Raw genomic sequence first — 55,689 nt, 5'->3', positions numbered from 1 at the left:
TTTTGGCGGGGGTTGGGGGGCCCAACCTCCCTGCGCCGGGGGGGGTGGGGGGGGCGGCCCGGCCGGGGCGTGCGGCGGGGGCCCCCCCCGGGCCCCCCCCCCCGGTCCGGGCCGAGGTGGTCGGCCCGGACGAGGAGTCCGCCGGATGGGTGCGGGCTTTGACCAGAGGCCACTCACGCCGCGTTGCCAACAGCAGCGAAACCTTCCTGCCAATAGGACTAAATAGTCCAGGAATGCTCCTGCTAACGACGTCGATCCCTTTCACGGCGCGAAGGTCCGCCCTTCACCGTCGCCCGAATGCGACATGCATCGGATGGACTCAAAGGTCCCATTCTCGCTAGATTATCTGGCGCGCTGGATACACTTGACAGATGAGCGACGAGCAGGTGGCTGCGCCGACGAATAGGCGGAGGATCAGTCAACGGGGCATCGCGACCCGAGAACGAATCCTCGAGGCCGCGAACCGGCTGATGCTCGTGCGCGGAGTGAACGCGACGACCCTTGACGACATCCGCGAGGCAAGCCAGACGAGCAAGTCTCAGCTCTACCACCACTTCGCCGACAAGCAGGAACTCGTGCGCGCCTTGGTCAAGTATCGAGGCGCGCTTGTGCTTCAGCGTGAGCGTGCAGGGCTCGAACGACTGAGATCATTCTCAGGGCTGATCCGGTGGCGTAACGCGCTGGTCCAGGCCAACTCGCTGAACAACGGCAAATACGGGTGCGGCCTCGGGTCGATGGCTCTTGAGCTGTCCGATCAAGATGAGCAGGCTCGATCGTCGCTGTCGGAGACGTTCGCGGCATGGGAAAAGCTGATCAGTGACGGTCTGCACCGGATGCGGGACAGCGGTCTACTGCGCCAGGACGCCGACCCGGAGAAGTTGGCCACGGGGTTGATGGCCGCATTGCAGGGCGGCTACCTGCTGGCGAACGCCGCGCACGACGTCGCACCCATGGGAGTCGCGCTGGACATGGCACTGGAACACATCAGATCGTTCCTCGTGCAGCCGTCCGGTGAGCCGACCCCTTGACTGGGGCCGATCAGTGGTGACGAGGCTGCTCACGGCGGGGTACGAGCAGCCCGGAGGCCGATGAGAGCCAGGTCGATGAGAGCCAGGTCGTGGGAGCCCTCAAGACCGGGCAAGCAATGCTCCTCGACATCACGCACCGACTTCCCAGCCAACTCCGGTCAACGGACCCATTGGTCCTTTCCAGGGCCTGGTGTTGATCGAGCCATCCGGGGCGACACTGAACCCTAGCCGCCTATCAGTGCAGCTCGAAACACCACGCGGTCCAGGTTCACCCAGCAGTCGACCCTGGGAGCGAGCAACCGATTGGACTATCTAGTCCGCTAAGACTAACCTCCGGAGGTACCCGGCCATGAGGTCGATACGCCTGGCCACGGCCCCCTGCCCGGACTGCGGCTCGGCTGCTGCCGGCTGCGTATCCCTGGGCCCCTCACCACTGGATCTACAGGAAGGCGCGGCTGATGGAAACCGCTCATGATCATGTCGTCGCATCGGCCCGAGTTGTCCTTCCGGCCACCGAGCGCCGGCGCACGGACATGACTACCCGCGGCTTCACGTTCGTCGCCGACGAACCACACAACGGCGCACTCGGTGACGGCCCGACGCCGACGGAGTACCTCTTGATGGCGCTCGCGTCGTGCACTGCTCAGACGCTGCGGCAGTATGTCGACTACAAGTACGACACCGCCGGCGATATCACCGTCGAGATCGGCTACCACGAACCCGAGCAGGAAGGCGCAGAGCGCTACCTGCAACGCACGATCACGCTCAGCGAGGAGCCCGACCCCGACGACCTGAAGGTGATGCACGACATTGCCGAGAGGTCCCCGGTGACCCTGCTGATTCAGTTCGCGTGGAGCGTGCGGACCGAGTTCGTCGGGCCGCGCTGAAAACAGGCCGTCTGCCCTGACGATGGGCTCACTGAGAAACGGCCGGCAGCACCGGGCCGGGGGCGCGTGCCTCGTTGCGCCACGTGGTCTCGCTATCCGTGCTGGTGCGGCCAGCAAGGGCTGGGCGGGTCTGCTGCGCACCGAGTGGACGTCCCCACCACTGGTCTTGTCGTTGTGATCTGCAGGAGGTCACCTCTTGGATACCAGGATTCAGAACGTCCGACTGAACGTCACAAACGAACAACTCATGGCTCTGGCAGATGCCGGGGCCGCAGCTTTCGGCCACACCGCCACACTCCAGGTGGACCAGGCCCTGGCTCAGCTTCTGCGATTACGCGTCGCGCAGATCAACAATTGCAGCTACTGCCTTCTGGTGCACCATGCCGCCGCCCGTGTCGCCGACATCCCGCCGTCCAAGGTCGAGACCCTCACCGCGTGGTGGGAGACGCACCTGTTCACCGAAGCGGAACAAGCCGCCCTGGCCTACACCGAGGCGTTGACCCGGGCCTCCGACGTCACAGTCAACACGCGGCTGCAGGAGGCGCACGACCGGGTGGCTGCGCACTTCACGGAGGACGAGATCCAGGAGATCGTGGCTGTTGTCATCAACATGAACATTTGGACGCGACTCAAACTCGCCGAGGGTGCCATGCCCACGACGGCGCCTGCCGTGTGAGGTGATATCCGGCGCTGTGATCGGAGCAGGCTCGCTGCCGGGCTGATCGCTTCAGACCCGACTGCCAGCGATGGCGCTGCGCACGCCCGGAGGGGCCGGCGAGTGGTTCGCGCCGCCCCCTCCGGGCACTGTCACGTTCCGTACAGCTCGAATTCGTAGAGCGAGAAGCCGTACGAGGTTGCCCGCTTGATCCCGTACACCCGCACGTAGCGGGCGGTGACCGGGGCAAAGGTGGCGTTGTCGACGGCGCCGTTGCCGGTGGTGGTGGCGAACACCGGCGTCCAGGAGTTGCCGTCGCCGGAGACCTCTATCCGGTACGAGGTGCCGTACGCGGCCTCCCAGCGCAGCACGACGCGGCTGACACTGCGGGCCGCACCGAGGTCGACCCGCAGCCACTGGTTGTCGTTGTAGCTGCTGGCCCACCGACTGCCGAGGCTGCCGTCGACCGCCTTGGCCGGCGTGTGGCCGGTCAGGAACTGGGTGCTCGACGCGGTGGCCGGGCGGCCCTGCGCCAGGTTGGTGACGTCGTCACCCCGGCGCGCCGGGAACGAGACGACCTGCTGGTAGGTGGGGCGGTTCTGCCAGGCGATCACCGGGTGGGTGATGCCGCCGAGCCCGGACTGGGCGATCGAGTCGGCGCACCACTGGTCGCCGGCCCCGCAGGACTTGTCTCCGGGGTAGACAGTGTTGGTCGGCACGGCGGCGGCCTGGCCGAGCGCGTCGAGCAGTGCCTGCCGGCACGCGCCGAGGTTGCCGTTGCCGCAGTACGCGCGGCCCAGCCCGCCGGCCACCGGGTCGCCGAGTACGGTCCGTAGGTCCTTGTCGACGTAGCCCCACCAGCCGTACTGGAACGACGAGCCCTTGTGCGCCTGTCCCTGCAACGCCCAGCTCGCGGTGCCGTCGCGCCCGCCGTTCTGGCCGCCCGACGGCGCCTCGTTCACCTCGATGGCGTCGACCAGCGCGGCGTAGAGATCCGGCCCGAGGCCGGGGCGGAACTGCGCCGAGGCCAGCAGCGGCCACCAGGCGTCGAAGATCCGGATGGCGTCGGCGTGCTGGTAGACCTTGGAGCCGGGGGACGTCTCCACCCGGCGAGCCCCGGCCTGCTGCCAGGCGCGCAGCTTGCCCACCGCGTCGGCCAGCGCCGGATCGGTGACCGGCGTGCTGTCCAGCACCCGCAGCAGGTCGCCGAGAACCTGCTGGCCGCGCAGGTCGGTCACCGCCGCATCCGCCATGATCTTGACGACGTCGGCGCGGCCGAGCTTGCGCTGGGCGATCGCCGTGCGCACCGGGCCGTCGAGCAGCTGAGCCCGGTGTACGGAGCCGAAGCTGAAGTTGCCGTCCGCCGCCCCGAAGTCCCGCGCCTGCTTGTTGTTCCAGCTGACGTAGTAGTCCTGGTTGACCGACTGCGGATGCGCCGACGCCGGGGTGTAGGTGGCGTCGTTGGTGTCCGGGTTCCAGCCGGCCCACTCGTACGCCGCTTCGGCCTTCGTGGGCAGGTTCGGGTCGGCGGTGGCCGGACGGACCGGGTTCGAGCCTGAGTTGACGTACGCCGCCTCGGTCGAGTTGACGTAGAACCAGTTGAACGCGTACCCCACATCGGCCGCGGACGCCTGGAAGGCCGCCGCGCTGCCCATCGCCGACGGGTCGTTGAAGGCCTGGAAGCCGACCGCCGAGTCAGCCTCGTGCCGGTAGGTCGAGCGCAGTTTGGTGAACGCGGTCGGCTGCCCGTTCACCAGGCCCCGGTGGGCCACCAGCCCGTACTTGGTGCGCAGCGCGCGCAGGGTGTACGAGCCGGCCGGGGTGGAGTCGGCCAGCGTCGGGGACCAGGAGTTGCGCTGCTCCAGCGCCTCCATGGCGAGGCACTGCCCGTGGTAGAGGTAGCGGTTGGTGCGCAGCGTCGGGGCGCTGCCGTCGGTGGTGCACAGCGGCACCGCGTACGTGTCGGTGAGGTCCTGGGAGGCGGAGGTCGCGCTCCACGCGTAGTCCTGGCCCCGGCCGAGCAGCACGTAGAGGTTGAGCCCGGCGAACGCGGCGCCGCGAGCGCTGATGCCAGGCCCCTGCAACTCCTGGAGCATCAGCAACTGCGGCGCGAAGTAGCCGGTCTGCGGCCCGAACACGGCCACCGGGTTGCCGGTGGTGGTGTGCCGTCCGGAGACCACTACCGCGTTGGACATGCCGTGCGCGCGCAGGTTGGCCAGGCCGCCGAGCAGCCCTGGGGTGGCGGTGCTGGCGCCGGTGCGGGCGGCGGCGCCGCCGGTGGCGTCGTAGGCCAGGGGCTCGGCGACCACCGAGCCGGCGTCGGGTAGCACCGCGCTGGTAGCGCCGGGCGGCGTCGCCCCGTAGGGGAAGCTCTGCCCGTCGTGCAGGGTGAGCACGGTCTCCGGGTCGTTCTGCGAGCGGAACGCCGCCCACACCCGGTCGCCCTCGGTGGCACCGTACTTGGCGCGGGCGGCCACCCGGACCAGCGCGGACTGGATCTCGCTGCCGCCGCCCCCGCCGAAGAGCCCGCCGACGACACCGGCGGTGGCGATGAGGTCGGTCATGGTGAAGTGCGTCGGCTTGCCGGCGCCCGCGAGCACGTACTCACCCGGGTAGTTGTCCTCGGCGATCGACCTGTCGATGTAGGCGTTGATGCCGGCGATGTAGTCGACGACGTCGGTGTAGAGCTGCTGACCCCGGGCGCCCTTGAGGCGCAGCGCGTCCACCTGGGCCCGGAGGTCCGCCTCCGAGTAGGGCGAGTTGGCCCAGATGCTCTGCTCCAGCTCCCGGTTGCCGGGCGCGCCGCCGGCGAACGAGGTGAGCGTGCCGCGGCCGGCGTGGCGTAGCAGGTCCATCACCCAGAGCCGGTCCTGGGCCCCGGCGTAGCCGGCCCCGAACATGGTGCCGGCGCGGGTGGTGCCGTTGACGTGCGGGACGCCGGTGGCCTTGTCCCGCACGATGGTGACGTCGGCGCGCGGCGAGACGGTGCTCTCCACCTGTGCGGCCGGGACGCCGAACGAGGCGTCGTTGTAGAAGTGGGCGATCTGCTCGTCGGTCAGCCCGGCGTAGTTGTAGACCAGGTTCGCGTACCCGTCGAGCTGGTCGCTGGAGTGCGCCGGGCGGGTGCCGAGCGCCTGGTGCGCCAGGATGGCGACCAGCGTGGCGTTGCCGTTCTGCCCGGGGGGCAGGATGTCGGCGCACTGGCCGAGGCAGTAGTCGTTGGCGGCGAACGTCGTGGCGGCCAGCGCCGGTGACGGTGGGGTCACCGTCAGGACGCTCGCGGTCAGGACGGCGGCGGTGAACGCAGCGAGCCGGTTACGGAGAGCGGGACGTGGCATGGCGATCCTCCGGGGACGCGGAGTCGGGCCGTTCGGTCACGCCCGGCTTCCGGTGCCGACGTCTCGCCCTCCGCGCCCGGGCGTTCCGCCAGGAGGTGAGAGTGACTCGCATCTATCTCCGGGCAATGATCGACGCAGGACCCCCGCCCGGGATACCCGTCGTTCACCACACGCCAATGCCGACGTTTCGCCGCCCGCGCGATCACCGAACCGGGACCACACCTCATCCAGGCCGTAATCCCGGCGGTCTGAACTCCTACGCTGCCACCCGATCACATCGGCGCCGGTAAGTTCAGGCGGCTATGGGCATCGTTGATCATCGGTAAAGATGTCCTCGACCGTCAGGTTGAACAGCTTGGCGAGACGCAACGCCACCGGCAGGCTGGGGTCGAACTTCCCCGTCTCGATCGCGTTGATCGACTGTCGTGACACACCGATGCGCTGAGCCAGGTCAGCCTGCGTCCAGGCGCGTTCGGCTCGGAGGTCCACGATGCGGTTCTTCATCGGTACCTGATCCGGCCGACCACGAAGGCGATCACGTAGACGACTCCCAGCAGCGCGGGGAAGAGCGCGATGTTGAGGCCGTAGGTGACCAGGCCGGCGGCATCCGTTACGAAGTAGGCGAAGCCGACGACCCCAGTCCACTCCGAGGGTCACTGCCAACCCATCCTGCATGATCTTGCGCTGCAGGTCGTCGAGTGCCCGCAGGAAGCGCGTGAAGGCGACGATCCAGGCGACACCGACGAGAAGGTTGACGCCGGCTGCGGCGCGAACGTTGATCTCCACATCGGCACCAACAGCGAGGAGGGCAAACTCAGGCCCGTGGTTCGACCAGGCCGTTGTCGTACGCGAAGATGACTGCCTGGATTCGGTCTCGCGCTCCGATCTTGGCTAGCACGCGTCCGACATGCTTCTTCACTGTGGATTCGGTGAGGGTGAAGCGCTCGGCGATCTCGGTGTTGGTGGCGCCCTGGCCGATTGCTTCGAGCACCTCCCGCTCTCGCTCGCTCAAATTCCTCAGGCGGGGGTCCGCATGTGCGGCCGCCTCTGGACGCTGGAGGTAGGCGTCCATCAGTTTGCGGGTCAGGCTGGGGGCCACCACCGAGTCTCCGCTAGCGACGGCGCGGATGCCGGCGATCAGCTCCTCGGGGCGGGCGTCTTTGAGCAGGAAGCCGCTCGCTCCGGCTCGCAGTCCGGCGTAGACGTATTCGTCCAGGTCGAACGTGGTCAGGATCAGCACACGAGTGCGTGAGCCGGTCGCGGTAATGCGGCGGGTGGCCTCGATACCGTCCATGCCGGGCATGCGCACGTCCATCAACACCACGTCGGGGCGGGTCTGCTCTACCATTCGCACCGCCTCGGCACCGGCGGAGGCCTCGCCCACCACGATCATGCCGGGGGTGCCGTCGAGCAGCATCCGGAAACCCATTCGTTGCAACTGCTGGTCGTCGGCGATCAGCACGGTGGTCATGAGGGCTCCTTGAGGACCACGTCGACGAGCCAGCCTCTCTCGGCCGGGCCGGCGGTCACCTCGCCGCCGTACATGGCGGCGCGTTCCCGCATGCCGAGCAGGCCGTGACTCGGGCGAGCCGGCCCGCCGCGACCGTTGTCGCGTACCTGTACCCGTACCTCGCCGTCGGCGACAGCCAGAGTGACGTCAGCGGCCGCCCCGCGCCCCGCGTGTTTGAGGGTGTTGGTGAGCGCTTCCTGAACGATGCGGTAGACCGCGAGCTGCACGCCCCGACCGAGGGTGTGCAGCTCACCCGAGGTGGAATAGGTGACTGGCAGCCCGGTCGCCCGCACGCTCGGCAACAGCCGGTCGAGATCGTCGATGCCGGGCTGCGGGCTCAGCTGCGGATCGGCGTCTTCCTCGCGCAGGACGCCCAGCACCCGGCGCAGCTCGGAGAGCGCCTGCCGGCCGGTGTCACCGATCAACCGGAGCGGCTCGGCGGTCTGCTCAGCCCGCGCTGTCGCAAGCGCGGCGCCGCCGTCGGCCAGGCCCACGATCACCGAGACGTGATGTCCGACAATGTCGTGCATCTCGCGGGCCACCCGGGCTCGCTCCTCGGCGACGGCCAGGCGGGCCCGCTGATCCCGCTCGACTTCCAGGCGGGCGGCGCGGTCCTCAAGGGCGATGAGGTACGCCCGGCGGGTGCGCACCGCGACGCCGGACGCGACCGCGGCCCCCGACGTGCCGAGAACCAGGAACAGCGTGATGATGCGGTTCTCCGTCACCGGGTTGAGCAGGTAGATCTCGGCCACCAGCAGCGCGATGGTGATCACGGTGGCCCAGGCCAGCGCCCGCCACGAACCGCGGGAGGCCACCCCGAAGAGCATCACGAGCAGGATCACCCCGGCGCCGACGCCGACGTCCAGCAAACCCTCGATCAACTCGATGGTCGCGGTGACCAGGAACGCCGGGAACGGGTACCGGCGCCGCCAGTACAGCGGCGGCAGCAGGGCCAGCGTCGCGATCGTCGCCGACAGGGGATTCTCGATGATGTTCGGGATGCTGAAGAGCACGATCGGAATGGCCACCAGGGTGTCCATGACCCACGGGCGGAGCCGGTCGAAGGCCCGCAACCCCGCCTGCCGGTCCACCAGCCATCCCTGCGTGCTCATCAGCCGATTCTCCCCTTACGCGCTTACGCGTCGTTCCTTTTGAGCCGGTACGCTGCCGCGGCGAGCGTCACGATCACATACCCGGCGAAGACCACGAGGCCGGCCCAGGGCGCCAGGGTGCCGTCCGCCGGGGTCAGCGCCATCACCGCGCTGCCGGCGTTGCTGGGCAGGTACGGGGTGATGGCCTCGGAGATCGAGTCCGGCAGCAGCGCGGCCAGACCGGGAACGATCAGCAGCGCGCCGGCCAGGATCGCGATGGCGCCGGCGCTGGAGCGGACGAGCATGCCGAGCGCGACGCCGAGCACCGCGACCAGGCCCAGATAGAGGCCGGCGCCGACCAGGGCCCGCAGCACACCGTCGTCGCCGAGGCCCAGACCGGCGACCTTGTCGTTGAGCACGGCCGACCCCACGGCGAAAGCGACGAAGGCGCCGATGGTCATCGTCACGAAGGCGGCTGCCCCGGCCACGAGGCTCTTTGACCACAGCACGGGCAACCGGCGCGGCACCGCGGTGAGGGTCGCCCGGATCATGCCGGTGGTGTATTCGCTCGCCCCCAGCAGCGCGCCGAGCACACCGACGGACAGGGCGGCCAGGGCGCTGCCGGACAGGGCCAGGTCGATCGAGGTCAAGTTGTCGCCCGACAGGGAAGCCGAGGCGATCATGCCGAAGGCGATCAGGAGGAGAGCGGAGATGCCGGTCGTGATCCAGGTGGAGCGTAGCGAGGAGAACTTGGTCCATTCGGCGGCGACGACGCCACCAGGGGTGATCTTCATCGGGATGCCTCGTATTCGACAGCGTCGCGGGTCAGGTCCATGAACGCCTCTTCCAGCGAGGCGTTCTGCGGGGTGAGTTCGAACAGTGGGATGCCGCGGGCGGCCGCGGCCAGGCCGATCTTGCGGGCGGAGGTGCCGGCGACGAGCAGTTCCTCGACGCCGGTCGAGGTGACCGTGATGCCCGGGCCGGCAATCGTCGTGCGCAGCGCGTCGGGGGCGGGAGTGACGACCCGGACGCCCTCGGCGGTCACGAAGTCGGCCACGGTGGTGTCGGCCAGCAGCCTGCCCCGGCCGATGATGACCAGGTGGTCCGCGATCAGCGAGACCTCGCTCATCAGGTGTGAGGACAGCATCACGGTGCGGCCCTCGGCGGCCAGGCCGGTGAGCAGGTTGCGCACCCAGAGGACCCCCTCGGGGTCGAGGCCGTTGACCGGCTCGTCGAGCATCACCACGGCCGGGTCGCCGAGCAGCGCGGCGGCGATGCCGAGCCGCTGGCCCATGCCGAGGGAGAACGCGCCGACCCGCTTGTGGGCGACGGTCGAGAGGCCGACCAGGTCGAGCACCTCGTCGACGCGCGAGCGCGGGATGCCGTGCGTGCGCGCCAGGGTGAGAAGGTGGCTGACCGCCGTCCGGCCGGGGTGCATGGCCTTCGCCTCGAGCAGCACGCCGATCTCGCGCAGTGGCGCCTTCGACGACGCGTACGGCTTGCCGTTGACCAGCACGTCGCCGGAGGTCGGCGCGTCGAGGCCGACGATCATCCGCATGGTCGTCGACTTGCCGGCTCCGTTGGGGCCGAGGAAGCCGGTGACCTGTCCGGGCTTCGCGGTGAACGACAGGCGGTCGACGACCGTCTTCGCACCGTATCGCTTGGTTAGTTCGCGTACCTGAATCATGCTGGCCACGCTAGTTTCGCGCGGCGGCACGATCGCGGTACCGCAGTCGACACTTTCCGGCCGCCAGTGGTACCCCGGTACCACTGGCGCCCGTTCAGCGGGGCGGGCGGCCATTGGGGAATCTTCAGCACATCGGAGCCGTTACCGGCGGTCTTCTCGACGCCGAGGGCGCGGAACATCCCTGTTCCGCGCCCTCGTCCGGCTCCTGCCTCAGGTCAGCCGCCCTGGCAGGTCGTGTCCTTTGCCGGCATCGCGCCCTCGACCAGGTACGACGTGGTCAGGTTCAACGCGCAGCCGTTACCGCCGAGCACGTAGACGCCGTGCCCGCTCTCGTTGACGGTCACCAGCCGCGCGCGCTCCCCGAACTTCTTCCGCAGCAGCTCGCCGCCCAAGAGCGGGGTGACCGGGTCGTGCCGGTTCTGCAGGATCAGCACGTTGCGTGGCCCCTCGGCGCTGACGGCGACGGGCGCCTCGGCCGGCTCGTGCTTCCAGAAGGCGCACGGGGTGATGTTGGCGCTGGCCGCGCCGAACAGCGGAAATCGCTCGCGGTCCTGCGCGACGGCGCGCCGGTAGGTGTCCACGTCCTCCGGCCACTCGACGTCGTTGCAGCTGACGGCGAGGAACACGGTCAGGGCGTTGTCCACCGGGTTCGGTGCCGCCGCCGGCGGTGGCACCGGCGCCGCCGCCGTGCCCGGGTTCAGGTGCGACTGCCACACCCGCGCCATATTTCCGTACTGCATCTCACCGTAGAGCCAGGCGAAGGTGAGGTGCCGGAAGATGGAGCCGGTGAGCCCGTCGGCCGCCGGCTCATCGTCGAGCCGTTCGGCGATGGCGAAGTAGGTCCGGCGCACCTGCTGCGGCGTGCGGCCCAGACCGTAGGAGTCGTGCCGCGCCGCCGCCCACTTCGCGAAGTCGGGGAACGTCTGCTCCATGCCGAGCGCGTACCGGCGCAGCCCGGCCCGGTCCAGGTGGGTGTCGCCGAGGTTGCTGTCGAGCACGACCCGGTCGGTGGTGTCCGGGAACATCGAGACGTACGCCGCACCGAGCGCCGACCCGTAGGACGCTCCGTAGAAGCTGGCCTTCTCCTCGCCCAGCGCGGCCCGGATCCGGTCCAGGTCACGGGCCATGTTCGCGGTCGTCAGGTGTCGCAGCCGTCCCTCGGTGTCGTTCGCCGCGCACCGCGCGGCGACCTCCTTGACGATCTCCGCCTGCCGACTGACGGCCGCGTCGTCGGCCGCGTACGGCGGGATGTTGCCCCAGTACGCGTCGTCGGCGGTGAAGCCGCAGCTCACCGGCGTCGAGTGCCCGACGCCCCGGGTGTCCATGCCGATCAGGTCGTAGGCGTCCATGACGCTGGCCGGCAGCCCCTTGGATGCCAGGAAACCCGGCTGGTCCAGCCCGGTGCCGCCCGGCCCGCCGGGGTTGAACATCAACACCCCGCGCCGCTTCTCCGGCTTGGCGCTCGCGATCCGCGACACCATCAGCTCGATCTGGGTGCCGTCGGGGTCGCGGTAGTCGAGCGGAACCGGCACCTTCGCGCACTGCACCGACGCCTGCACCACCGGCGGCACCACCACGTCCTGCGGGCACGCCGCCCACTGCAGCCCCGCGGGCGGTTTCCCGGCCGTCGACTCCCCGGCCGTCGCCGGGATGACCGCAGCCATGGCACCGACCATGCCAAGAATTCCCGTCAGGGCGAAGCCTCGTCTTCGATACACGTCCAGGTCTCCTGTCCCTCTTGCGGTGGTCCACCCGGAGCGAGGTCGTGCTTCGAAGCCACAGCGGCCACGCCGACCTCCTTCGGCAGCGGGTGGAGGTGCCTCAACGACACCAGTCCTCGTGACCACGTGTCAGTGACACCGCGTCACGGCCCTGTGTGACGTGGTGTCACTGGCCGCGTTCCGACCTGCGGGTAGCCTGGACCTCACATCAGTGTGAGGTCCAGCGGCCAGCGGCGAAATGATGCCGTTCCCGCTCCCTGCCGTCTCTTCGATGCGTTCCAGGTATAGGTTCGGCGGATGGATGTGGTCGCCGCCTGCCGGGCTTTCGTCGCCGTCAGCGGTCACGGCAGCTTCACCTCCGGCGCTGCCGCCGCGGGCATCCCCCAGTCGGTCGCCAGCCGCCGAATCGCCGCCCTGGAAGAACACTTCGGGGCGCGCCTGTTCGACCGGTCGTCCCGCGCGGTCCGGTTGACCCCGTTCGGGCAGGACATGCTGCCGACGGCGCGACGCCTGGTCGACCTCGCCGACGCCATGGCCGACGACGCCGAGCGGGCCCGATTGCGTCCGCTGCGGATCGCCGTTCCCGAGATCTGCCCGCCGCAGCGCCTCGCCGCGCTGGTGGTCGCGGCGCGACGGCAGCGGATCCACCTTGAGGTACGGCCGGCCGGTCCGCAGGAGCGCGAACGGCTCTGCCAGACCCTGGAGGTCGGCGCCGGGATCGTGGCGGTTCCGGAGGAGACGGCGGCCTGGCGGGTGCCGCTCGGGCTGGCCGCCCGGACCCCCTTTCCGGCGTCGACGGTGTTCCTGGAGACGCTGCGCAGCGGCCGAGCCCGCGCCCAGGCACGCCGGCGAATCCTGATCCAGCCCGAGGACGACGTCGCGCACCTGCGTGACCCACTGACCCGCGCCGGCCAGTCGTCCGGACTGGCACCGGCCCAGGTGACGGTCGCGCCGTCCCTCGTCGACGCCGCGGCAGCGGCCCTCGGCTCACCCGACCTGCTGCTCTGCTCCCGCCAGCAGGCCGAGGACTTCGGGCTGCACTGGTGCCGTCTCGCCGGCCCTCGACTTTTACGGGGCTACGACGTCGCCGCCGGCGTACGCGAGGACCTCGACCAGCTCCGCACAGTCCTGTACGCGGACATCGCACGATGCCTGGGCGTCACCGACGGGCACCCGGGGTCGGCCGGGGGTGGCGCACCCGGTGACCGTTCGATAGGAGATCCGGCATGAGCGCCATCGCCGTCGTACGCAACGCACGTGACCTGCTCGACGAGGCGGGCCTGCACGGCGCCTTCCTGGTCCGCGACCTCGACACCGGGGCGGAGATCGGCTTCGATGCGGACACCCCGTACCCGTCGGCGTCGCTGGTGAAGGTGCCGCTGGCGGTCGCCGTTCTGGAACGGGTCGTGCGCGGGGAACTCGACCCGGCGATGCCGGTCGACGTCACGCCCGGTCTGATCACCACCCCCGGTCCGACCGGGCTGAGCCGCTTCCGCCACCCCGCGCGGATCGCCGTGGACGATCTGCTCTACCTGAGCACCTCCGTCAGCGACGGGGTCGCCGCCGACGCCCTGTTCGACCTGATCCCGCCGGCTGCGGTCACTGCCGAGCTGCGGCGGCTACGCATCGACGGCATCGCTGTGCGGCACCGGGTCGGCGACCTCGCCGACACGCCGGCGGAACGCCTCGGCCCCGACCACGCGCACCTGGCCCACTCCCTCGCCATCGGCGCGACGACCCCCGGGCAGGGCCACCCCGTCGCCCAACTCGACGTCACCCGCGCCAACGCCGGGTCCGCCCGGGCCTTCGTCGACCTGCTGCACGCCCTCTGGCGGCCCTCGACGATCCACCGGACCACCGCCGCCCGGGTACGCGACCTGATGGCCGACAACCTGCACCGGCAACGCCTCGCCCCCGACTTCATTTCCGACGCGTCCCGCTGGTCGTCGAAGACCGGCACCCTGCTGCACCTACGCCACGAGGTAGGCGTGGTGGAGCACACCGACGGGCAGTCGTACGCGGTCGCCGCGCTCACCGCCTCCCGGGTGCCCGCCGTCGCGCAACCGGGCAGCGAGGCGACGATGGCTCAGGTCGCCCGAAGCCTGCACGACCACCTACGAACGGGCACCCTGCCCTGGTGGAGTTAGCCCGCACTCGCCGCCCGACGAGCAGGGCCTCACCATCCGCCATCGCCGCAGCCCGACGTCCTTACCTGATGAGTTCCGTCGGAGCGGGCGGGAAGTCGATGCGCGGCTTGCCGTGCATCGCCGCTGCCAAGCTCTCGTAGACGGGCGGATTGATGCCGTCGCGCCGCTGGTGCCTCATCGTCACGGCGGTCTGCGGCCAGTCCGGGTCGGTCACCTCCTGAGCGATTTGGTCTACCTCGATCCAGTTGGTGCGATCAGCTGGCAGGTACCACGCCTCCCGGGCGGGGGCCGGCACACCGTCACAGCGCGGCGATCACGGCCTCGGTCGCCTGGGCGATCAGGGCGTTGTCGTAGTCAGCGTCCTTCTGGTCGCGGCTGGACAGGACCGCGAGGACGATCGGCGCGCGGTCCGGGGGCCAGATCACCGCGATGTCGTTGCGGGTTCCGTAGCCGCCAGCACCGGTCTTGTCCCCCACGACCCAGCCGTCGGGCACACCGGCGCGGATCAGCTCGCCGCCGGTGGTGTTGCCCCGCAGCCAACCGGTGAGGATGTCGCGGTCCGCTGGTTCGAGGGCGTCGGCGACGGCGTACGCCCGCAGGTCTTCGGCAAGTGCGCGTGGCGTGCTGGTGTCCCGCCGGTCACCCGGCCGCGCCTCGTTGAGTTCGGTCTCGTAGCGCGCCGGATCGGTGATCTTGTCGCCGACCTTCCGCAGTTCCTTCTCGAACCGCTGCGGTCCGCCGAGGTGACGCAACATCAGGTTGCCGGCGGTGTTGTCGCTGTACCGCACGGCCGCGTCGGCGATCGCGCGCAGCGTCATGCCCTCGGCGACGTGCTGCTCCGTGATCGGCGAGTAGGTCACCAGGTCGTCCGCCGAGTACCGCACCACCCGCTCCAGCTCGGCGTCCGTGGTCTCGTCGAGGATCTCGGCGGCGGCCAACGCCTTGAACGTCGAGGAGTACGCGAACCGCTCGTCGGCGCGGTACCGCACCGTCCGGCCGGTGCCGGTGTCGATCGCGTAGACCCCCAGCCGCGCGTCGAACCGCTCCTCCAGTTGTCGGAACGCGTGGTCCCGGTCGGCGGATGAAGCGGTGGCCGTCACCGCACGGTCCCGCTTCGGCTGTTCGGTGGCGCCGACGGGGCCGCACGCGGCCAGGGACACCGCTGCCACCGCGGTCACCACCCGGTGTGTCGCAAGAACCATGATCGCTCCTTGTTGATGCCGTGGGCCCGGTGCCGGACAGCGCCGGTCGGGCAGGACTCGACCCTGGCAGCGATGTGGCATGCGGTCGAAGACCGAAGTCGCGGTGTTCATGCCGATCCGGCATCGCCGCTACTGCGAGGGCGGTGCCCGGCGACGCCGCTGCCGGGGTGGGGCGAGAGCAGCCCCGCCCCACCCCGGCTCGACCGTCCTCGTGAATCACTCCCTCGACGGAGCAGGTGGGCATCTTCGCCGGCAGCTTGAGGTCGATGAGGTAGTCAGCGGCGATGGCGTCGACTACCCGGGCTGGCTACGCAGCCGCATTCCCGGCGCGCTGGTCGGAACCACACCCGCCACCACCGACTATCCCCACCTGGCCGACCCCGCCTGGTTCATGGGACGGCTGGTCGCCTTCGACGACGCTCGCGTGCGGTAGTGGTCCAACTCGGCGAGGTACATCGCCTGCATGCGGTCATAGTGCCGGATTAACAGCATGAGCTCCTCGACGCTGTAGCCCTCGATGAGCTGCTCCGCCCGCTCGGCGAACCGCTCGTACGGTCGCTCCAGCTCGGCCATCCGCTCCGGCCGCAGGGCGACGATCACCCGCCGCCGGTCCGCCGGATCGCGCTCGGCCGTCACGTAGCCCGCCTGCTGGAGCCGGCGGAGCATGCTGGTCACCGCCCCGGTGGTGAGGTTGGTCCGCTCGGCGACCTGCCCCGCGCTGGCGGACCCGACGTCCGCGAGGTAGTCCAGGCATTCCAGGTCGCTCACGGTGAGGCCCAGCCGCTCCGCGATGGCGTACCGGAACACCATGGACAGCCGCGACGTCTCCCGTCCGGCGCGCATGAGGTCGGCGATCGCGGACGCACGGGCCGGCTCGTGGGACATGCCCGCAATCATCCCTCCGGTACGGTGACCCGGTGCAGCCGAGGTAGCACGCGGGTCAGCACCCAGTGGGGTGCGGCCGCTCCCCCGGTGAGGCGGCGCATCAGCCTGGCGGCGGTCTCGACGGCGCGGAAGGCGTAGGGCACCATCTCGTCCTGGTAGCTGGCGATCGCCTCCTCCACCGGCGCGCCGCTGGCCCTGGCCTCGACCAGCTTGTGGCCGAGCAGGGCGGCGTCACGCAGCGCGGTGTTGCCGCCGTGCGCGCCGAACGGCGGCATGACGTGCACGGCGTCGCCCATCATCGTCGCCCGGGGCACCGCCCACCGGTGCGGGCGCTGGCCGGTGGCGAAGAGGTTGAGCACCGTGGCGTCCAACTCGGCCGTGCCGACCAGCCGCCGGATGACCGGGTGGAAGTCCATGCTCATCCCGGAGGCCAGTCTCCACAGCGCCAGCAGGTCGCCCCGGAGGCCCATTGGCACCTCCTCCTGCCGGAGCAGCAGTCCCCACATGACGTAGTCGTCGCCGGTGGGCGCATAGCTGCCCGGGGCCAGGCGCCCGAACGCCTCCGGCGGGCTCTCGCCGAACCGCATGGAGGTGAAGAAGAAGGCGCGGCCCGGCCGGTCGGCGATGGCCAGGACCCCGCTGGTACGCAGCGCGTCAGGGATGACGCTCTCGCCGTTGCGTCGCAGGGGCGACCGGCCGTAGATGCCTGCCATCGGGGTGTTCGCCGGGTCCGCGTCCGGCATGATCTGCGCGCGCAGCGCCGAGCCGACGCCGTCCGCGCCCACGACGACGGTTGCCGCTGCGGACCCGCCGTCGGAGAACAGCAGCCGCGGCCGTGCCGGGTCGCCGCCGTCCACCGCGACGGCGTCCTTGCCGTAGTGGATGCGGCCGTTCAGCCCGGACTGCAGGATCGACCGCAGGGTCAGCCGGTCGACCTGGCGGGTCGCGTGCGGCTCGTCCTTGAAGGTGATGGTGAACGCGTCCCGCAGCCGGCTGTCGGTGAAGCGTAGGTGCCCGCCGGGCTCGTCACCGGTGGTCAGCGCCAGGTTGTACAGCGAGTGCGGCAGGCTCTCGCGCAGCGCCTCGATGCCGTAACGGTCGAGAATGATCCGGTAGCCCTGCCGCCGGACGAAGGGGCCCGGGTCCCGCTCGTAGACGTGCGCGTCGATGCCGGCGCGCATCAGGTACTGGGCGAGGCAGAGGCCGGAGAGGCCGGCGCCAGCGATCGCCACCGAGAAGTCCGTCGATATGCTCACGCGATTATCTTAATGACTAAGATGATTTGGGCAAGGCCGCCGCCGTGACGACGGCCGGACCGGTCAGATTGGTCGATTAGTGTCGATGCATGACGCCAGCCCTTGCCACCAGCGCCTTCGACTCGCTGCGCCTCGACGCCGTACCCGACCAGGAGGCGCTGCGCCGGGCCTACGAACTCCCCAGTGACGCGGCCGTGCGGAAGCAGATGACCGAACTCACCGAGCAGACCCGGCGGTTGATCGGCTGCTCGTCGCTGGTCCTGGTCGCCACGGTGGACGCCAAGGGCAACTGCGACGTCTCCCCGCGCGGCGGCCCCGCTGGCTTCGTCGCCGTCCTGGACGCACGGACGGTGGCAATACCGGACGCCACCGGCAACAAGCGTCTGGACACCCTGCAGAACGTCGTCGCCACCGGGCGGGCCGGGCTGCTGTTCATCATCCCAGGGCGCACCACAACGCTCAGGGTGAACGGCCGGGCCTGCGTCTCCACTCGCCCCGAGCTGCTGTCGCAGCTGACCGCCGTGGGCAAGCCACCGGCCACCGCACTGGTGCTGGGGATCGATGAGGTCTACCCGCACTGCCCCAAGGCGCTGCTGCGCAGCGGGGCCTGGAAGCCCGAGCAGTGGCTGCCGGCGGACGCCCAGCCGACCTCGGCCGAGGTGACGCTGGCCCAGCTACGAATGCCCGAGCTGACGATCGCTGACATCGAGAAGGCCGAGGCAGACTCGCTGAAGTACCGGTACGAGTGACAGACATTGCTGAGTTTCGATGAATTTGGGCTTGTGCCTGGTGAGTTTCCGTGGGACTGCTCTAACCTCGATACATGGTTTCGCGTCGATCCCTCCTGCGGGCGGTCCCGCTTGCGGCCGCTGCCCTTACCGCCGCCCCAGGTGATCCCCGTTGGCCCGGCACGCCGTCCACCGCAACGGATGCGGTCCGCGTACCACCCGACCCGGCCACGATGCAGGCCGCCGCCACCGCCGTTAGCGGCTTCACGGCCGACCTCTACCGCACTGTGGCATCGACCCGGGCAGGCGGCAATGTGGTGTGCGCGCCGTTCTCGGTCGGGCTCGCGCTCGCGATGACCCGGGCGGGCGCCGGCTCGACCACGGCGGACGAGATGGACACGGTGCTCCACGCGCCGCATCCGCGCCCCGGCGCGCTCGACAGCGGGCTCAACACCGTCGAGCAGACGCTCGCCGGCCGGTACCAGGACGGTGACGGAGTCAAGCAGCCTCGGCTGACCACTGCCAATGCGCTGTGGACACGACTCGATCTGTGTCTGCGACCCCGGTTCCGGGACGCCCTGGCCGGCTATTACGGCGCCACGCCGCGACCGGTCGACTTCCGCGGCGCGCCCGAGGTGGCCCGCCAGGAAATCAACACATGGGTGTCCGATCGGACCAACGCGAAGATCCCGGAGCTGTTGCAGTCCGACGCCGTGAGCCCCAACACCAGCCTGATACTGACCAACGCAATCTACCTCAAAGCGGCCTGGAAGTACCCGTTCACCGCTACCGCCACGGCGGTGGGACCGTTCACAAGGGATGACGGGACCGTCGTCGACGTCCCGATCATGCGCGGACCGTTCGACAGGATGGGCTACCTCGAGGGCGACGGATGGCGCGCAGTCGACGTGCCCTATGCCGGCGACGGACTTGCCATGGCCATCGTCATGCCGACCCGGGACAATCTCGCCGCGGTCGAGGCGAACCTCGACGCGGCCTGGCTGGGCGCGTTGCTGACCGGGTTCCGGATCACCGACGTCGAACTGCGCCTGCCCCGGTGGACGTTCCGCCTGCCGGCCGAGCTGGGTGCCGCACTGAGCAGCCTCGGTATGCCCACGGCGTTCACGTCACAGGCCGATTTCACCGGCATGAGCACCGAACCGGCCCTGTGTATCGACGACGTGGTGCACGAGACGTTCATCGCGGTGGACGAGAAGGGTACCGAAGCCGCGGCCGCGTCGGCCGTCATCGTCCGGCCGCCGTCGATCCCGCAAGGGCCGCAGTTCTTCGTCAACCGGCCATTCCTGTACGTCATCCACGACCGGTTCACCGGCGTACCGCTGTTCCTCGGCCGGGTCCACGACCCGCTGGTCAGCGGCCCAGCCTGACCTGGCCCCGCGCACCGAACTGACCATCGAGACGTGGCCTGGCAGTAGAACCCGAGCACCGAAATGCGAGCGCAGCCCTGCCCCGGTCACAGCGGCTTCCATGTGGACAGCGGCCTGCTCAACACCCGCCAGCCCGCCCGGATCGGTCAACGGCGCACCCGATAGCGCAGGTGAAGCACCCGGTTGCCCTGAATCACCACATCAGGATTCCCCAACAGGTGCTGCGCGTGGACCGACCCGAAGTAGCGCTTGCCGGACCCGAACACGACGGGTACGACGTCCATGCGCACCTCGTCGACCAGGCCCGCGGCAAGCACCTGGCCGCCGACGTCGCCGGCGGCGACCTCGACGAGGCGGTCACCAGCTAGCTCCTGCGCCCTGGCCACGGCCGCCTTGACACCGTCGACGAAGTGAAACGGCGCCTCGGGGTCCCAACCCTCGGGCATCGGCCGGTGCGTCACGACGACCACATGGTCGATCCCGCTCGGCGGCTTCCCGTCCCAGCCGTCGGTGAGGTCGAAGACGTGGCGGCCGGCGATCGTCACCCCGATCCGGTCCCAGTACTGCCGGGTGTAGTCGTAGGACGCTTGTGACACCTTCAACACGCCACTGTCGTCCAGCGGGACGTCACCGCTGGTCAACCAGTCGAACAGCGGCCCGGGCTGGTCGTTCTCGTCCGCAATGAAGCCGTCCACCGACACCGAGCCGTACATCACTACTTCGCCCATGGGCGCGCTCCTCTGCTTGGGGATGGCCTCAGGCTAGAGTTTCGTGGGCTGTCGCTCTTGTAAGGAATCAATCGGTCGGTAGCGGCCAGCCGTCCAGCACGTGGCCGGGATGTTCGCGCAGGAACCGCCGCCTGACCTCGACGTACCGGGTCGGTGTGAGCCCGGTGAAGGCCCGGAACTCGTGGCCGAAGTGGGCCTGGTCGAAGTAGCCGGCGCCACCGGCGAGGTCGGCCCAGTCGATCGGTTCGGCGGGTTTGATCGAGAGCACGGTGGCGGCGAAGCGGTACGTGCGGGCAAACCGCTTCGGCGTAACGCCGATGACCTCCTTGAACCGCTGTGCCAGGTGAGTGCTGCTGACACCGACGGAAAGCCTCAGGTCGTCGATCGCCACCGCCCCGCTGGTCGCGGCGATGATGCGGCTCGTATGGCGGACCAACCCGAGGCCGGCCGCGTGGCCCAGCCGTCGCATCAGCTCCTCCTCGAGCAGCGTCAGCATCTCGTGAGGTCGCTCGGCCGTGGCCAGCCGGTCTCGCAGCTCTGCAGTGGCGGGCCGGCCCCACACCTGCTCCACCGTCGTCGGCCGGTCACGCAGCTCCGCTGCGGGCATCGGCAGGAACGGCGCCAGCCCCCACGGCTTGAAGTGCACGCCGACGGACCGGGTCCGGAGTGGGTAGCCGAAGTCGAACGCGCGGGTGGGCGTGGTGACCACGCAGCCGTCGGCGTACTCGGCCGTCTCGATGTCGGCGCCGGCACGGACGCGAAACGGTGCCCCGAGGTTGACGATGAGGAACGCCGCCGGACTTGCCGGCAGCGTCAGCCGGGCGTAGGGCGGCGCACCCTCCAGGTAGTAAAGGTCGTCGATCAGCCCGTCCAGCGGCGGTCGCGGCACTCTGGACACGTACTCCACGTCGACAGTATCGCCGACGTGGCCCCGGGAAACCTGGGTCACCACCAGTCGAAGTAGCGGCCTGCGTGGAAGATCCCCACGCCGACGGCGGCGACGATGCCGACCACGAGCACGACCGGGGCGATCACCACGCTGCCGGCCGCGATGCCAATGGCACCCGCGGCGATGGCCAGACCCGCCCCGATGCCGACGCCGCCGGCCACCACCCCGGGCGTGTCGCCGGCCTCGGCGGCCCGGTTCATGCTGACGTACGAGACGGCGGCCAGACCGATGCCACCGATCACCAGTCCGGCGGTCATCGCGCTGACGGTGGCGACAGTGGCACCGGGCACGGCGATGGCGTACAGCTCCAGGCCACCGCCGACAGCGCCGAGCGCGTCACCGACGCCCATTTCCCAGTCGCCGTGCTGGTAGTCGCCCCACAGGGCGAACGCCGACAGGCCGAACCCGACGACACCGAGCCCCTTGCCGAGCATGCCGGTCCGGCCCGGCAGTCCGCGCACGTGCTCCGGCGCCGTGGCACTGGCCGGGATCTTCCGCCCGCGTCCCGGGTTGGTCGCCGTGCGGATGGCGTTTCCGGCGCTGGCCGGCGCGTCGGTCTCGGTGATGATGACGGCCTGGGATCGCTTGCCGGCCATGCTCGGGTTGGCCTGGATCGCCCGGTTCGCGTCCCGGGTCGCCGACCGGGCGATGTCGCCGGCCTTGCCGTACCTGTCGGTCGACTTGATCTGCTTGACCGCGGTGCTGGTCTCCAGGTCGAAGTTCGCCGTGTTGTCGCGCCACGGCATGCCGTACAGCCATTCGAGGATGTTGCCGCGGAACGTCCCCCGGCCGCCCTTGAACTTGAAGTTCCAGATGAACTTCTCGGCGGCGGGCGCGGTGTGCGCGGCGGCCCCGCCGACGGCGCCGGGTGCGGCCGGCGCCTTGCCGGCGGAGTCGGCGGGCGGCGCGGCCGGCGGCGGTTCGGGTGGCGGGGCCGGCGCGGGTGGCGGCGGCTCGGCCGGTGGCGGCTCCGGTGGCGGCGGAGGCGGCGCCGGTTTCGGCTTCGGCGGTGCCGGAGGCGGCAGTACGGCGTGCAGCACCCAGGTGCCGCCCGGGTGCTCGGACCAGTTGCCTCCCTCCAGGTTGAGGGTGACGTTGGCCTGGTAGTAGATGACCGAGTTCTTGTTGTTGATCCGTGGGTCGAGGGTCGCGCCGTGGCTGCTGAGATAGCGCCGGAAGTCCTCCACCGTGGGGTTCTCGGACCCGGTGAAGTGGGATTCCGTGATGGAGATGTCGTGGGTTTCCGGACCCTTGACAGTGGTCGGCTTGAACCCGGACGGGTCGACCATTCCCACCGGATTGTTGCGGCAGTACCGGAACAGGTTGCCCCCGTCGGCGAAGCCGCCCGGGTCGCTGCTCGCCCACCTGCCCAGCCACGGCACGTAGTACCGAGCCCCGGCGTAGCAGAAGCCCGTCTCGTCGTCCACCTCGTGCCCGCCGAAGCGGTACCGCTTCAGGCTGAGGTCGGCACCCGGCCGGCCGTACCGGTACGCGGTAGTTCCGTACGGGTGGTACTCCTCGTAGGAGATGAGCACCCCGGCCGCGTCGGTCTCCAGCGTGGCCGAGCCGAGGTGGTTGGTGAGCTGGTAACGGACCAGCGGAACGCCGAGCGGGTTGGCCGGGTCGAAGCCGCCGACGTCGACGGTCTTGACGTCCACCTGGGCGACCGGGCCGGTGTCGTCAGCGATCGTGGTGGTCCACCGTTCGTGCTGGAGGACGCCGGTGACCCGGTTGCGCCTCCGGAACACGGTGACCGCACCCAGGAAGATCCATTCAAGTTGGACGCTGCCCGGCCGGTCCACGACCTTGCGCAGCCGCTGCCCGCTCGCGGCGTAGACGAACCGGGCTTCGCCGCCGCCGCCGAGGTCGACCCGGCGGAGCTGGTCGTGGACGTTCCACTCCAGGGCCGGCAGGTGCGGCATGACGGTCAGGTTGCCGACGGCGTCGTGCGCGTACAGGGCCGAGTAGGGGCCGGCGTCGGCGTCGCCGGGCAGGCTCGTGGCGGCCAGCCGGTTCGTGGCGTCGGCCGGGTCGTCCTGGTACGCGTACCGGTGGTGCCGGGTCCAGCCGGCGCCAACCCCGGCCTGCGTCCGGAACCGGTGCCGGAGCACTGTGAGGTTGCCCAGCGGGTCGTACTCGTACTCCTCGGTGTAGGCACGTACCGCGCCGGCATCGGTGGGGCTTCCGGCCGGCGGCACGTCGATCTGGTCGCGGATCGCGTCGTTCGGCGCCCCGGCCAGCTCCCGCCCACTCGCCCGGACCAACTGGTAGAGCGGGTCGTACGCGTAGTCGCTGGCGGCCGGCACCGCCGCGTTGCCGAAGAAGGTGGGCGCGCCCGGTTCGGCCACCCGGGTGAGGTTGCCCACCGGGTCGTAGGTGTAGCGCAGGTCGCGAACCCCGGCGGTGAGCAGACGTTCCAACCGGAACGTCATCGGGTCGTAGAAGTACTCGGTGACCAGCCCGTTGCCGTGCCGGGCGAACCGCCGCCGACCCAGCGCGTCGTAGTCCTGCTCGGACAGGAACTCCACCTCCGCGCCCTGGCCGCGCAGCCGTGCGGTGAGCCGGCCCAGCATGCCGCCCTCGAGGTAGGTCGGTCGTAGCTCGGTGGCGTCGGGCAGGGTGACCACTGTCGGGCGGTTCACCGCGTCGTACTCGGCGGCGGTGCCGAAGATCTCGCTCTCCAGCAGTGGCGCCGCGGCGGTCAGCAGCGCGGCGTGGTCGGGCGCGGCGGCCACCGGCGACCAGTCCGGGCCGTCGACGTGATCGGTGGCGAGTCTCCGTTCGGCGCGGCGCGGGTTGCCCTTGAAGTCCACCTCGGGCACCCGCACCTGCCCCGCCGGGTCGAACACCAGGTACGGCACGCCGTGCAGGCCCAGCGTCGCCGCGTCCGGATGCCGGTCGCCGAAGACCACGTACTGCACGCAGCGCTCCGGCCCGGCGGACTCGCTGACGTACAGGCCGACGGGCCGGTGCAGGGCGTCGTACGTGGTGCGGAAGGTCCGGCCGTGTTCGTCCCAGATCCGGCGTACCCCGCCGAGCACGTCCTGGAACACCCACCGCTCGCCCTTCTCCGCGCTCCACGACCGCACTCCCGCGCCGTGCATGGCGGTGGCCGCGTTGGCGATGTGCCGGCCCAGCGCGTCGTACCCGTCCGAGGACCGTCCGGTGAGGTCTCCCCTGGTGCGTACGCCGAACCGCTGGCCGGCCCCCCGGTCGGCCACCGTGTAGACGGCCCGGCCGAGGCTGTCGAAGTGGATCACGGAGGGTGTGTCGGCGTGCTTGGCGGCGAGCCACGCGGCGCGGCTGGCCGGGTCGGCCGGTTCCGGATCGGACACGGCGGGGCTGCCCCGCTCGGCGTACCACTGGCTGTCGAGCACAGTGTCGTTGGCGTCGAACAACCGGTGCGACCAGGCCGTCGACTCGACCCGGCTGAGGGTGCCGTCCGGATACCGGGTCAGCACGGCCCGGCCCAGCGGGTCGTAGTAGCGAATCGCGGTGGCGCCGATCTCACGCAGCGCCGCCGCGTCCTCGTACTCGTGGGTGGTGCTGAAGTAGGGCTGGTACCGCTTCACCGGGTTGCCCTTGTTGTTGACCACCGTGCGGCCGGTGCCGACCCAGCGCGGGTCGGCGTCCACCTCGACGGCGACCCCGTCCTCCCCCACCTCCAGGGCCCTGCCCGGATGCACCCGCGACTTGGTGATCGCCACACCACCGGTGCCGGTGCTGTACTCGTAGCTCTCCAGCCAGCGCGGGTTGGTCGGGCCGTGCCGTTCCCGGTGCCGGCCCCGGCTGTACGCGGGCTGGCCGTTGACCACCCAGTTGAACGGGTCGTAGGTGAACGTCAACGTCGGATCGTCGAGCGTGTCGCCGTCCCCGGCACCGGGCCGGCCGAGTAGCGCCGAGGCCACCACCCGGCCCAACTCGTCGTAGCGCACCGCGCGGCGCTGCCCGTTCGGGTCGGTGACGAGGCTCGGGCCGAGCACCAGGTAGTTGTTGACAGCGGTGGTGACCGACCAGGCCGCCTGGTCGATGGTCACCCGCTCGGTGAGCAGGTGGTAGCCGTCGAAGGTGACGGCCGTCGCCATGCCCAGCGCGTCCCGGGCCCCGTTGGACAGGTAGAAGTGCGCGGCGGGATCGGTGGGATAGCGCAGCTCGCCGGACGGAATCCACCAGTCCGGGCCGCCGTCGAGGTGCACGTAGCCGGCGGCAGCCAGGTCCGCGTCGGTCACCGCCGTGCCGTAGCCGGCGGCCAGCGCGGCCGGGGTGAAGGCGAGTTGGTACGTCTGGTGCCCCAGCCCCAGGCTGTCCCACTGCCCGGCCGGCAACGGCGTCAGCGCGTTGTCCCGGAACCGCACCTGTGACCGGGACAGCAACCGCCGCTGCGCGCTGACCTCGTCGGCCACCACCTCGTACCCGATCGGGGTGGCCGCGGCGAACCCGGCGAGCAGTTCGGCGCGGGTGAACAGCGGACCGGCCGGAGCCAGCCCGGTCAGTTCGTGCCCGAGGGCCTCGTACGCGGCGCGAATCCGGTACGCCGGCACCGGCAGCGTCTCGTCGATGTCCGGGGTGTACCACTGCTCGCCGTAGGTGACGTGACGGCGTCGCTGTTCGGCGGTCACCTCGGCGGGCAGCTCCGGGTCTGGCGTGGTGCGGCCGTAGACCACCGCGGCGGCCTGGACGACGGTGCCGTACGGGCCGAGGACCAGGTTGAGCCGGTGGCTGATCCGGGGCTCGTCCGGCTGCCGGTCGTAGGAGAGGCTGACCGCCTCCCGCTCGACGGCGACGAACACCCGCGCGTCCAGCCGTTGCACCTGGTACGTCTGCTCGACCACCCCGTACGGGTGCTCCTGCGAGGCACTGCCGTCGTACGAGTACACCTCCTGCCGAAGCGGCAGGCCGCGCAACGCCCGCCGGCTCTCCCGCAGCTCGGTGGCGGAGATTCCGGCCGGCAGCTCCGCGGTGGGCAGGTGCCGGCCGGCGTACCACTCGGCGGACAGGTCGGCCGGGGCGCCGGTGTGATACCAGGTCTTCGTGGTGACCGGTGGCTGGAACAGCTCGGGCGAGGTGTCCTGGTTCCCGTCGACCGCCTCGACGCCCAACACGTGGTCCACGAACGACTCGCCGTCGATCTGCTCGACCATGCCGAAGCCGGCGAACTCCCGCTCGACGCCGTCGTAGTGCCCATGGTGGTAGCGGTAGCCGGTGACCAGCCGGGTCCCGGTGATCCGGTCCACCTGTTCCACCCGCTCGACGACCTGCACCGGGAACGGCAGCCCGGTCACCCACGGCTGACCGGCTCGCCGGTCGGCCAGCTGGAAGGCGGTGGAAGCGGCGTAGCTGATGGTGGTCTCGCCGCCCAGGTTGTTCACCACCCGGGTGAGTAGGTGCGGCTTGCCGTCGGCGGCCAGATTCAGGTAGCGCACCGGGCCGGCGGCGTCGCCGGGCAGCGGCGACGACCACACCAGGCAGCCGGTGCCCGTGCCCAGCAGGTCGGTCACCGTCACCGTCGAATCGGGCGTGACATGCGGCAGGTCGGGCAGCTCGGCGGGGGCCGACCAGCCGTTGCCGGACTGGTTGTACCAGAGCCGGATCTCGCGCCGGCCCAGGTAGCACAGGTCCATCACGCCGGTGCCGTCCACGTCGGTGAGGAGCACCCGGGCCGGGTCGAACTCGTCCAGCCCGGTGAACCACGGCGCGTCGTCCATCTCGACCTTGGCGCCGAATCGTCCGTAACCGACGTTGGGCCAGTAGCAGACGGAACCGTCGCGGACCCGGACCAGGTCGGTGAGCCCGTCGCCGGACATGTCGGCGAGGAAGATGCTCTGCCGGTCGTCGGAGCGCAGCAGCCGCGGCCCACGGTCCTCATCCACGGGCCAGAGCGCGGGTCGCGCCGGGCCGTACCCCGCCTCGGCCAGCGACTCGTGCCAGGCCAGCACGGTGTCACCGGCGATCAGCAGGTCGGCACGGCCGTCCCCGGTGAGGTCCAGCAGCAGCAGGTCGGGGCTGGCCCAGTCGACGGCGGGCAGCTCGGTGAACGGCTGGAAGCCGGACCAGCCGGCGTCGTCGGTGCGGCTGACGAAACCCGCCGGTACGGTGCCGAGCTGGACCAGTTCGATCCGCCCGTCACCGTTCACGTCGACCAGTTGCTGGCGTCCGCCGGCCAGGTCGGTCAGCGACGGAACTGTGGGTAGCGCGGCGACCGGGCCGATCCGGCCGGCGCCGAGGTTCGGCCGGTAGTAGAGGGCACCCTCGTGCCCGGTCAGCACCCCGGCGAGTCCTTCCCCGTCCAGGTCCACCCACAACTCGGTCCGTCCGTCGACGCCGGCTGGCAGGTTCTCCAGGCTGCCGCGCTCGAGTTCCCGGGTGGTCGCCGCGATGGTGGCCGGTGTGTATCCGAAGGTCACCGGGGGCAGTGCGGCGCTGGTGTGCCCGCCGCCGGCGGCCGGGGCGTAGCCGCGCTGGGTCACCTCGACCAGGGTGGACAGCACCGGCCCGCTGGCGTACTCCAGCTCCACCGCCCGGACCAGGCAGTTCGCGCCCACCTCCGGCTCGTCAGGGAAGTGGTGGAACATCAGGATCCGGCGGCACAGCCGGTAGGTGCGGACCTCGAATCCCGCGCGGTAGGTGGAGAAGGGGTCCGGCCGGCAGGTCCACTCCCCGGCGTCAGCAGGTAGCGGGGTGTCCGGGTGGTGCTCGCCGTAGTCGAGCACCACCTCGAACACCCAGCCGGCGTCGGCGATCTGGGCCGGCGTCAGGTCCACCGGGCGTCGGCCGTCGGGGTCGAGCAGAGGCACCATGTTGCCGTACCGCACCGACTTGAGGTAGCGGTTGACGCTCCGGTCGGTGCGGTGCCGTTCGTGCGGCCGGTCCAGGTCCAGGCCGGCGGCGTCCTCGGCCTTGTAGGTGTAGCTGACCGCGTTGCCCCGATCGTCGCGGGTCTCGCAGAGCAGCCAGGTGTGTACCCGCCCGCCCAGGCCGATGCGGGAGCCGCCGTCGCGGCCGTACACGGCCAGCAGGTTCGACCCGGACAGGGTGCGCCAGTGCACGTCACCGTCGGAGTCCCGGGTCCACCGCTCGATGCGGGCGAACGCCCCCTCGGTCCGTGGCCGGAACCGCTGCACAGTGTGACCGGCGACCGGAGTGCCGCCGGGCACCGGGACCAGGTCGTCCTCCCCGGACAGCAGGAAGGTGTCGGTGTCGTCGTAGCGGGGCAGGCCGCGGTCGGTGCGCCGGCTGATGGCCGGCACGGGCAGCTGCCAGCCCAGGCCGAACGGGCCGTTCCCGGCGCCCGAGTCGTAGCTGAGTGTCAGGTCGGGTTGGAACCCGGACCGGCCGCCGCTGACCGGGATAGGCACGGACATGCCGCCGGTCCCGGTGACCGGGTGGGCGGCGAACGTCTCGCCGATGGCCCGGATCGCGCCGCCGCCGGTGGGCAGGCTGATCGCCGGTCCGCCGAGTCCCGGCCCGGTCGCGCCCCGACCGGCCGGCGGCGGCCCGGCGCCGGCCGCGTCGGTCGGCGGCCCGCCCGGTCCGAATGCGCCACCCGCTCCGCCGGGAGCACCGGCGCCGGTCGGGTCGGCGGAGCCGCGCCACCGGGAGCCGGGCCCCGGCCCCCACGATCCGCCGCCGACCGGGTAGCTGGTCGTCACCGCGCCCCCTCAGCCGTCGAGCCGGTAGTGCAGCAGGACGACCAGGTCGGTCAGGCCGTCCGGGTCGGCCGCCAGCGTGACCGGGGTGCCGAGAACCAGCGGATCGGACTGACCCACGCATTGCCGCAGGTCGGCGTCCCGGTTCAACGTCACCGGGTCAGCGGCCACCGTGAGGTCGTACGTCCCGGGATCACCGTCCACCCGGGCGTACCAGGTCACCTGGTCCACCACCGGCTGGTGGTCGCGGGCGAGGTACGGCAGGTGCTCCGGCCCGACGGTCAGCGCGGTGCTCTGCTGCTGGGTGAGCTGCCACCACTCGTCCGGGAAGTGGTGGCGCAGGCTGTATGCCTGGTACAGCCCCGTCCGACCGGCGTCGACAAGCATCTCGTTGAGCGCCTCCCGCAGGGAGTCCTCGACCAGGCCGCGCAGCGTCGAGCCGCCGTCGCGGGCCGTGTACCGCAGGTGCAGGATGATGTCGCTGATGCTGTCGTAGTCGAATTGGCGAACTGCCGTCGGCAGTTCCAGGCGCCAGGTGCCGATCGCGCCCTTGCCCTCGAACGGCAGGTAGCGGTCGTCGGCGAAGTTCAGCTCGAACATGCCGCTGTCGCTGAGGCCGCTGCTGGTCGCGATCGACTCGATCCCTCCCACGTTGTACGCGAACCGCTCGTCGCCGGGCACCTCGGTGTACTTGTCCTTGGCGCTGGTGGCGCCCTGCCGGGCCGCGGTGTCGGTCCGGTACCGGTTGCCGATCAGGGAGAGCTTCGCGGTGACCGGGGTGTAGGGGCCGGCCACGCACGGGATGGACAGGCTGACAGTGCGGAGCCGGCGGAAGTAGTGCCCGGGGTGGTCCAGGTCGAACAGCGCCTCCGGCATGTTGACCACGCAACTGCCGCTGGCCCGCAGCTCGATCAACGCCGCCGGGTCGAGCTGTGCGAGCGAAACGTGCCGGGTCAGCTCGCGTTCGCGGCTGTGCCGGTCGAGGTAGGCCACCTCCATCCGCTTCAGGTCGTGGCGCAGCGCGTCCGCAACGGTCAGCCCCTTGCGCAGGCTGTCCCAGTAGCCGGGTTGCAGGAACGTGGCCTCGCTGCCCAGCTCGTGGGCGAAGCACCGCTCGGCCTTCTTCGCCACGTCGAAGGCGAGCTGGTACGCCCCGAAATAGACGGAGCTGGCTCGGCTCACCATCCACTGGTACAGCTCGGTGTTCGTGTACTTGCCGCGCAGGTACTCCTCGGTGGCCCGGGCGTTGTCGGCTTCCCGGTCGTGCGCCGCCAGCTCGTCGGTGAGCATGGCCACGTGCAGCCGCCCGGTGAGGAGCTGCTGGTCGAGCTGGGTCAGTTCGAGACCGGCCAGCGCCGCCTGGTGTTCCCAGTCGTCCATCCGGCGGCGGTAGCCGCCCTGGTTGGCGGCCATCCCGGCGGCCTTGTCCAGGGCCCGGGCGATCGCCTCCAGGGTCATCACCGCCGAGTCGGCGGCGGCACCGGCCTTGTCCCCGCCGAGGGTGAGGGTCACGGTGGGTGAGCCACCGAAGCCGGCGCCGCCGGCGGTGAAGTTGGGTATCAGCTTCAGCCCGCCGGAGAGGATGTAGCCCACCGCGATCGCGGTCTCGCCGAGCAGCGACACCCCGGACAAAGCGGTGGCGGTGATCTCCCAGGCGTTCATGTACGGCCGGCCGGCGTAGTAGCGTTGCCGCTCCTCCACCACCTTGCGACTCAGTTCCAGCGCCGCGACGTTGCCCTCGGCCTCCGCGATGGTGGCGACCTTCACCGCCCGTACCGCGTCGAGCAGGGCGATCTCCTGGCCGGCGCGCAGCCGGGCGAGTTGCTCGGCGTCCCGCTTCTCCATTGCCGCGAGCAGCCCGCCGCCCAGCTCACCGACGTACCCGACGAGTTCGGTGGCCTTCTGGGCCAGCACCCGGAACCGGTAGTTCGGCAGCGGTGCGCCGAGCCCGGCCAGGAACGACGAGACGGACATGCCGGCGGCGGCGGCCCGGACCAGCGCCCCCGGGTCGATCGGCGGCGAGAACAGGGCGAGCATGCTCTCCACGCCGTCGATGTTCTGGCAGTTGCGGATCTTGAACAGCCGATCGGCGATCAGGTCCCACAGCCGGAGCATCTCCTCGTTGGGTGGGACGCAGAAGTACAGCGCCGAGTAGCTCAGCGGGCTGGGCAGTTCCGCCCCGCCGTGCGGCAGCAGGTCCAGGTCGGGGATCAGGTTCTCCAGGTCCAACAGCGCGTTGCCGAACAGGTCCACCTTGGCCTGGAGCTGGTTGACGGTGGCCGGCGCCGGGCTGACCAGCGGCGGCACCACGCTCGGCTTCGGCCCGAGCAGTTTGTCGGCCAGGATGTAGAGCTGGGTGGCCTGGGTGACGGACTCCCGGGTGAACTGCCGGAACAACTGGTCACCCCAGTCGACCAGGTTCTTGATGTAGCTGACCACCACGGCGAGCTGATAGGCGACCGGCCGGCTGCGGGCCACCACGTGCGGGTTGAACGGCTTCGCCCGCCACTGCTCCACAGCGAACTTCAGGTCGGTGATGCTGGCCCCCGACGGGTCGGCTGCGATCGCCGTGAGAATGTCGCCGATCCGCTGGTTGAGCAGCTCGGGCACTCCGGTCTGGAAGAACGGCTTGGTGACCCAGTACTTCTGCGGGGCGGAGGCGCCGTCGGCGGTGCCGACCGGGTTGAAGATGTGGTGGAACCAGTTGCGCGCCTCGGCGAACCGCTGGTCCCGGTTGAGCCGCAGCGCGATGTCGAACGGGAGGTGGTAGAACAGCTCCCAGTTGTAGCCCGCGTACGCGCCGTCGGCGGCAAAGTCCAGGTCCTCCACCGGGTACGGCAACACCACCACCGGCGCCGGCTGGTAGGTGGCAGCGAAGTCGAAGCCCGTGTTGGTGAGCTGGGTGGTCCGACTCAGCATCGCCGGCACGCCCGAGCGGTAGACAGTGGCCCGCAGGAAACACAGCAGCGGGTGGTAGAAGTTCGCGAACCTCACCCCGTACGACAGGGTGCCGTAGACCTCGAACTCGGCGACCAGCCGGTGGTACTCGGCGTCCTCGGTCATCGCCTGCACGGCGGCCGCGAGGTCGTGCGCCGGGTCCTCGGCGTATCGACGCAGGTACTCGGTGAGCAGCGCCAACACGTCGCGGGCGAACTCGTCCACGTCGCTGTACGTCTTCTCGATCCGATCCGCCGGGTCCTCGGCACGCCGGTCGTAGAAGCCCGGGATGATCACGTAACCACGGTCGTAGTCGCCGTAGAAGTACGGCATCAGGGTGCCCAGTGGCAGCACCGGCCGGCGGTCGTGGGTGCCTCGGACGCTCTGCGCCAGCCCCAGCAGCATGACGATCCAGTCGAGCAACGACATCTGCATCGGGTACGTCACCCGGAACCGGCCGGGCGTCTGCGCCACCAGCGTCTGGAACGCGCCCATCAGCGGGGTGCTGATCGCCAGGTCGTTCTGTGTCCGGGAGACCAGTTCGGTGAAGCGTTCGGCCAGCAGCTCGGTGTCCTTGAACACCGGCGACAGCAGCAGGTTGCCGGAGCCGCCGCCCGGCACCGGCTCCGGATAGCCTCGGCAGCCGGTCAACGCGAACGAGCCGACGAACTCGGTGCCGGTGAGCACGCTGATCGCCTGGCCGGCCGCGCCGGCCGCGTACGCGAAGCAGGTGAACTCGTCCGCCGCCGGAAGGTCCTCCCGGTAGCCGCTGGCCGGGTAGTACAGCGCGTCCTTGGAGATCTTCTTCGGCTGCCAGCGGTCCTGCGTCCGCTCGCCGATGGCCAGCTGGATCCGCCACCGTCGGCGCGGCCGCTCCGTCTCCGTGCCGCCCGGCGGAATGCCGTCCGGGTCCGGAATCTGTGAGGTCTGCGCCGTGTCCGTCTCCTGCGTGAAGACCGGCCAGGCCAGTGTGAGCCGGCTGTTGCGGTCGAAGGCGAGCAGGTGGTCGCCAGCGATGTCCAGCGGCACCCGCCGCCACGGCGTCCAGTACCGCTCCCGCTCGAACTGCCGGTGGTAGTACACCGTCGGGTCGCCGCCCCGGGTGCGGGCGAACACGTGCATGAGATGCCTGTCGTGCTGGTAGTAGCAGGCCATCACGTCCAGGTGCGCCAGGTCGTCCAGCTTCTCCAGGTACGTGATGGTGGCGTTCTCCACCGCCAGGTCGGTCAGCTCGTCCTGCTGCAACTGGTCGTCGAGTTCGGTGAACAGCTCCGACTTGTCGTCCCGCAACTCCGGCAGGATCCAGTTCTCCGGATACAGGAAGATCTTCCGGTTGGCCTCCCACACCCGGTAGTTGGCCATCCAGTTCCACTGGTCCCAACCCGGATCCTCGGTGACCGCCGCGACGCTGTCCGGCTCCAGGCCCAGCAGGCAGCGCTGCACGAACAACTGAACGGTGGCGTGCGCCTGCACGATGCGCGACGTCGCCATGCAGGCGCCCATCTCGACATCGATGAGGAAGTGGTCGTACAGGTCGTTGGTGTCGCGCAGCCCAGGGTTCTCGGCCAACAGGTACGCCACCAGCGCGTCCCGCTTGGCCACCCGCAGCCGGTCCTGCGCCCCTTGGAGCACCCCGAACCACTCGGCCTCGGCGTAGCGCGCCTTCAGGGCCTGCCGCATGGTGGCCGCCCCCGCCGCCGTGGTGACTGGCTGGCCCAGCGGCACCGCCGCCGCCACCGGCAGGCCCAGCCGGCGCAGCAGGGTGAGCGCGTGGACCAACCGCTGGATCGTCGCCGGCGACCGGTACGCGGTGAGGTCCACCGCCGACAGTTCGAGGTGGGTGTCCAGGTCGGCCAGCACCGCGGCGTCCCAGCCACCGAGCTGCGCCAGATGGGTGTGGACCTGCGTGGCGGTGGTGCCGGCCGCCAGGACCAGGTCGAACAGCCCGGACACCGTCCACGGCGCGGCCGCGTCCAACGGGTTCGCCACCGGCGGGTAGGTGCGGGCCAGCTCGACCCCGGCGGCCAACCGGATCCAGTCGGCCAACGGGGCCGGCGGGCGGCCGGTCTGGTAGGGCACCTGGTCCGGGGCCAGCCAGCCGAGCGACCCGGCGTTCGTCAGCAGCCAGCCGAGGTCCGAATCGGGCACCGTCAGGTGGTCGACGAGCCGGCTCAGCACGTGCAGCAGGCGCAGCGCGCGGTACTGCTCGTCGAACCCGGCCGGGGTGACCGCCGGCGGCGCCGGTGGCTCGTTCACCAGGTCCACCAGCGCGTCGTCGGTGAGCACCGCGAGCAGCGGCCGGGTCAGCTCCGCGCCGGCCAGCACGGTGGCGGCGGCGTCCGGCGAGAACCCGAAGGTGTCGGCCACCGCCGCCACCGCCAGCTCCTGCTTGGTACGGGTGTACGCCGAGCTGGACAGGGCCGTGGTGATGGCCAGCAGCAGCGTGGTCTGCTGGGCCTCGGTGGGGCTGGCCACGATCGCTGCTGTTATCGGTGTGGTGTCCACCAGGGCGGCGAGCTTCGCGTCGACGAACTGCGCCGGGGTGGTCACCGCGTCGGTCCAACCACCGTCCACGATCGACGCGAAGCCGGCCAGGTCCGCCTCGGTCATCCCGGGCACGGTGGCCAGCAGGGCACGCATGCCCGGCAGGTTCTCCTCGGGGGGCGCCGCCGGGTCGACAGCGGGTCGGGTCGCCGCGTACCCGCTCTGGTAGCCGGTCTGCAACCCGGTGAGCACCGCGGTCAGCGTCTCGTCCGGCAGGTCCCGCGCGGCCAGGTCGTCGGCAACGTGTCGGAGCAGGTACCGCAGATCCGCCGGGCGGATGCCGGTGCCGGCCCGGGCGGCGTCGAACCGCTCGACGAAGGCCAGCGCGGTGGCCGGTGCGGTGAGCGGATCCGACCCGATCAGATCCTTCATGATCAGGTATTCGGTGGCGGTGAGCCCGAGCGCCCGGGCCAGCAGCGTCCCGGCGTACACCGCGTGCAGGCCGACGTTGCTGACGATCGCCGGGGCCGGAAGGTCGGCCACCAGCAGCGCGGTGTCCGCCGTCGTTGCCCCCAGGCACGTCGCCAGGTACGCCTCGTGCGCCGACAGCGGAGCGCCCGAGCCGGGTGTGGTCAGCTCCGCCTGCTCGTTGGCGAGCACGTTGGCCGGTTCGAACGCTTCGACGACCGGGCCGTTCGCGGTGTTGCGGAACACCTCGGCGTACCGCGACCCGTCCAGCGGGGCGAACAGGTCGACCACCTCGGGCAACGGCAGCCCGAGCCGCGCCGCGAGCCGGTGCAGCGCCGCCACCGCGACCAGGAGGTCGTCGTCCAGGGCGCCACCGCCCAGCGCGTCGGCTCGGATCGCCCGGTCCAGCAACGGCGGCGTCCAACCGGTGCAGGCGGGCGCGCGCAGCAGGCGCAGGAACCGGTGCATCCGGTCCAGGCGCGCGTCGGTGAGCTGCTGGATCCGCTTTGCGCTGAGGTCGGAGCCGGTGTCCAGGTGCTTGACGAACATGGCGTTCCCGGGATTGACCCAGGCCAGCGAAAGCAGCTCGGTCAACTCCCGATAGTCCAGGCGCGCCCGAGCGAGGAAGTTGTCCACCCGGGCCATGCCGCCCAGAGCGCCGAGCGGCGCGGTGTTCCAGATGTCGTCCTGAGCGGCCGGGTCGGCGGTGACCACCAACTGTCGCTGCGCGTCGCTGATCCCCAGTTCCTCCGCCGCGATGGCCTCGTCGCTCGGGCCCGCCGACCGGCGCAGCGCCCGCATCACGTCGGCCCGGGCGATGTCGAACTGGGCGAAGTAGCTGCGGGTCTCCTCGTGGGCCAGGTCGAACGGCAGGGCGAACGCGTACCGGCTGCCCGCCAGCAGGGTGTAGGCGGCGGCATTCACGTACTGCGGCGCGGCCGCCAACTCCAGCGCGGTGCCGGTGGTCTGGCGCAATCGGCGCACGAACCACCCGCCGGCCCCGTCCGGGGTCGCCTTGGCCACCACGCCGACGTCCCGTACCACGCGGGCCCCGGCCAGGTCCGGCTCGTACACGAGGGAACGGTCGGTGAACGGCCATCCCTGGCCCTGCAACAGGCTCAGCAGCCCGGCCGACGGCGCCTCCACCGGATCGACGCCGCCGCTCAGCGGGCCCCCGAACGCCAGGCCCGCGTCCGGTGCCACCGCCTCCTCCAGCAGCTCGCACACCAGATCCAGGTAGGGCAGCGGAAGGTCGGTGTTCTCGCAGCTCAGATCCAGGTCACCGAGGTCCGGCCGGCGACCGTACAGGACGTCCCGGGCAACCTTGGTGGCCGGACCCGGTGTATCGGCGTCGGTCACCAGCCGGTTGCCGAGGAACTGAAGGACGTCCACCAGGTACGCGGCGGCGCTGTGCACGCTGCGGCACGGCTCGCAGTAGCTGGAGTCGGCGAGCTGGAACAGGCTGCTCAGGTTGGGAAAGTCGGCGCTGACAGGGGTGAGGTCCGGGGCCGCCGAGCCGCCCAGGGCCCGGACCGGCAGCGCCCGCGCCGCGCTCTGGAGTTCCCCGGCCAGCAGCCCGCTCGCCACGTGCACGTCCACGGCCCGGCGATACACCGACCGGGCCTGCTCGTCGGTGAACCGGCCGGTGTCCACGGCGGTGGCCACGAACCGCGTCTCGCCGAGGGCGTGGATCCGGGCCGCCGACGGCACTTCGGCCGCCAGCAACGCCGTCGTCTGCCGATAGGTCGGCGCCAGCTTGAAGATCCGCTGCGCGGCCTTGAGCGCCGGCCGCCCGGTCCGCAGCCGCTCCGGGTGGTCCCGCAGCAGCCGCTCCACGTTGCCGGTCGCTAGGTCGAAGTCCGGATTCGCGGTGAGCAGTTCGAGCACCACGTCCCGATGCCCACCGAAGGCGCGCTCGGCGGCGTTGGCCGGCTCGTCGTCGCCGGGCTGTTCGTTCTTGCCGGGCTGTTCGTCGGGGTCAGCCCGTCGACCGGGATCGGGCCGATCGCCGCGGCCGTCGGACCATTCGGCTGCGGCGCCCGCGTCGCGTTCGAGCTGGGCGGTGAAGGCCGTGGTGGGATAGCGTCTCTCCAACTTGCGGGCCAGCGCGCCGGCGTGCAGGTCGATCAACTCCGGCCGGACCGGTTGACCGGCGACCCGGACATCCGTGGTGCTGTCCCCCAACACCCGCCGCCAGTCCGCCGGTGCCAGCCGGGCCAGCCGGCGTACGTCGGCCGCCCCCTCGATCCCCTCGCGGTCGCGGACCCGGTCGACAATCGTCTCGTCGTAGCCCAGCACCTCGGCCAGCACGCTCGCCGCGCCGGCCGCTTCGGCGGCCGACCGGTCGGGGAATGCCGCCGCGTCGGCCAGCCGGGCGATCAGCCCGGGCAGGTCACCGGCGGCGTCAGCGGCAAGGAGACTCTGGACACGCTCGTGCGCGCCGTCGGCGAGGAACCGTTCCACCCGCCCGTACAACACCTTCGGTCGTTCCTGCGCGACGTACTCCTTGGCCTCCGGCCGTACCCGGGCCAGCATGTCGAGGATCCGGTCCAGCTCGCCGAGCAGGTCCTCGGGAACGAACCGATGGCGCACGGCGTCGGCGACGGCGTTCCGGACCATGTGCTCGTCGAGCAGGGCGATGTCGTAGTACAGCGGCCGCAGCTCGGTGTTCAGATCGACGTCGAACCGGGCGAGCGCGGCGCCGGTGCGGCTCGTGGTCAACAGCGTCCGCTCGGCGAACAGCGCGTAACCGAACACCGCCGGCAGCTTGTAGGACGCGGCCAGTTTCTGCGCCACACCGAAGTGCGCCAGCGCCGTCGCGGGCAGTCCGGTCTCGGCGGCCAGGAACGTCACGTCCTCGGCCTCGTCGTCCTGCCGCAGCTCGTACAGCGGGATCTGGCCGAGCAACGGGACGATCGTGGCGAGGATCCGCTCGTACTCACTGCGTTCCCGGTCCCCGCCACCGGACAGATCCACTGTGAGCACGGCCAGCTCGGGGGCGTTGAACAGCACCGCGCTCAGCGGCGGGTCGGACAGGAGACGATCACCAGCGGACACCCGGACGAACAGGTCGGCGGACTGCTTCTCGGACCGGGTGAACCGTTCCCGCGAATAGTCGACGCGATACAGCCCGTCGTCTCCGGTGGTCGCCTCGCCGAGCTGCTCGGCGTGCCGCAGGTCCCGGTCGAACGCGCCGACCGTCAAAGCGTTCGCCGGCTGCCCATCGACCCAACGCACCCGACCCACCACGACGAACCGGGACGGCGGCTCGGCCAGCACCATCTGCACCGCGTCGCGGGTCGCCCCGTCCACCGTGCCGGTCACCGGCAACCCGTGCGCCCGTTGGAACTCGGCCACCCCACGCCGGGTGGTCGGCCCGTACCGGGCGTCGACCAGTTCGTCGGTGGCGATGTCGGCGGGCATCCGCAGCAGCGCTGTGTGCAGCCGCCGGACGTCGTCGCTGGGGCGGTGCCGGCGCGAGCCCATCGGGGTGGTCATGAGCATCTCCGATCGCCCGGCAGCCGGCGACGGCGGCTGTCTGACGCCGGTGCGACCGGGGGCTACCTGGCATCCTGCGGATCAGAGGAGCACACAGCATCGCAGTGTCCAAGATCCGCCTTGCCGTCTGGCTGAACGGCAGCGGGCACTGCCGGTACGGCCGGTGGCGAAGCAGGGTCTTTCCGGGACAGCACCCTCACCCTCACGGCGCAGATCGCGGGACGGTGAGGGCGGTGCTACCGGTCCAGCCACGGCGCTGCCGGTTGGCAGGGGTCGACGGCTTGCGGTGGTGGTGACTCGGACAGGCCGAGGGTTCCGAGGGTGGTGTCGAAATTGGCTTGCCAGCCGTACTCCAGGAAGTCGGTGATCACCTTGCTGAGTTCGCCGCACAGCCGTGGCATGTTGTTCGGTATGCCGATGGCGTACTTCTCCGATCCGTACCCCAGCGGGATCGGTGGACTCACGCCAACCGCTCGGGCGTATCCGGCGATGACCGAACGGTCGCCCGACACGGCATCGATCTCCCCGCTCTTGTATCTGTTGATGCACTCGGCGATGGAGTCGGCCGGCACCGGATTCCAGTTGATCTGATCCAGTCTCCTGAAGGTGGTCGAGCCCTTGATGGCACACACCTTGCCACGGGGGATCGCCGCGATGGTCTTGGCATCGCTCCGGCTGAGGAAGCCCTGGGTGTCGACGAAGTAGGGTCCGGCGAAGTCGATCACCTCGGCTCGTTCCGGTGTCATCGAGAAATTGGAGATCACGAGTTTGACGGGTTCCTGGAGCGGGCTCCGGTCAGTGGCACGCCACTTCCCGTGTAACGCGTTGATCCGGTTGTCCAGGGTGCCCAGGTCCACCCACTTCAGGTGGGCGTCCGCGAAGTGCGACTGGATCTCGTTGGCCAGTGCGACATCGAACCCGGTCCCGCCGTCCTTGTCGGTGTGCCAGCCCTCGTACTCGAACGCGTTGTAACCGATCCGGACCTCGCCCGACATGTAGTCGAACGGATCGGGCTCCCGTTGGAACCACCAGAACGCGGCGCTGAGGACGAGGGTGCCCGCGGTGAAGTAGACAGCGCCCTTCATCCTCCACGACTTGCCACCCGGTTTGCGGAGGGCGGGAGTCTTGAATGCGCCCCGGTCGACCAGGATCGTCACCACGATCGCCGCGATGTTGATCGGCACACTGATGATGGCCGCGGCGTTCGCACCCCACGCTTCTTTTTGAAACAACAACACGCAGATTCCGACCGAGGCCAAGGCGACGGGCAGTAGCCAGAAAATTTGCCTGCTGATCGAATGGCGCAAGGGGGCGGGTTCGGTCGAGGTACTGTTCGCCGTTGTCGTTTGGGTCATGATGATCATCCTCGTGCCGCTGGTGCACTGCCTGGTCAGGTGGCCACGACATGTCGGTGCCCCCGTACGCCGACCTCATGACGAATGAAACTCGTGTATGTCTTTTATTGGAACGTGTCGCTCATTGACAATCCGCGGTACGGCGAGTGAATTTTCGCATGACCGGAGCTTGATGAACGAGGCCAGCCGTCCCCGGAATAGGTCCGATAGACGACTGATCCTGATCGAAGTTTGTTCCAACTCCCGGCAGAAGTCCGTCGACCGGTGTCTCGTTTAGTGCCTTCGCCACACTGGCCGCCGCGAGATACGCAAACCGCTTCTGACTGCCCTCTTTCCAAGTCAGTGATTGAGCGGGCCGTCGAGCACCGTCCGGAGGAGATTGCGGCACCAGTCGACCAGACGGCGGCGAAGCCCTGGTCGGCGAAGGCGAACCGGATCGGAGTGCTGGCGCAAGCCGTCAGCAGAGCCGCCGCGGCAGAGCGACCGTCTCGTCGCTGATCTGCCGAAACTTCCGCACCTGCCCAGCTCATGGGCGCAGACGGCCGGGCTCGATCTCGGGTCAATCCTGCGGTGCGATCAGCCGGTCGTCGGTGGTGTCGTGGACCGTGATCGCCTCGACCGGGCACGAGTCGGCGGCGTCGAGGATGACGTCGGCCGGGGCGACGACGTCGGCCAGCGGCGCGGACTGGCCGCCGACCAGGCGGAAGTGCTCGGGCGCGGTACCGGCGCAGATGCTCGTGCCGATGCACCGGCTCGAGTCCACCCCGATCCGCCAGGCGGTACTCACCAGGCCACCGGCATGCCGAGCAGACCCCGCACCAACATGCCCCGCTTCCACTCCAGCTCGGCTTCCGGTACGGCGAGCCGCAGTCCGGGCAGGCGGGTCACGAGGGTGGCGACGGCGACCTGCAACTCCATGCGGGCCAACTGCGCGCCGACGCAGTGGTGTACGCCGTGCCCGAAGCCCAGGTGCGGGTTCTGCTCGCGATCGAGATCCAGCCGGTCCGGGTCGGCGAAGACCGTACCGTCCCGGTTCGCCGATGACAGTGAGCCGAGAACCGGCTCACCTGCCCGGACCAGAACACCGCCGACTTCGACGTCCTCCTTGGCGTACCGGGCGAAGGAGGAGCCGACGCCGAGCGGCACGTACCGCAGCAGTTCCTCGACCGCGGCCGGCACCAGCGACGGGTCGGCCCGCAGCCGAGCGAGCTGGCCCGGATTCTGCAGCAGCACGTAGACGAAGTTGGGGATCTGGGTCACCGTGGTCTCGTGGCCGGCCGCGAGCAGCCCTCCGGCCAACTCGACCAGCTCGGTCTCGCTGAGCCGATCCTGATTCTCGTCGCGGGCCCGCACCAACGCGCCGAGCAGGTCGTCGATCCCCGGCTCGCGGCGGCGCTCGGCGACCAGATCACCGATGTAGCCCCAGAGACTGTTCAGGTACTCCTGGATCGTCTCCATGGGCAGGGAGGTGGTCGAGACGATCGCCTCGGACCAGATGTGGAAGCGGTCGCGGTCGGCGTACGGGACCCCGAGCAGCTCGCAGATCACCTGGATCGGCAGCGGCGTGGCGACGTGTTCCACCAGGTCGGCCGGAGGACCGAGCCGGACCATGTCGTCGACCAGCGCGTCGGCGATCTCCTGGGTTCGGGGTCGCAGCGCCTCTACCCGACGTGCCGTGAACGCCTTCGCCACCAGCCGGCGCAGCCGAGTGTGATCGGGCGGGTCCAGGGTCAGCATGCCGCTGTACTGCTGGCGTGGGGTGAGCCTGGGCTCGTCGCGCTGGACGGCCGGGGCGCGGCCGAACCGCACGTCGCCGAGGACCGTACGGACGTCCTCGTACCGGGTGGCGAGCCACGCCTCCTCGCCGTAGGGGAGCTTCACCCGGGTCATCGGCTCGTTCTCGCGCAGCTCGCCGTAGGTCGGATCGACGACGAGGCGGTCGGGCACACTGAACGGGTACGACCGGGCCGGCGGAACGGTTCGGCTCTCGGTGGTCTGCGCGCTCTCCGTCATCCGGGTTCCCTTCGTCGAGACGGCGTGATCCTCAGGCCGGCACCAGATTCGTCCGGCGCCGGACTGCCAGCGTCCAGGACGAACGGACAGCACACATCAACGCTCAGTAGTCTGTCGATGTCGGATCGTAGCGGGAGGCATCGATGATCGCCATGGAGGCCGGTCCGCCGCCGGGGTGCGGCAGCAAAGCCGCCCCCCGGCAGGGACGTTCATCGGGACTGGCCCCGGATCAGCAGCCGAGCCGCTTGCTCGAAAGGGCGATGTCGTCGATCCAGAGATCAAACTCGCCCGGTGTCGTGCCGCCCTGGTAAAGCTGCCAGCCGATCTTCACCGTGTCGACCGTCGGGAGGACGAAGGGAACATCGTTGCCACCGTGGTCGCTCGTGGAGGCGGTCAGCTCCGGGTTCGCCACGCCATCGATCCACACCGCGACGCGGTTGTCCGCCGCGTCGATCTTCCACTCGAAGCATTGCCAGGTGTCCTCGACGACCGGGGCGGACTCCCGCCAGTTGGTCCAGTCGCCGGTCGGACCGCCGTCGGCGCCAACCCCCCAGAAGGTTCCGGGAACCGTTGGCGCGTACTGCCCACCGATCGGACGGACGACCTCCGCGCTGCCGGTGCCGGTCGCTTCCACCAGCGTGAAGTGCGCCCAGTCCGGGGCCGTGGGGAAGGCGTCGACGCGCAGGCGCATGCGGCCGTAGAAGCGGTTGCCCGGCGCGGCGAAGTCGTCGACGCGCAGGAAGGCGCGTCCGTTGTCGACGGTGTGGACGTGCAGCACCTGGTTGCCACGACGGGCACGTTCGACGGTGAGCGTGCCGTTCCGGGTGTCGACGCCCCAGTTCACCGTGCTGGGCCCCCCGGGAGGCAGTCGCTCGAAGTCCTCACAGAAAAGCAGGCCACGCGGGCACGAGGGCGGGGAGGCCCCCGCTGCGCCGGCCGGAACGCTGCCGACTGCGGCGCCGAGGATCAGGGCGGCGCTGAACACCGCGAGAAATCTGCGCACTGTCATCCTCCAAGACGGCTGGTTCCCGCCACAGGGGCCGGGCCAGCAGGAACTTTCCGGCCGTGCGACGCTGAGATGCTCCCGCTCGCACCGTTGCGGCGCGGTTGCCTCCGCACTGCGGCGATCCGGGCTGTTCCGGCACCACCGCATCAGGCACAACCACATTGACGGGCGTCATTATATGTGACGCTTGCATTCGGTCGGCCAGCAGTGGACCACCCTGCGGCGTTGACTCGGAGCCAGGAAAGCGCAACGCTGTGGAAGCGCTCCCATCGTCGAGCTCCTCTGCGAAAGGAATGCTCGTGCGTCCCACCACAGCTCTACTTCCGGTCGTGCTCGCCACGGCCCTCGGCGGTCTGGCCCTGCCGGAGCCCGCCCTGGCCGCGGCCGGCCCGGCGCTGGCCGTGGACACCACTGCCGCCCGGCACCAGATCAGCCCGTACGTCTACGGCATGAACTTCGCCGACCAGGCTCTCGCCCGCGACCTGCGGCTGCCGGTGCACCGCTACGGCGGCAACGCCACCACCCGCTACAACTTCCGAGCCGACACCACCAACCGCGCGTCGGACTGGTACTTCGAGAACATCCCCAACGACAACCCGAGTCCGGCCGACCTTCCGGAGGGCTCGGAGACCGACCGGTTCGTGCAGGAGAACAAGGCCAACGGCGCCGCCACTGTCATGACACTGCCTCTGCTCGGCTGGATCGCCAAGGACCGGTCGCGGGCGTGTGGCTTCAGTGTCGCCAAGTACGGCCCACAGCAGTCCACCGACCAGTGGGCACCGGACTGCGGCAACGGCATAAAGCCGGACGGGTCACCTGTCACCGGCAACGATCCGGAGGACACCAGCGTCGCCGTGGGTCCGGAGTACGCCACAGACTTCGTCAACCACCTCAAGGGGCAGTTCGGCGCCGCCGCCGACGGCGGGGTCCAGTTCTACAACCTGGACAACGAGCCGGACCTGTGGCACTCCACCCACCGCGACGTCCGCCCGGCCGGGCTGGGCTACGACGAGCTACGCGACCGCACCTACGAGTACGCCGCCGCGATCAAGGCTGCCGACCCCGGCGCGAAGACGCTCGGTCCCGTCGGCTGGGGCCTGAACTCGATCCTCTATTCGGGCCTCGACCAGGACACCTGCTCGCGCACCGGCTGCTGGTCGAACCCGCCGGACAAGGCCGCGCACGGCGGCCAGGACCTCGGCCCGTGGTACCTGGACCGGATGCGCGAGTACGAGCAGCAGCACGGCACACGCATCCTCGACTACTTCGACGTCCACCTCTACCCGCAGCAGTCCGGCGTACTGGGCGAAGCGGCCGGCGACGCCGACACCCAGGCGCTGCGACTGCGCTCGACCCGCCAACTCTGGGACCCGACCTACGTGGACGAGAGCTGGATCAACAGTCCGGTCCGGTACATCCCGCGCCTACGCGAGCTGGTCGACCAGCACTACCCGGGCACGAAGGTCGCGATGACCGAGTACAACTGGGGCGGCCACGGGTCGCTCAACGGCGCGCTCGCCCAGGCTGACGTCCTCGGCATCTTCGGCCGCGAAGGGCTCGACCTGGCCACCCTCTGGACCGCACCCGAGGCCGACCAGCCGGTGGCCAACGCCTTCCGCGTCTACCGCAACTACGACGGCAAGGGCGGCGCGTTCGGCGAGACCTCCGTCCAGGCGACCAGCGCCGACCAGGGCAAACTGGCCGTGTACGCCGCCGAGCGGAGCGCCGACAAGGCCCTCACAGTGGTCGTCATCAACAAGACCGGCGACGACCTCACCAGCCCGGTCGCCCTCACCGGCGCCTCCGCCAGCACCGCTCAGGTCTACCGTTACAGCGGAGCGGACCTCGCCGGCGTCGTGCGGGAGGCAGACCAGCCGGTGACCACCGGCGGCCTCACTGCCACCTTCCCGGCCAACTCGATCACCCACCTGGTGCTGCCGCGCGACACCACGCCCGGCGACACCCAGGCGCCGACCGCCCCGGGCAAGCCGACCGCCGGCACGATCACCGGCGACAGCATCTCGCTGGCCTGGACGCCGTCCACCGACGACACCGCCGTCACCGGCTACGACGTGCACCGGGTCGACACCGCCGGGACCGTGAAGGTGGGCAACGCCACCGGCACCACGTACACCGTGACCGGGCTGACACCGGACACCCCGTACACCTTCGTGGTGACCGCCCGCGACGCGGCGGGCAACGTCTCGGCGGCCTCCCCCGGCCTGACCGTACGGACCGCGCCCACCGCCCCGACCGTCCGCTGCACGGTCGGCTACACGGCGAACAGTTGGCCGGGCGGCTTCACCGCGACCGTGACGATCAAGAACACCGGCACCACCGCGATCGACGGCTGGAAACTCGCCTTCGACTTCCCCACCACCGGCCAGAAGGTCGGCCAGGGCTGGTCGGCCACCTGGAAACAGAACGGAACGAGCGTCACCGCCGACAGCATGAGTTGGAACGGCAGACTCGCCTCCGGCGCGTCCACCAGCACTGGCTTCAACGGCACGTGGAGCGGCACCAATCCGGCGCCAACCGCCTTCAACCTCAACGGTCAACGCTGCGGGTGAGCTGAGAACCCTCCACTCCGTATCGGAGCGAGGGGCCGGGGCGCAGCGGCACCCCGGCCCCCCTCGCTCGCGCGCCTACAGCGCCGCCGTGGTCGTCCGCCAAGCCGATGCCGCCTACCGGCTACTCGCCGCTCTGACCGACCCCGCGAATTCGAACGTGCTCGCCCCGGCGACACTCGATGCGCTGCGTCAGTTCGTGAGGTGCGGCGCCAGGTAGACGAGGCCCACGCTCAAGACCCCTTTCCCCGTTCCCGGTGGGCCCTCGCCCTGCTCGGGGTGCAGCAGCCGTCAGTACAGCCGGACCCGGTGGGTTCGCGCGGCACCGTGACCGGAGCGCAGCAGGTGCCGCCACGCCAGGCTTCCCGGCCTTCCTTGACCGCGACTGCGGCGATGACCAGCGCGGCGGCCGAGTCGGCCCACCACCAGCCGAACAGCGAGTTGACTGCCAATCCGAGGAGCAGGACGGCGGACAGGTATGTGCACAGCAGGGTCTGTTTCGAGTCGGCGACCGCGGAGGCGGAGCCGAGTTCGCGGCCGGCGCGCCGTTGCGCGGCGGACAGGATCGGCATGACCGCCAGCGACACGGCCGCGAGCAGCAGGCCGACCGTGGAGTGCTCGGGGCGCTCGGTGCCGAGCAGCGCGCGTACGGACTCGACGCTGACGTAGCCGGCGAGGGCGAAGAACGAGATGGCGATGATGCGCAGGGCGGTGCGTTCGCGGCGTTCGTGGTTGGCGCCGGAGAACTGCCACGCCACCGCGGCGGCCGAGGCGACTTCGATGATCGAGTCGAGGCCGAAGCCGATCAGCGCGGTCGACGAGGCGATCGTCCCCGCGCTGATCGCCACTGTCGCCTCGATGAGGTTGTAGCTGATGGTCACGGCCACGAACAGCCGTACCCGACGGATCAACACCGTCCGTCGCGCCGACGGCGGTCCAGCGGCCAACGGCATGAGCGGCAGGCTCATCAGCAACAGCCCTCGGTTTCGGCGCTCGGGCAGGCGGCCGGGTCGACCGCGAGGACGAGACCGAGGAGATCCCCCAGGGCATGGGCGAGGCGCGCGTCGGCGAGTTCGTAGCGCGACCGGCGACCCTCGGGTACGGCGACGACAAGGCCGCAGCCACGCAGACAGGCCAGGTGGTTGGACAGGTTCTGCCTGCTCGTGCCCAGCAGGTCGGCGAGGTCTGCCGGATAGCCGGGGCCTTCGCGCAGCGCGAGCAGGAGCCGGGCTCGGACCGGGTCGGACAAGGCGTGACCGAAGCGAGCCAGGACCTGCCCGTGCGTCAACGTCTCCACCACACGACAGTACATCATCCACTGAATTAACGCGATGCTGAACTATAAGTAGCCGTCGTGCGCCTGCGATGTTCAGGCCGAGTGCTCGGCGTGGTGCAGCACCTCCGTGATGAGTCGCCTGGTGGCCTCCCCCTGCAGCGTGTAGGTGACCTCTCGCCCGCGACGCTTGCGCCGGATCAACCGGGCCTCCTTGAGATACCGCAGGTGGCGGGCAATGAGCGTCGAGTCCGCGGACATCGCCTCCGCCAGCGAGGCCGGCGTCTGTTCGCCGTCCTGCAGCAGCACGAGAATATGGATCCGGTGCTCGTACGCCATGGCGCGCAGCACGACCACCGCGCGGTCCAGGGCGCGCCTCGTCTCGTCGAGGGGTGCGGTGCTCATGCGGGGAACGCCCGCAGGCGGGCGGTCGCCGTGGGCCGGGATCTGACCAGCCGGGCCAGCACTGTCGACAGGGCCAGGATCGCGGTGGCGGTCAGGGTGATGCTCGCGCCGGCGGCGACGTCCCAGCGGCTCGACGCGTACAGGCCGCCGAGCCCGCTGAGAGCGCCCAACGTGACGGCCAGGGCGGTGATGATGCTCAGCCGGTGCGACCACTGGCGCGCCGCCGCCGCCGGTGCCACTATGAGGGCGAGGGCGAGGATCGTGCCGATCGCCGGGACGATCGTCACGACCGCCACCTGGATGACGAGCAACAGCACGACATCCCAGACACCGGTCGCGAAGCCGGCCGCCTGTGCGCCGGCCCGGTCGAAGCCGGTGTAGCGCAGTGGACGGGCGCAGACCAGCAGGACGGCCGCGACGACGACGAGCGCCACCGCGGTGGTCACGAGATCCTGCGGACTGACCGTGAGGATCGATCCGACGAGGAACGATGTCAGGTCTCGGCTGAAGCCGCTCTGGGTGGCGACGAGCCCGGCGCCGAGCGCGAAGCCACCGGAGAGCATGACGCCGGTCGCCGCAGCCGTGTTCTGGCTTCGGTGGCGGCTGAGCGCGGCGACGCCCAGCGCGACGATCGCCCCCGCGACCACGCCGCCGATGACGATGTTGACGCCGATGATGGAGGCGGCCACCACCCCGGGGAACGTCGCATGGGTCAGTGCCATGGTGAAGAAGGACAGCCGGCGAAGCACGACGTGAACGCCGACGAGTCCGGCGAGCGCGCCGGCGAGCAGCACCTCGGCCGTGGCCCGGTGCAGCGCGTCATCCCACCAGTTCATGCGGGGACCTCCTTGCGTCGGAGACGATCCGCCCGCGGTTGTGCCTCGACCGCAGCGCTCCCAGCGGGAGCAGCAGCAGGTAGGCGAGCACGAGCAGCAGGACGACGGCGGAGGCCGAGGTCAGGGAGATGCCGTAGTCGACTGACGCCGTCCAACTGGCCAACAGACCGCCGTATGCGGCGACGAGGATGAGGACGGTGCCGATCACCGCCATCAGCGACAGGCGTGTGGTGAGCATGCGGGCGGCTGCGGCCGGCACGATGAGCAGCGCCACCACCAGGATGGTGCCGACGGCGCGCACCGCGGCGACGACGACGAGCGCGACGATGATGTTGAGCAACAGATCGAGCCAGGCGACCCGGAAGCCGGCGGCGGCCGCTCCGGCCGGGTCGAAGGTCCGGAAGATCAGGGCGCGGGCACTGAAGAGCAGCAGCCCGAGGATGACGACCGCCAGCACGGCGGTCTCCGCGATCTGGCGCGGCGTCACCGTCAGAATGCGCCCGAAGAGGAACGAGGTCAGATCCGCGGTGTACGAGGAGCGCCGCGACACGAGCACCACGCCGATCGAGAACATCGCGGTGAGCACCACGGCGGTGGACGCGTCGTCGGACAGCGCCCCGCCTCGGCTGAGCAGTGTCAGCACCACAGCGGTCACGACGCCGGCGACCAGCGCCCCGACGACGATGCCCTCGATGCCCCCGGCCAGGAACCCGATGACGACGCCGGGAAACACTGTGTGCGTCAGCGCGTCGGAGACGAACGACAGGCGGCGGGCGAAGACGAAGACACTGACCGGTCCGCAGATGAGGGCGAGCAGCGCGAGCTCGGCCAGGGCGCGCCCCATGAACGGTACGGTGAACGGCTCGATCACGGTTCCACCAGCACTGTCCGGCCGTCTCTCAGCTCGACGGCGTGTCCGCCGTACGCCCGGCGCAGCGTATCGGCCGTCAACGTCTCGTCGGGCGGGCCGACCGCCCACTGTCGCCCGTTGAGCACGCAGACCGCGTCGGCGAGTTCGTGCGCGACCGTCAGGTCGTGGGTGCTCAGCACCAGGGTGGTCCCGACCGCGCTGAGTTCGCGAAGGACGGACACAATGGCTTCCTGACTCACCGCGTCGACGCCGTTGAACGGCTCGTCGAGCAGCAACAGCCGTGGTTCGGCGGCGATGGCGCGGGCGAGCAGGACCCGCTGGCGTTGGCCGCCGGAGAGCACGCCGAAGTGGGTCCTCGCGTGATCGGCGAGGCCGAGGCGGTCGAGCGCCTCGTGCACCGCTCGACGGTCGGCGTTGCGGGTGGGCCGCCACCAGCCGATTCGCCGGTAGCGGCCCATCATGACGACCTGGCCTGCGGTCACCGGGAAGTCGGCGTCGAGGGAGTCGGTCTGCGGGACGTATCCCGTGCGGGCCCGGGCCTGGGCCGGCGTACGCCCGAGCACGGTGGACGTGCCGGCGAGGACCGGCACCAGGCCGAGGATCGACTTGATCAGCGTGGACTTGCCGGCGCCGTTCGGTCCGATCAGGGCCAGGCGCTGCCCGGGGACCAGTTCGAGGTTGACGTCGGTGAGCACGGGCGTGCCGTGGTAGCCGACGCTCACCTCGGTGAAGCGAACGGCGGCGTCGGCCACCGCGACATCGTCCATGTCAGCCGCCCAGAGCCGTGACGATGACCTGGGTGTTGTGCCGCTCCGCGCCGAGGTAGGTGCCCTGGGGGGTGCCTTCGGCGCCGATGCTGTCGCCGTAGAGGGCGTCCTCACCGCCGATGACCTTGACGCCGGCCTGGTTGGCGATCGCCTCGGCGCTCTTGGGCGGCAGCGACGTCTCCGCGAAGATGGCCTTCGTACCCGTCGCCTTGATCTTCGCGACGAGTTCGTTGAGCTGCTTCGCGCTCAGCTCGGCGGAGGTGTCGAGGCTGGGGATGACCGAGCCGATGAACTGCAGCTTGTACCGGTCGACGTAGTAGCCGAAGGCGTCGTGGTTGGTCACGAGCTTGCGCTGATCGGCAGGGATCCTGGCGAAGGCGGCCTCGTTGTCGGCGTCAAGCTTGTCGAGTTCGGCCGTGTAGGTCTTCAGATTGCCCGCGAAGGCGGCCGCGTGCGCGGGGTCGGCCGCGGCGAGGCCCTTCTCGATGTTGGCGACCATCGTCTTGGCGTTCAGCGGGTTGTGCCAGATGTGCGGGTCGTGCTCCTCGCCCTCGTGCGCATCCTCGCCCTCTTCGTGGCCTTCCTCGCCCTCCTCGTGGCCACCCTCGCGCAGCGTGACGCCCTGGCTGGAGTCGACGACGGTGCCCTTGAAGCCGGCCGACTCGATGGTCTGGTCGAGCCACTCCTCGAGGCCGACACCGTTCTTGACGACGATGGCGGCCTTACCGATCGCCTGGATGTCGGCCGGGGTGGGCTCGTAGTCGTGCGGGTCCACGTTCGGCTTGATGATCTGTGTGACGGTGACGTCGCTGCCGCCGATGGTGCGGACGAAGTCGGCCACCTCGGGGGTGGTGGCGACCACCGCGAGCCCGGTGCCGGACGAGGCGTTGCTGCCGCCCTTGGCGGCATCGTCTCCCGAGCCACAACCACTGAGAAGAACAAGCGCGGCGGCGGTCGCCGCGGCGATGATCGTGCGTTGTCCATGCTTCACGAAAACACTCCATTCCTGAGATGCGGAACGGTAATCGTTTTCGCTAAGTATCGTCTAATAGCGAGATGACCACACGTGCATGTGTTGTCTCCGCAGCGTCCGGGGACCCGGGCGGTCGACCCTCAGGCCATGGCCGCCAGCGCCGCGTGCCTGCCACATCGCCAGAGGATCCCGGCCTCGCCGAATCCGGCCTCGCGGGCGGCGGTGGTGTGCCAGGAACCCGGAGCGGTGAACTCGGCCGGCAGGCGGTTCTCGAAGATCGCCGCCCGCTGCGCCAGCAGCGGGCGCAGCAGGTCCATCTCTGCGATGTCGTTCCACCACCGCGCCCAGGCCAGCTCCGCGACGGCTTCGCCCGGGGCCGGATTCAAGGCGCCCATCAGGGACGGAAGCCCCTCGTCGGGCATGAGGTCCGCGACGATGAGCAGCCCGCCGAGCGCCAGGCAGCGACGGGCGTCGGCGTAGAACGCACGGACCTGCGCCGGTGGCAGGTAGTGCAGGGTCATGACCACCGTGACCAGGTCGTAGCCGCCACCCGCACGGTCCACCCAGCGCGGGGTCGACAGGTCCCCCTCCAGCGTCCGCACCTCACCGGCCAGGGCACCGCGCGCCAGCGCGAGCAGCACGGGATCGATGTCCATCAGGGTGATCGCGGCATCGGTCCACCGCCGGGCCATCCGCTCGGCGAGCAGTCCCGGTCCGCCACCCAGGTCGAGCACCCGCGTGGGCGCCCGGCCACGAACAGCCTCGGCGACACTGCACAGCGTCTCCTCAAGGCTGGCGAGGTGCGGCACGAATCCCCCCATGACCTGCGCCCAGCTCTCACGCCACCGGACGGCTTGCGCGCGGTCCAGCAGGGCGGCGGGCGCGCGGGCGGTCGTTGCCATTGGTGCACTCCGGGACGACGCGCGGACAGGATGACCACACGATAACGGAAGCCATTTCCGACAGCGTAGGTGATCCGACACCGAAGAACCGGCATATCGCGGTGCGTGTCGGTCAATCCAGGTCGAGCTCCGCCAAGACCGACAGAAGCCGGTCCACCTCCTCGGCGGTGTTGTAGACGTGCAGGCTCACCCGTACGGATGCCGTCTTCTCGCCCTGGTCGCCCTGGCAGTGACCGTCCGCGCGGACCAGCAGGCCATGCGCGGCCAGGATGAACCCGAGGTCGTTCGAGCCGATCAGATGGTGGCGAAAGGCCACGATGCCCTGGCGCTGCTGCGTCGGGGTGTCGGCGGCCAGGCTGCTCTGACAGCCCAGCACCTCAACGTTGGGCAGCGTGCGCAGCCCGTCGGTGAGCCGCGCGCCGAGCGCGGTGTTCCACCGGGCGATGCGATCCAGGCCGGCGGCGTCGAGCCAGTCCAGTGCGGCGACAAGGCTGATGATGCCACTGGTGTTTGGTGAACCGTTCCAGCCGCCCGGCGCGTACGTCGGACCACGCTGATTGCGCGCCCAGATCGCGCCGCTGCCCGGCAGGGCCATCGCCTTGTGCCCGGAGAACACCACGAAGTCGACATCGGTCGTCGCCGTGGACAGCGGCAGGTGCCCCACGCCCTGCGCGGCGTCGAGGCAGATGGGAATGTCCGGTCCGACGGCCGCGCGCAGCCTGTGCACGTTCATGTCGTTGCCGTAGACGTGGTGCACGTGGGTCGCGGCGATCAGGCGCGTACGGACATTGATCATCGCCGCGAGCCGGTCGATGTCGTAGTCATGGGCGGCGTCGTAGGGCATTGCCCGTACGGCGACGGACAGGCGGCCCTGGTGACGCAGCAGCTCCGCGGTTTCCAGCCAGGGTGCGTTGTTGGCCGCGTGATCGGCGAACGGCACGATGATCTCGTCGCCGTCGCGCAACTGCGGGGCGAGCCAGTCGCGGGCGATGGCGCGCAGACCCTCGGTGGTGCCGCTGACAAAATGCACACCCGAACGCTGCGGTGCCGGATCGTCGAGGAAGCGGCGCAGCCGGTCGCGGGCCTGCTCGATGCGGGTGGTGGTCCGGTTCGCCCACGGATAGGTGCCCCTGGCGGCGTTGGCGTTGCCCGTCGTCAGATAGGTCAGGACGGCGTCGAGGACCGCCTGCGGCTTCTGCGAGGTGGCGGCGCTGTCCAGGTACGCGACGTCGGGGTTGGCGGCGATGAGCGGGAACTGAGCGCGCAACGTCTCCTGCCACGGGCGCAGCTCGGTGAGAACGTCCATGTCAGTCGCGCACGAGTTCGGCGCCGGCGTCCCGCCAGGCAATGATCCCGCCGTCGAGAGAGCGTACGTCCGGATGACCCATCCGGGTCAGCAGAGCGGCGTAGCGGGCGGACTTCTCCCCCACCGGGCAGACCAGCAGCACCGGCTGGCGGCGGCCGAACGGCAGCCCGCCATGCAGCAGCTCGGCGAAGAGCTCGTCGACGATGTTGATCGAGCCGTCGATGTGCAACGCCTGGTACGCGAACGGGCTGCGCAGGTCCACCACCAGCCCTCGGCGCTCGGCGATCCACCGCTCGGCTTCCGCCACATCCACTGTCGCCGCCTGCCGCACGTCCGCGTCGGTCACCGTGCGGACGGAGTTGCGCCGCGGTGGCCGACCGAAAAGCTCGGGGCGCCGCTCCCGCAGGTAGCTCATGTAGCTCTCGACGCGGTCACAGACGATGAAGACCGCCGTGCGGCGTTCGGTGAGCTGCGCGTCGACGCCGCGCAGATGGCGTACGGCGCCCTGGTAGGCGCCGCCGCCGGTAGGCCCGGCGAGCGTGCCACATCGGCGTACGAGTGTCAGCAGGCCGTCGATGGCGTCGTCAGCGGTGATGGTCTCCACAGTGTCGTAGACGTCGGGGTCGAAGAGGCCGACCTCGTGCACCTCGTCGATGGTGCGGATCCCCGGGATGAAGTCGGACTTGTGCGCCACCAGCCCGACGACGCGTACGTCGGGGTTGTGCTGGCGCAGCACAGCCGCCACGCCGGTGGAGGAGCCGGCCGTTCCGACGCAGGCGATGAAGTAGTCCGGGACTCGGCCGTCGAGGTCCTTCAGGATCTCCGGGCCGGTGCCGTTCAGGTGTGCGTCGACGTTGAGCTCGTTGAAGTACTGGTCGGTGTGCAGGTAGCCGCCGCTCGATCCGGCGAGCCGGTGGTACATCCGGGTCAGCGGGTCGTCGGTGTCAGTGGGGTCGAGGCATTCGGCCTGCCCGGGCAGCTCGTCGATCTCCGCGCCGAGCAGCAGCAGCAGGTCCTTGATCTCGGCGACCTTCATGCGGTTGGTGACGCTCTTGAAGGTGAGCCCGTGCATCCCGGCGATGACGGCGAGGGCCTTGGCCGTGTTGCCGCTCGACAGTTCGACAACGGTGTCGCCACTCTCAACGGCCTGGGTGAGGAGAGGTCGGACCATGTTCCACGCGGCGCGGTCCTTCAGCGAGCCGAACGGGTTGAGCAGCTCCATCTTGGCGTACAGGTCGATGTTGTGCAGACCGTGTACGGCGGGGTCGATGCGCACCAGCGGGGTATTGCCGATGGCCTCGGTCATGCTCTCGAACCTCATGGTGCCTCCGCACGATGGTGAACGGGCCAGTACTGCTCGTCGAGGCACCATCGCCACCCGCCGTCGTCGCGGTACAGCGCGACCTTGCGGCCGATCGGCTGACGCAGCGCGTGCGTGGCGCTGAAGTCCATCAGGTAGCCGGCGGTGTTGACGAAGGCCAGCAGGTCGCCGGGGCGGGGCCGGGACGGCAGGAAGACCCTGCGTCGGGTGATGAGATCCGCTTCGAGACAGAGGTTGCCGAACAGGTACACCGCCGCAGGTCCCGGAGCGGCCGGGGTCGTGCGGTGCACGACGACCGGGTCCATCAGGACTCCGTGCTCCTCAAGGCTGACATCGCGTGCGTTGCAGTCCAGGCGCACGATGGTGTCGCCGTTGGCCTCGTCGCGGACTTCGAGAACGCTGGCCAGGACCAGGCCGCACTGGTCGAGCAGGGCCCGACCCGGCTCGACGAGTAGGTCGTACATGTTGTCCAACAGCAGTGTCCCGAGTGGGCGACGTTGCTCGGGCGCGGCTGTTCCGAGCAGCCGATCGAGGTACGCGGGTCCGGAGACGGGCCGGTGAGCGGGATACAGGTTCAGCGAACCGCGGACGTGGCCGCCCTCGGCGCGCAGCCCGTAACCGTGCCCGTTCCAGGTCAGTGGCGCCCGCCTGCCGAGCACCGCCTCGGTGAGGGCGGAGGTGTACTGCTCCCACTGCGCCCCGTCAGCCAGGTAGTTCACGCCGAACCCACCGCCGATGTCCACTGACCAGGGCCGCAGACCTCGTCGGCGACACTCGTCGAGGGCGCCGAGGCAGCCCTCCAACGCGACGGCCTTTTCCGGCAGCCCAATCGTGTCGAGGTGAAACGCCACTCCGACCAGGTCCAGGGCTTCGACGTGTTTCTCGATCACGTCGAGAACCTCGCCCACCGCAGCGGCCGACACCCCGAAGCGGCTACGACGACTGTTGAACTGCACGCCTGTTGAAGTGAAGCCCGACAGTCGCGCCATCACCCGTACACGCGGCAACGACCAATCCCTGACCAGTGTGGCGAGCGCCGCCAACTCGCCGATCGAATCAGCGCTGACGGTGACTCCGGTGCGGGCGCACAGCCAGAGGAACTCCTCGTTCTTCGGCCCCGTCGCCATGATCCGCTGCGGCACGAAGCCGGCACCGACCGCGTGCTGCAGCTCGGCGAGTGACGCCACGTCGATGCCCGCGTCGGTGGCGGCGAGTTCGCGCACCAGGGCACTGGATCGGTTGGCCTTGTGCGCGTAATAGATCTGACCGGAGAGACGGTGGTCGGAAAAGACCGAACGGAATGCGGTGACGTTTTCCGCCAATTGCTGCGGTAGAACCACGCCCAGTGGGGATCCCATCGCGTCGGCCAATTGTGTCAACAGGACGGTTTCGTCGAGTGCCGACCGTAGTGTCGGATCGATTTGCGGAGCCAGGTGAAGGGGCAATGCGACTCCTCAGGTGAGTCGTGGCGCCACGGACGTCGCCACCCCTCGCGCCGAAAAACCCTTTGTGACGACGGCCTGCTTCAACGTAACCGATGTTTTGACGCCCGCCAAGAGGCGGCAGAGGCGCGACTGAACACCTCGCCGCCACATACACGACTGCGCATGTGTGACGATGTTCGTCAATATGGGCGTCGACAATCCAGCAGAATCGACGACCACCGCGTGAGGCCATTGTCTTTCCCCGCCGCACCGGGGCACGCTGAACAATCCTGGCAGGCGCTGCCGGAGCGGAGTTCAGCCTTCGACCTGCGCACGCCAATGGCGAAGGTCGGAGTTGGTGGCACTTGTCGGCGCGGGGGGCGCACGGGTATGTTTGGCCCCGCCCCTAGGGTGCGCCCCCGCCCACCCCCGCCAAC

General features: G+C 70.1%; 38 protein-coding genes. 8 read left to right on the top strand and 30 right to left on the bottom strand.

What is annotated here, in order from left to right; translation table 11 throughout:
- Window positions 1-371: 371 nt before the first annotated feature.
- The 3 genes from ABZ794_RS02515 (at window position 372) to ABZ794_RS02505 (ending at window position 2,591) form a co-directional block, all read left to right on the top strand.
- On the top strand, window positions 372-1,028 hold the full coding sequence (locus tag ABZ794_RS02515) for a TetR/AcrR family transcriptional regulator (RefSeq protein ID WP_357513841.1): 657 nt from the start codon (window positions 372-374) through the stop codon (window positions 1,026-1,028).
- Window positions 1,029-1,486: 458 nt separating this feature from the next.
- The gene (locus ABZ794_RS02510) at window positions 1,487-1,915 is read left to right on the top strand and encodes an OsmC family protein (RefSeq protein ID WP_210780504.1); all 429 of its coding nucleotides are present in this window, start codon (window positions 1,487-1,489) and stop codon (window positions 1,913-1,915) included.
- 247 nt (window positions 1,916-2,162) lie between these two features.
- On the top strand, window positions 2,163-2,591 hold the full coding sequence (locus tag ABZ794_RS02505; RefSeq protein WP_210780505.1) for a carboxymuconolactone decarboxylase family protein: 429 nt from the start codon (window positions 2,163-2,165) through the stop codon (window positions 2,589-2,591).
- A 131-nt stretch (window positions 2,592-2,722) separates the two neighbouring features.
- Here ABZ794_RS02505 and ABZ794_RS02500 read toward each other — a convergent pair whose 3' ends face one another.
- From ABZ794_RS02500 to ABZ794_RS02470, 7 genes are all read right to left on the bottom strand, one after another.
- The gene (locus tag ABZ794_RS02500; protein WP_357513838.1) at window positions 2,723-5,908 is read right to left on the bottom strand and encodes a penicillin acylase family protein; all 3,186 of its coding nucleotides are present in this window, start codon (window positions 5,906-5,908) and stop codon (window positions 2,723-2,725) included.
- Window positions 5,909-6,208: 300 nt separating this feature from the next.
- Entirely contained in the window at window positions 6,209-6,694 is a 486-nt protein-coding gene (locus ABZ794_RS02495) for a helix-turn-helix transcriptional regulator (protein ID WP_357513836.1), read from the bottom strand.
- Window positions 6,695-6,722: 28 nt separating this feature from the next.
- Window positions 6,723-7,379, bottom strand: a complete 657-nt coding sequence (locus ABZ794_RS02490) for a response regulator transcription factor (protein ID WP_210780507.1) — start codon at window positions 7,377-7,379, stop codon at window positions 6,723-6,725.
- On the bottom strand, window positions 7,376-8,530 hold the full coding sequence (locus tag ABZ794_RS02485; protein ID WP_210780508.1) for a sensor histidine kinase: 1,155 nt from the start codon (window positions 8,528-8,530) through the stop codon (window positions 7,376-7,378). The genes ABZ794_RS02490 and ABZ794_RS02485 overlap by 4 nt, the downstream gene beginning before the upstream one ends.
- A 23-nt stretch (window positions 8,531-8,553) precedes the next feature.
- The gene (locus ABZ794_RS02480; RefSeq protein WP_210780509.1) at window positions 8,554-9,303 is read right to left on the bottom strand and encodes an ABC transporter permease; all 750 of its coding nucleotides are present in this window, start codon (window positions 9,301-9,303) and stop codon (window positions 8,554-8,556) included.
- The gene (locus ABZ794_RS02475) at window positions 9,300-10,196 is read right to left on the bottom strand and encodes an ABC transporter ATP-binding protein (protein WP_357513833.1); all 897 of its coding nucleotides are present in this window, start codon (window positions 10,194-10,196) and stop codon (window positions 9,300-9,302) included. Before ABZ794_RS02475 ends, ABZ794_RS02480 begins: the two co-directional genes overlap by 4 nt.
- Window positions 10,197-10,411: 215 nt before the next feature.
- Window positions 10,412-11,860, bottom strand: coding sequence for an alpha/beta hydrolase (locus ABZ794_RS02470; RefSeq protein ID WP_357513831.1), 1,449 nt, complete (start codon window positions 11,858-11,860; stop codon window positions 10,412-10,414).
- Window positions 11,861-12,214: 354 nt separating this feature from the next.
- Here ABZ794_RS02470 and ABZ794_RS02465 point away from each other — a divergent pair, with 354 nt between their 5' ends.
- Together ABZ794_RS02465 and ABZ794_RS02460 are read left to right on the top strand one after the other, a co-directional pair.
- Window positions 12,215-13,147 carry a LysR family transcriptional regulator gene (locus tag ABZ794_RS02465; RefSeq protein ID WP_210780511.1) on the top strand — a complete coding sequence of 311 codons (933 nt, stop codon included), beginning with the start codon at window positions 12,215-12,217 and terminating at the stop codon, window positions 13,145-13,147.
- Window positions 13,144-14,064 carry a serine hydrolase gene (locus ABZ794_RS02460; protein WP_357513829.1) on the top strand — a complete coding sequence of 307 codons (921 nt, stop codon included), beginning with the start codon at window positions 13,144-13,146 and terminating at the stop codon, window positions 14,062-14,064. The genes ABZ794_RS02465 and ABZ794_RS02460 overlap by 4 nt, the downstream gene beginning before the upstream one ends.
- 61 nt (window positions 14,065-14,125) lie before the next feature.
- Here the strand turns inward: ABZ794_RS02460 and ABZ794_RS02455 are convergent, their stop codons facing one another.
- The 4 genes from ABZ794_RS02455 to ABZ794_RS02440 form a co-directional block, all read right to left on the bottom strand.
- A complete protein-coding gene (locus ABZ794_RS02455; protein WP_210780513.1) occupies window positions 14,126-14,278 on the bottom strand; it encodes a hypothetical protein in 153 nt (50 codons plus the stop codon).
- 85 nt (window positions 14,279-14,363) lie between these two features.
- Entirely contained in the window at window positions 14,364-15,266 is a 903-nt protein-coding gene (gene bla / locus ABZ794_RS02450) for a class A beta-lactamase (protein ID WP_357513827.1), read from the bottom strand.
- A gap of 360 nt (window positions 15,267-15,626) precedes the next feature.
- Window positions 15,627-16,151 (bottom strand): MarR family transcriptional regulator, encoded by a 525-nt coding sequence (locus ABZ794_RS02445; RefSeq protein ID WP_357513825.1) that lies wholly within the window; start codon window positions 16,149-16,151, stop codon window positions 15,627-15,629.
- An 8-nt stretch (window positions 16,152-16,159) separates the two neighbouring features.
- Window positions 16,160-17,407 carry an NAD(P)/FAD-dependent oxidoreductase gene (locus ABZ794_RS02440; RefSeq protein ID WP_238689812.1) on the bottom strand — a complete coding sequence of 416 codons (1,248 nt, stop codon included), beginning with the start codon at window positions 17,405-17,407 and terminating at the stop codon, window positions 16,160-16,162.
- 89 nt (window positions 17,408-17,496) lie between these two features.
- Here ABZ794_RS02440 and ABZ794_RS02435 point away from each other — a divergent pair, with 89 nt between their 5' ends.
- Complete coding sequence (locus tag ABZ794_RS02435; protein ID WP_238689813.1) at window positions 17,497-18,156, top strand: MSMEG_1061 family FMN-dependent PPOX-type flavoprotein; 660 nt, start codon at window positions 17,497-17,499, stop codon at window positions 18,154-18,156.
- 212 nt (window positions 18,157-18,368) lie between these two features.
- On the top strand, window positions 18,369-19,523 hold the full coding sequence (locus tag ABZ794_RS02430) for a serpin family protein (RefSeq protein ID WP_238689814.1): 1,155 nt from the start codon (window positions 18,369-18,371) through the stop codon (window positions 19,521-19,523).
- 146 nt (window positions 19,524-19,669) lie between these two features.
- On the opposite strand, the gene ABZ794_RS02425 is transcribed toward ABZ794_RS02430, so the two are convergent.
- The 8 genes from ABZ794_RS02425 to ABZ794_RS02390 all read right to left on the bottom strand — a co-directional run bounded on the left by ABZ794_RS02425 (window position 19,670) and on the right by ABZ794_RS02390 (window position 42,610).
- On the bottom strand, window positions 19,670-20,251 hold the full coding sequence (locus ABZ794_RS02425; RefSeq protein WP_357513822.1) for a dihydrofolate reductase family protein: 582 nt from the start codon (window positions 20,249-20,251) through the stop codon (window positions 19,670-19,672).
- A gap of 67 nt (window positions 20,252-20,318) precedes the next feature.
- Window positions 20,319-21,158 carry a helix-turn-helix domain-containing protein gene (locus ABZ794_RS02420; RefSeq protein ID WP_357513820.1) on the bottom strand — a complete coding sequence of 280 codons (840 nt, stop codon included), beginning with the start codon at window positions 21,156-21,158 and terminating at the stop codon, window positions 20,319-20,321.
- A 38-nt stretch (window positions 21,159-21,196) separates the two neighbouring features.
- The gene (locus ABZ794_RS02415; RefSeq protein WP_357513818.1) at window positions 21,197-28,849 is read right to left on the bottom strand and encodes a SpvB/TcaC N-terminal domain-containing protein; all 7,653 of its coding nucleotides are present in this window, start codon (window positions 28,847-28,849) and stop codon (window positions 21,197-21,199) included.
- 9 nt (window positions 28,850-28,858) lie between these two features.
- Window positions 28,859-38,233 (bottom strand): neuraminidase-like domain-containing protein, encoded by a 9,375-nt coding sequence (locus tag ABZ794_RS02410; RefSeq protein ID WP_357513816.1) that lies wholly within the window; start codon window positions 38,231-38,233, stop codon window positions 28,859-28,861.
- Between the two features lie 236 nt (window positions 38,234-38,469).
- Window positions 38,470-39,588, bottom strand: coding sequence for a transporter substrate-binding domain-containing protein (locus ABZ794_RS02405; protein WP_238688430.1), 1,119 nt, complete (start codon window positions 39,586-39,588; stop codon window positions 38,470-38,472).
- 559 nt (window positions 39,589-40,147) lie between these two features.
- A complete protein-coding gene (locus tag ABZ794_RS02400) occupies window positions 40,148-40,375 on the bottom strand; it encodes a ferredoxin (protein WP_210780523.1) in 228 nt (75 codons plus the stop codon).
- Entirely contained in the window at window positions 40,372-41,601 is a 1,230-nt protein-coding gene (locus tag ABZ794_RS02395) for a cytochrome P450 (protein WP_357513813.1), read from the bottom strand. Before ABZ794_RS02395 ends, ABZ794_RS02400 begins: the two co-directional genes overlap by 4 nt.
- Window positions 41,602-41,830: 229 nt before the next feature.
- Window positions 41,831-42,610: a hypothetical protein gene (locus ABZ794_RS02390; RefSeq protein ID WP_357513811.1), complete on the bottom strand. Its 780-nt coding sequence runs from the start codon at window positions 42,608-42,610 to the stop codon at window positions 41,831-41,833.
- A 296-nt stretch (window positions 42,611-42,906) separates the two neighbouring features.
- Here ABZ794_RS02390 and ABZ794_RS02385 point away from each other — a divergent pair, with 296 nt between their 5' ends.
- A complete protein-coding gene (locus tag ABZ794_RS02385; protein ID WP_210780526.1) occupies window positions 42,907-45,177 on the top strand; it encodes a glycoside hydrolase family 44 protein in 2,271 nt (756 codons plus the stop codon).
- 230 nt (window positions 45,178-45,407) lie between these two features.
- On the opposite strand, the gene ABZ794_RS02380 is transcribed toward ABZ794_RS02385, so the two are convergent.
- The 11 genes from ABZ794_RS02380 to ABZ794_RS02330 all read right to left on the bottom strand — a co-directional run bounded on the left by ABZ794_RS02380 (window position 45,408) and on the right by ABZ794_RS02330 (window position 55,273).
- Entirely contained in the window at window positions 45,408-46,142 is a 735-nt protein-coding gene (locus tag ABZ794_RS02380) for a cation transporter (protein WP_210780527.1), read from the bottom strand.
- Complete coding sequence (locus ABZ794_RS02375) at window positions 46,142-46,486, bottom strand: metalloregulator ArsR/SmtB family transcription factor (RefSeq protein ID WP_210780706.1); 345 nt, start codon at window positions 46,484-46,486, stop codon at window positions 46,142-46,144. The genes ABZ794_RS02380 and ABZ794_RS02375 overlap by 1 nt, the downstream gene beginning before the upstream one ends.
- Window positions 46,487-46,543: 57 nt before the next feature.
- Window positions 46,544-46,852 (bottom strand): metalloregulator ArsR/SmtB family transcription factor, encoded by a 309-nt coding sequence (locus tag ABZ794_RS02370; protein WP_210780528.1) that lies wholly within the window; start codon window positions 46,850-46,852, stop codon window positions 46,544-46,546.
- Window positions 46,849-47,688 carry a metal ABC transporter permease gene (locus ABZ794_RS02365; protein WP_210780529.1) on the bottom strand — a complete coding sequence of 280 codons (840 nt, stop codon included), beginning with the start codon at window positions 47,686-47,688 and terminating at the stop codon, window positions 46,849-46,851. Before ABZ794_RS02365 ends, ABZ794_RS02370 begins: the two co-directional genes overlap by 4 nt.
- Window positions 47,672-48,559 carry a metal ABC transporter permease gene (locus ABZ794_RS02360; RefSeq protein ID WP_210780530.1) on the bottom strand — a complete coding sequence of 296 codons (888 nt, stop codon included), beginning with the start codon at window positions 48,557-48,559 and terminating at the stop codon, window positions 47,672-47,674. Before ABZ794_RS02360 ends, ABZ794_RS02365 begins: the two co-directional genes overlap by 17 nt.
- Window positions 48,556-49,326 carry a metal ABC transporter ATP-binding protein gene (locus tag ABZ794_RS02355; RefSeq protein WP_210780531.1) on the bottom strand — a complete coding sequence of 257 codons (771 nt, stop codon included), beginning with the start codon at window positions 49,324-49,326 and terminating at the stop codon, window positions 48,556-48,558. The genes ABZ794_RS02360 and ABZ794_RS02355 overlap by 4 nt, the downstream gene beginning before the upstream one ends.
- A gap of 1 nt (window position 49,327) precedes the next feature.
- Window positions 49,328-50,317 (bottom strand): metal ABC transporter substrate-binding protein, encoded by a 990-nt coding sequence (locus tag ABZ794_RS02350; protein WP_238688426.1) that lies wholly within the window; start codon window positions 50,315-50,317, stop codon window positions 49,328-49,330.
- Between the two features lie 122 nt (window positions 50,318-50,439).
- Window positions 50,440-51,201, bottom strand: a complete 762-nt coding sequence (locus ABZ794_RS02345; RefSeq protein ID WP_210780533.1) for a class I SAM-dependent methyltransferase — start codon at window positions 51,199-51,201, stop codon at window positions 50,440-50,442.
- A 112-nt stretch (window positions 51,202-51,313) separates the two neighbouring features.
- Window positions 51,314-52,507, bottom strand: coding sequence for an aminotransferase class V-fold PLP-dependent enzyme (locus tag ABZ794_RS02340; RefSeq protein ID WP_238688425.1), 1,194 nt, complete (start codon window positions 52,505-52,507; stop codon window positions 51,314-51,316).
- A gap of 1 nt (window position 52,508) precedes the next feature.
- The gene (locus tag ABZ794_RS02335) at window positions 52,509-53,828 is read right to left on the bottom strand and encodes a pyridoxal-phosphate dependent enzyme (RefSeq protein WP_210780535.1); all 1,320 of its coding nucleotides are present in this window, start codon (window positions 53,826-53,828) and stop codon (window positions 52,509-52,511) included.
- Window positions 53,825-55,273: a Y4yA family PLP-dependent enzyme gene (locus tag ABZ794_RS02330; RefSeq protein WP_247668659.1), complete on the bottom strand. Its 1,449-nt coding sequence runs from the start codon at window positions 55,271-55,273 to the stop codon at window positions 53,825-53,827. The genes ABZ794_RS02335 and ABZ794_RS02330 overlap by 4 nt, the downstream gene beginning before the upstream one ends.
- Window positions 55,274-55,689 lie beyond the last annotated feature (416 nt).

The organism is Micromonospora sp. NPDC047187 (assembly GCF_040643355.1).
GTDB lineage: Bacteria > Actinomycetota > Actinomycetes > Mycobacteriales > Micromonosporaceae > Micromonospora > Micromonospora salmantinae.
This window is presented reverse-complemented; position numbering and strand designations above follow the sequence as displayed.

Bases quoted from the DNA above. Each gene is read 5' to 3' on its own strand.
- ABZ794_RS02515 (WP_357513841.1), top strand. From the start codon at position 372: ATGAGCGACGAGCAGGTGGCTGCGCCGACGAATAGGCGGAGGATCAGT.
- ABZ794_RS02465 (WP_210780511.1), top strand. From the start codon at position 12,215: ATGGATGTGGTCGCCGCCTGCCGGGCTTTCGTCGCCGTCAGCGGTCAC.
- ABZ794_RS02490 (WP_210780507.1), bottom strand. From the start codon at position 7,379: ATGACCACCGTGCTGATCGCCGACGACCAGCAGTTGCAACGAATGGGT.
- ABZ794_RS02485 (WP_210780508.1), bottom strand. From the start codon at position 8,530: ATGAGCACGCAGGGATGGCTGGTGGACCGGCAGGCGGGGTTGCGGGCC.
- ABZ794_RS02355 (WP_210780531.1), bottom strand. From the start codon at position 49,326: ATGGACGATGTCGCGGTGGCCGACGCCGCCGTTCGCTTCACCGAGGTG.
- ABZ794_RS02335 (WP_210780535.1), bottom strand. From the start codon at position 53,828: ATGAGGTTCGAGAGCATGACCGAGGCCATCGGCAATACCCCGCTGGTG.
- bla (WP_357513827.1), bottom strand. From the start codon at position 15,266: ATGGTTCTTGCGACACACCGGGTGGTGACCGCGGTGGCAGCGGTGTCC.
- ABZ794_RS02500 (WP_357513838.1), bottom strand. From the start codon at position 5,908: ATGCCACGTCCCGCTCTCCGTAACCGGCTCGCTGCGTTCACCGCCGCC.
- ABZ794_RS02475 (WP_357513833.1), bottom strand. From the start codon at position 10,196: ATGATTCAGGTACGCGAACTAACCAAGCGATACGGTGCGAAGACGGTC.
- ABZ794_RS02410 (WP_357513816.1), bottom strand. From the start codon at position 38,233: ATGACCACCCCGATGGGCTCGCGCCGGCACCGCCCCAGCGACGACGTC.
- ABZ794_RS02390 (WP_357513811.1), bottom strand. From the start codon at position 42,610: ATGACAGTGCGCAGATTTCTCGCGGTGTTCAGCGCCGCCCTGATCCTC.
- ABZ794_RS02505 (WP_210780505.1), top strand. From the start codon at position 2,163: ATGGCTCTGGCAGATGCCGGGGCCGCAGCTTTCGGCCACACCGCCACA.
- ABZ794_RS02430 (WP_238689814.1), top strand. From the start codon at position 18,369: ATGCAGGCCGCCGCCACCGCCGTTAGCGGCTTCACGGCCGACCTCTAC.
- ABZ794_RS02480 (WP_210780509.1), bottom strand. From the start codon at position 9,303: ATGAAGATCACCCCTGGTGGCGTCGTCGCCGCCGAATGGACCAAGTTC.
- ABZ794_RS02395 (WP_357513813.1), bottom strand. From the start codon at position 41,601: ATGACGGAGAGCGCGCAGACCACCGAGAGCCGAACCGTTCCGCCGGCC.
- ABZ794_RS02405 (WP_238688430.1), bottom strand. From the start codon at position 39,588: ATGACCCAAACGACAACGGCGAACAGTACCTCGACCGAACCCGCCCCC.
- ABZ794_RS02435 (WP_238689813.1), top strand. From the start codon at position 17,497: ATGACGCCAGCCCTTGCCACCAGCGCCTTCGACTCGCTGCGCCTCGAC.
- ABZ794_RS02510 (WP_210780504.1), top strand. From the start codon at position 1,487: ATGGAAACCGCTCATGATCATGTCGTCGCATCGGCCCGAGTTGTCCTT.
- ABZ794_RS02460 (WP_357513829.1), top strand. From the start codon at position 13,144: ATGAGCGCCATCGCCGTCGTACGCAACGCACGTGACCTGCTCGACGAG.
- ABZ794_RS02445 (WP_357513825.1), bottom strand. From the start codon at position 16,151: ATGTCCCACGAGCCGGCCCGTGCGTCCGCGATCGCCGACCTCATGCGC.
- ABZ794_RS02375 (WP_210780706.1), bottom strand. From the start codon at position 46,486: ATGTACTGTCGTGTGGTGGAGACGTTGACGCACGGGCAGGTCCTGGCT.
- ABZ794_RS02425 (WP_357513822.1), bottom strand. From the start codon at position 20,251: ATGGGCGAAGTAGTGATGTACGGCTCGGTGTCGGTGGACGGCTTCATT.
- ABZ794_RS02380 (WP_210780527.1), bottom strand. From the start codon at position 46,142: ATGAGCCTGCCGCTCATGCCGTTGGCCGCTGGACCGCCGTCGGCGCGA.
- ABZ794_RS02340 (WP_238688425.1), bottom strand. From the start codon at position 52,507: ATGGACGTTCTCACCGAGCTGCGCCCGTGGCAGGAGACGTTGCGCGCT.
- ABZ794_RS02345 (WP_210780533.1), bottom strand. From the start codon at position 51,201: ATGGCAACGACCGCCCGCGCGCCCGCCGCCCTGCTGGACCGCGCGCAA.
- ABZ794_RS02370 (WP_210780528.1), bottom strand. From the start codon at position 46,852: ATGAGCACCGCACCCCTCGACGAGACGAGGCGCGCCCTGGACCGCGCG.
- ABZ794_RS02365 (WP_210780529.1), bottom strand. From the start codon at position 47,688: ATGAACTGGTGGGATGACGCGCTGCACCGGGCCACGGCCGAGGTGCTG.
- ABZ794_RS02470 (WP_357513831.1), bottom strand. From the start codon at position 11,860: ATGGCTGCGGTCATCCCGGCGACGGCCGGGGAGTCGACGGCCGGGAAA.